Source organism: Paraburkholderia sp. SIMBA_030 (assembly GCF_046535245.1).
Taxonomy (GTDB): domain Bacteria; phylum Pseudomonadota; class Gammaproteobacteria; order Burkholderiales; family Burkholderiaceae; genus Paraburkholderia.
Map to the genome: position 1 here is coordinate 115,344 of NZ_JAWRXB010000022.1, position 46,412 is coordinate 161,755.

Annotated in this window: 45 protein-coding genes, 1 tRNA gene and 1 pseudogene (1 of these 47 only partly in view); 19 read left to right on the top strand and 28 right to left on the bottom strand. The window is 62.0% G+C overall.

What is annotated here, in order from left to right; all coding sequences use genetic code 11:
• Window positions 1-123, top strand: partial view of a nuclear transport factor 2 family protein gene (locus tag SB772_RS31500; RefSeq protein ID WP_410837059.1) — the final stretch only. The gene continues 261 nt to the left of window position 1, outside the view; 123 of the gene's 384 nt are visible here — the last part of the coding sequence; its start codon lies beyond the left edge, outside the window; it ends in the stop codon at window positions 121-123.
• A 219-nt stretch (window positions 124-342) separates the two neighbouring features.
• Here SB772_RS31500 and SB772_RS31505 read toward each other — a convergent pair.
• A pseudogene (locus SB772_RS31505) lies at window positions 343-1,323 on the bottom strand (2-isopropylmalate synthase); the annotation flags it as partial.
• Between the two features lie 512 nt (window positions 1,324-1,835).
• Entirely contained in the window at window positions 1,836-2,807 is a 972-nt protein-coding gene (gene ybiB, locus SB772_RS31510) for a DNA-binding protein YbiB (protein ID WP_410837060.1), read from the bottom strand.
• A 219-nt stretch (window positions 2,808-3,026) separates the two neighbouring features.
• Between ybiB and SB772_RS31515 the strand changes: the two genes are divergently transcribed.
• Together SB772_RS31515 and maiA are read left to right on the top strand one after the other, a co-directional pair.
• A complete protein-coding gene (locus SB772_RS31515) occupies window positions 3,027-3,725 on the top strand; it encodes a fumarylacetoacetate hydrolase family protein (protein ID WP_410837061.1) in 699 nt (232 codons plus the stop codon).
• Between the two features lie 24 nt (window positions 3,726-3,749).
• Window positions 3,750-4,394, top strand: coding sequence for a maleylacetoacetate isomerase (gene maiA / locus SB772_RS31520; protein ID WP_410837062.1), 645 nt, complete (start codon window positions 3,750-3,752; stop codon window positions 4,392-4,394).
• Between the two features lie 68 nt (window positions 4,395-4,462).
• On the opposite strand, the gene ftsY is transcribed toward maiA, so the two are convergent.
• Window positions 4,463-5,587, bottom strand: a complete 1,125-nt coding sequence (ftsY, locus tag SB772_RS31525; protein WP_410837063.1) for a signal recognition particle-docking protein FtsY — start codon at window positions 5,585-5,587, stop codon at window positions 4,463-4,465.
• Window positions 5,588-5,828: 241 nt separating this feature from the next.
• Here ftsY and rsmD point away from each other — a divergent pair, with 241 nt between their 5' ends.
• The 3 genes from rsmD (at window position 5,829) to SB772_RS31540 (ending at window position 7,392) form a co-directional block, all read left to right on the top strand.
• On the top strand, window positions 5,829-6,443 hold the full coding sequence (rsmD, locus tag SB772_RS31530; RefSeq protein WP_410837064.1) for a 16S rRNA (guanine(966)-N(2))-methyltransferase RsmD: 615 nt from the start codon (window positions 5,829-5,831) through the stop codon (window positions 6,441-6,443).
• A gap of 112 nt (window positions 6,444-6,555) precedes the next feature.
• Window positions 6,556-7,071, top strand: a complete 516-nt coding sequence (gene coaD / locus SB772_RS31535) for a pantetheine-phosphate adenylyltransferase (protein ID WP_341313312.1) — start codon at window positions 6,556-6,558, stop codon at window positions 7,069-7,071.
• 63 nt (window positions 7,072-7,134) lie between these two features.
• Window positions 7,135-7,392, top strand: coding sequence for a YfhL family 4Fe-4S dicluster ferredoxin (locus SB772_RS31540; protein WP_341313311.1), 258 nt, complete (start codon window positions 7,135-7,137; stop codon window positions 7,390-7,392).
• 76 nt (window positions 7,393-7,468) lie between these two features.
• Here the strand turns inward: SB772_RS31540 and hisC are convergent, their stop codons facing one another.
• The 8 genes from hisC to SB772_RS31580 all read right to left on the bottom strand — a co-directional run bounded on the left by hisC (window position 7,469) and on the right by SB772_RS31580 (window position 14,682).
• Window positions 7,469-8,548: a histidinol-phosphate transaminase gene (hisC, locus tag SB772_RS31545; RefSeq protein WP_410837065.1), complete on the bottom strand. Its 1,080-nt coding sequence runs from the start codon at window positions 8,546-8,548 to the stop codon at window positions 7,469-7,471.
• A gap of 65 nt (window positions 8,549-8,613) precedes the next feature.
• Entirely contained in the window at window positions 8,614-9,216 is a 603-nt protein-coding gene (gene pth, locus SB772_RS31550; RefSeq protein WP_410837066.1) for an aminoacyl-tRNA hydrolase, read from the bottom strand.
• Between the two features lie 143 nt (window positions 9,217-9,359).
• Window positions 9,360-9,980 carry a 50S ribosomal protein L25/general stress protein Ctc gene (locus SB772_RS31555; RefSeq protein ID WP_410837067.1) on the bottom strand — a complete coding sequence of 207 codons (621 nt, stop codon included), beginning with the start codon at window positions 9,978-9,980 and terminating at the stop codon, window positions 9,360-9,362.
• Window positions 9,981-10,141: 161 nt separating this feature from the next.
• Window positions 10,142-11,098: a ribose-phosphate pyrophosphokinase gene (locus SB772_RS31560; RefSeq protein WP_410837068.1), complete on the bottom strand. Its 957-nt coding sequence runs from the start codon at window positions 11,096-11,098 to the stop codon at window positions 10,142-10,144.
• Between the two features lie 46 nt (window positions 11,099-11,144).
• Window positions 11,145-11,221, bottom strand: a tRNA-Gln gene (locus tag SB772_RS31565).
• 52 nt (window positions 11,222-11,273) lie between these two features.
• On the bottom strand, window positions 11,274-12,155 hold the full coding sequence (ispE, locus tag SB772_RS31570; RefSeq protein WP_410837069.1) for a 4-(cytidine 5'-diphospho)-2-C-methyl-D-erythritol kinase: 882 nt from the start codon (window positions 12,153-12,155) through the stop codon (window positions 11,274-11,276).
• A 53-nt stretch (window positions 12,156-12,208) separates the two neighbouring features.
• Window positions 12,209-12,841, bottom strand: a complete 633-nt coding sequence (gene lolB / locus SB772_RS31575) for a lipoprotein insertase outer membrane protein LolB (protein WP_410837070.1) — start codon at window positions 12,839-12,841, stop codon at window positions 12,209-12,211.
• Window positions 12,841-14,682 (bottom strand): tetratricopeptide repeat protein, encoded by a 1,842-nt coding sequence (locus SB772_RS31580; RefSeq protein ID WP_410837071.1) that lies wholly within the window; start codon window positions 14,680-14,682, stop codon window positions 12,841-12,843. Before SB772_RS31580 ends, lolB begins: the two co-directional genes overlap by 1 nt.
• Window positions 14,683-14,769: 87 nt before the next feature.
• On the opposite strand from SB772_RS31580, the gene mutM reads away from it, so the two are divergent.
• On the top strand, window positions 14,770-15,600 hold the full coding sequence (gene mutM / locus SB772_RS31585; RefSeq protein ID WP_410837072.1) for a bifunctional DNA-formamidopyrimidine glycosylase/DNA-(apurinic or apyrimidinic site) lyase: 831 nt from the start codon (window positions 14,770-14,772) through the stop codon (window positions 15,598-15,600).
• Window positions 15,601-15,607: 7 nt separating this feature from the next.
• Window positions 15,608-16,723 carry an A/G-specific adenine glycosylase gene (gene mutY, locus SB772_RS31590; protein WP_410837073.1) on the top strand — a complete coding sequence of 372 codons (1,116 nt, stop codon included), beginning with the start codon at window positions 15,608-15,610 and terminating at the stop codon, window positions 16,721-16,723.
• Between the two features lie 11 nt (window positions 16,724-16,734).
• Here mutY and SB772_RS31595 read toward each other — a convergent pair whose 3' ends face one another.
• From SB772_RS31595 to kdsD, 11 genes are all read right to left on the bottom strand, one after another.
• Entirely contained in the window at window positions 16,735-17,370 is a 636-nt protein-coding gene (locus SB772_RS31595) for an LON peptidase substrate-binding domain-containing protein (protein ID WP_410837074.1), read from the bottom strand.
• A 39-nt stretch (window positions 17,371-17,409) separates the two neighbouring features.
• Window positions 17,410-18,303, bottom strand: coding sequence for an RNase adapter RapZ (rapZ, locus tag SB772_RS31600; RefSeq protein ID WP_410837075.1), 894 nt, complete (start codon window positions 18,301-18,303; stop codon window positions 17,410-17,412).
• A 99-nt stretch (window positions 18,304-18,402) separates the two neighbouring features.
• Entirely contained in the window at window positions 18,403-19,371 is a 969-nt protein-coding gene (hprK, locus tag SB772_RS31605) for an HPr(Ser) kinase/phosphatase (protein WP_410837076.1), read from the bottom strand.
• Window positions 19,372-19,497: 126 nt separating this feature from the next.
• The gene (locus SB772_RS31610) at window positions 19,498-20,013 is read right to left on the bottom strand and encodes a PTS sugar transporter subunit IIA (protein WP_410837077.1); all 516 of its coding nucleotides are present in this window, start codon (window positions 20,011-20,013) and stop codon (window positions 19,498-19,500) included.
• A gap of 311 nt (window positions 20,014-20,324) precedes the next feature.
• On the bottom strand, window positions 20,325-20,684 hold the full coding sequence (gene hpf / locus SB772_RS31615) for a ribosome hibernation-promoting factor, HPF/YfiA family (protein WP_115099572.1): 360 nt from the start codon (window positions 20,682-20,684) through the stop codon (window positions 20,325-20,327).
• Between the two features lie 169 nt (window positions 20,685-20,853).
• The gene (locus tag SB772_RS31620) at window positions 20,854-22,371 is read right to left on the bottom strand and encodes an RNA polymerase factor sigma-54 (protein WP_410837078.1); all 1,518 of its coding nucleotides are present in this window, start codon (window positions 22,369-22,371) and stop codon (window positions 20,854-20,856) included.
• 188 nt (window positions 22,372-22,559) lie between these two features.
• Window positions 22,560-23,345, bottom strand: coding sequence for an LPS export ABC transporter ATP-binding protein (gene lptB / locus SB772_RS31625; protein WP_410837079.1), 786 nt, complete (start codon window positions 23,343-23,345; stop codon window positions 22,560-22,562).
• Entirely contained in the window at window positions 23,342-24,013 is a 672-nt protein-coding gene (gene lptA / locus SB772_RS31630) for a lipopolysaccharide transport periplasmic protein LptA (RefSeq protein WP_410837080.1), read from the bottom strand. Before lptA ends, lptB begins: the two co-directional genes overlap by 4 nt.
• A 20-nt stretch (window positions 24,014-24,033) precedes the next feature.
• Window positions 24,034-24,642 carry an LPS export ABC transporter periplasmic protein LptC gene (gene lptC / locus SB772_RS31635; protein ID WP_410837081.1) on the bottom strand — a complete coding sequence of 203 codons (609 nt, stop codon included), beginning with the start codon at window positions 24,640-24,642 and terminating at the stop codon, window positions 24,034-24,036.
• Window positions 24,639-25,199, bottom strand: coding sequence for a KdsC family phosphatase (locus tag SB772_RS31640; protein ID WP_410837082.1), 561 nt, complete (start codon window positions 25,197-25,199; stop codon window positions 24,639-24,641). The genes lptC and SB772_RS31640 overlap by 4 nt, the downstream gene beginning before the upstream one ends.
• Window positions 25,199-26,182: an arabinose 5-phosphate isomerase KdsD gene (gene kdsD, locus SB772_RS31645; RefSeq protein WP_410837083.1), complete on the bottom strand. Its 984-nt coding sequence runs from the start codon at window positions 26,180-26,182 to the stop codon at window positions 25,199-25,201. Before kdsD ends, SB772_RS31640 begins: the two co-directional genes overlap by 1 nt.
• A gap of 149 nt (window positions 26,183-26,331) precedes the next feature.
• Between kdsD and SB772_RS31650 the strand changes: the two genes are divergently transcribed.
• From SB772_RS31650 to purU, 5 genes are all read left to right on the top strand, one after another.
• On the top strand, window positions 26,332-28,335 hold the full coding sequence (locus SB772_RS31650) for a cation:proton antiporter (protein WP_410837102.1): 2,004 nt from the start codon (window positions 26,332-26,334) through the stop codon (window positions 28,333-28,335).
• Between the two features lie 73 nt (window positions 28,336-28,408).
• On the top strand, window positions 28,409-28,975 hold the full coding sequence (locus tag SB772_RS31655; protein ID WP_410837084.1) for an adenine phosphoribosyltransferase: 567 nt from the start codon (window positions 28,409-28,411) through the stop codon (window positions 28,973-28,975).
• A gap of 45 nt (window positions 28,976-29,020) precedes the next feature.
• A complete protein-coding gene (locus SB772_RS31660) occupies window positions 29,021-29,635 on the top strand; it encodes a LysE family translocator (protein WP_410837085.1) in 615 nt (204 codons plus the stop codon).
• Window positions 29,636-29,668: 33 nt separating this feature from the next.
• A complete protein-coding gene (locus SB772_RS31665; RefSeq protein ID WP_410837086.1) occupies window positions 29,669-30,517 on the top strand; it encodes an NUDIX hydrolase in 849 nt (282 codons plus the stop codon).
• 131 nt (window positions 30,518-30,648) lie between these two features.
• Entirely contained in the window at window positions 30,649-31,518 is an 870-nt protein-coding gene (gene purU, locus SB772_RS31670) for a formyltetrahydrofolate deformylase (RefSeq protein ID WP_410837087.1), read from the top strand.
• Window positions 31,519-31,641: 123 nt separating this feature from the next.
• Here the strand turns inward: purU and SB772_RS31675 are convergent, their stop codons facing one another.
• Window positions 31,642-32,727 (bottom strand): AI-2E family transporter, encoded by a 1,086-nt coding sequence (locus tag SB772_RS31675; protein ID WP_410837088.1) that lies wholly within the window; start codon window positions 32,725-32,727, stop codon window positions 31,642-31,644.
• 35 nt (window positions 32,728-32,762) lie between these two features.
• Window positions 32,763-35,636 (bottom strand): excinuclease ABC subunit UvrA, encoded by a 2,874-nt coding sequence (uvrA, locus tag SB772_RS31680; RefSeq protein ID WP_410837089.1) that lies wholly within the window; start codon window positions 35,634-35,636, stop codon window positions 32,763-32,765.
• Between the two features lie 331 nt (window positions 35,637-35,967).
• On the opposite strand from uvrA, the gene SB772_RS31685 reads away from it, so the two are divergent.
• Both SB772_RS31685 and SB772_RS31690 read left to right on the top strand, forming a co-directional pair.
• Window positions 35,968-37,155 (top strand): MFS transporter, encoded by a 1,188-nt coding sequence (locus SB772_RS31685; RefSeq protein WP_410837090.1) that lies wholly within the window; start codon window positions 35,968-35,970, stop codon window positions 37,153-37,155.
• 132 nt (window positions 37,156-37,287) lie between these two features.
• Window positions 37,288-37,824 carry a single-stranded DNA-binding protein gene (locus tag SB772_RS31690; protein ID WP_410837091.1) on the top strand — a complete coding sequence of 179 codons (537 nt, stop codon included), beginning with the start codon at window positions 37,288-37,290 and terminating at the stop codon, window positions 37,822-37,824.
• A 163-nt stretch (window positions 37,825-37,987) separates the two neighbouring features.
• Here the strand turns inward: SB772_RS31690 and SB772_RS31695 are convergent, their stop codons facing one another.
• On the bottom strand, window positions 37,988-38,863 hold the full coding sequence (locus SB772_RS31695) for an SDR family oxidoreductase (protein ID WP_410837103.1): 876 nt from the start codon (window positions 38,861-38,863) through the stop codon (window positions 37,988-37,990).
• 490 nt (window positions 38,864-39,353) lie between these two features.
• Between SB772_RS31695 and SB772_RS31700 the strand changes: the two genes are divergently transcribed.
• The 3 genes from SB772_RS31700 to SB772_RS31710 are packed head-to-tail and all read left to right on the top strand — an operon-like array spanning window position 39,354 to window position 42,222.
• Window positions 39,354-40,133, top strand: a complete 780-nt coding sequence (locus tag SB772_RS31700) for an acetoacetate decarboxylase (protein ID WP_410837092.1) — start codon at window positions 39,354-39,356, stop codon at window positions 40,131-40,133.
• A gap of 18 nt (window positions 40,134-40,151) precedes the next feature.
• Complete coding sequence (locus SB772_RS31705) at window positions 40,152-40,934, top strand: 3-hydroxybutyrate dehydrogenase (RefSeq protein ID WP_410837093.1); 783 nt, start codon at window positions 40,152-40,154, stop codon at window positions 40,932-40,934.
• A gap of 10 nt (window positions 40,935-40,944) precedes the next feature.
• Window positions 40,945-42,222 carry a DUF3734 domain-containing protein gene (locus SB772_RS31710; RefSeq protein WP_410837094.1) on the top strand — a complete coding sequence of 426 codons (1,278 nt, stop codon included), beginning with the start codon at window positions 40,945-40,947 and terminating at the stop codon, window positions 42,220-42,222.
• A 107-nt stretch (window positions 42,223-42,329) separates the two neighbouring features.
• Here the strand turns inward: SB772_RS31710 and SB772_RS31715 are convergent, their stop codons facing one another.
• Together SB772_RS31715 and SB772_RS31720 are read right to left on the bottom strand one after the other, a co-directional pair.
• Window positions 42,330-42,638: an acylphosphatase gene (locus tag SB772_RS31715; protein WP_410837095.1), complete on the bottom strand. Its 309-nt coding sequence runs from the start codon at window positions 42,636-42,638 to the stop codon at window positions 42,330-42,332.
• A gap of 301 nt (window positions 42,639-42,939) precedes the next feature.
• The gene (locus tag SB772_RS31720) at window positions 42,940-43,149 is read right to left on the bottom strand and encodes a hypothetical protein (protein WP_410837096.1); all 210 of its coding nucleotides are present in this window, start codon (window positions 43,147-43,149) and stop codon (window positions 42,940-42,942) included.
• Between the two features lie 597 nt (window positions 43,150-43,746).
• Here SB772_RS31720 and SB772_RS31725 point away from each other — a divergent pair.
• Entirely contained in the window at window positions 43,747-44,304 is a 558-nt protein-coding gene (locus SB772_RS31725; protein ID WP_410837097.1) for a Uma2 family endonuclease, read from the top strand.
• Window positions 44,305-45,510: 1,206 nt separating this feature from the next.
• Here the strand turns inward: SB772_RS31725 and SB772_RS31730 are convergent.
• The gene (locus tag SB772_RS31730) at window positions 45,511-46,308 is read right to left on the bottom strand and encodes a hypothetical protein (protein ID WP_410837098.1); all 798 of its coding nucleotides are present in this window, start codon (window positions 46,306-46,308) and stop codon (window positions 45,511-45,513) included.
• Window positions 46,309-46,412 lie beyond the last annotated feature (104 nt).

Below are 46,412 nucleotides of genomic sequence, written 5' to 3' on the forward strand. Positions count from 1 at the left end.
ATCGAGATGGAAGCGAATAACGGGGCGTTGCTGTTTCCGATTGCGTACACGGCGATTCATACGCAGGAAGATGGGCAATGGCGCCTGATTGCCTGGCAGGCGACGCGTTGCGCGATCGAGTGAGCCGTCGGGCGAGCCTCGTGAGCTCGCCGCGTTTCGCCGGTTGCGCCTGGTGAGCGGCCGGCAACGAGGCGCGGGTGGGGTGTGCCGCGCCTGGCGCAACGTGAGGCCGTGTCAGGCCGCCACGCAGTGGTCCACTTCCGTCGATAACGCGTGATCCGGGTCCACCGAATCGGGCACGGCCGGCGTGCCTTCCACCATGACAGCTTTCCCTGACTGAACGCCGGCATACGGATGGCGTGGATGCACCGGAATCTGGTTGCAGCGCTCGACCATGCGTCGCAGTGCATCGATATCGGTGAAATCGAGGCCCGGGTCGATGCCTTGCGTATAGAGGTTCATCGCGAGCGTTACGAGATCCACGTTGCCGGTGCGCTCGCCGTTGCCGAACAAACACCCTTCGATGCGGTCCGCACCCGCCAGCAGCGCGAGTTCCGCCGCGGCCACCGCGGTGCCCCGATCGTTATGCGGATGCACCGACAGTACGATGCTGTCGCGGTAGCCGAGGTTGCGGTCCATCCATTCGATCTGATCGGCGAACACGTTCGGCGTCGCGGCTTCGACGCTCGCGGGCAGGTTGACGATCATCTTGTGATCGCGCGTGGGCCGCCACGTCTGCGCCACCGCATCGCACACTTCGCGCGCGAAGGGGAGCTCGGCCATGTTGAAGGTTTCCGGCGAATACTGGAACGTCCAGCGCGTGGCGGGCCGCGCCTGCGCATGCTCTTTGATGACGCGCGTGGCTTCGACGGCCAGCGCCTTGATTTCATCCTTCGACTGGTTGAAGACGATCTTGCGAAACGACGGACAGATTGCGTTGTACAGATGCACGATCGCGCGTGGTGCGCCTTCGAGCGATTCGAATGTCCGCGCGATCAACCCGGCGCGCGCCGGCACGAATACTTCGATGGTCACATCGTCGGGAATGCGCTGTTCGTCGATCAGCGTGCGCACGAAATCGAAGTCGGTTTGCGAGGCCGACGGAAAGCCGACCTCGATTTCCTTGAAGCCGATCGCCACCAGCATGTCGAAGAATTCGAGCTTTTGCGCGGCGTTCATCGGTTCGATCAGCGCTTGATTGCCATCGCGCAGATCGGTGCTCATCCAGATCGGCGCCTGGTTGATCGTGCGGCCAGGCCATTTTCGGCCGGTCAGGCGCACGGCGGGAAAGGGACGGTATTTTTCAGCGGGATTGTGCAACATGATGAGCCTCGTTCGTTTTGCCGTATGCGAAAGGATGTGGCGTCGAGCGGCTGGCGGGCTGCCACAGGTGCACGGGCCGCCAGCCGATCGCTAGCGGCAACAACGAACGGGCGCGAACGAAAAACGTCATGGCGACGACGAAAACGGACGTGGATGATGCCCATGCGGTATGCATTTGACCCTCGCGATTCGTCCGAACGGTAAACGGACGAATGCAAACGACTACTGGTTGTGAAGAACTACGGTCGGGGGTGAAACGGTAACGGCGAGGAACTGCCTTGAAGACCGCGCTTTGAGCAACCTGAGCTGCCAACGCGCGGCGCTATGCCTGACTTACGCTAGACGTAGCGATAGGGGCCGCGCCAGGCGGCCGGAGGTAATTCGGAGGGTGTTCGGAAGGGAACGCATGGGTCGAATGTATGACAGCGGGCAGCACCGTGTCAACCGGCGGTCTTTATGTTTTCCGCAGCGAGAGCCGCTGTAAAGACCACGTCGTGGTCGCGCAACGCCTGTCACACAGGCGTTTTCGCGACGTCCACGATCAGTTCGACTTGCCGCGAAATTGCGCTCGGCACCGGCGCTTCACCACGCAGCACGGCGTCGATCCATGCGGCCGTGGTCGGAGCGTCGCGCGCTTCAGGCAACTCGACTTCAGGCGCATCGGGCGACGAACGCTCGTGCGGCACGCGCGTTTCGCAGATGCCATCGTGCAGCCAGTCGACCTGCACCTGACGCCGCGTGTCGGCTACCGCTTCGCCTTCGGTGCCGCGCGCAAGCAGGGCGCCGCCTGCCGCGGCGTCCGGATGCGTGCTGAACAGTTGCGTCAGACTGTCTCGATACGGCGGATGCGTGTAGTTCACGAGCCGCAGGCCGGCGGGCGCGAACGGCTGCAAGATCTTTACGAGCGTATGCGTCGAATTGCGCACGCCCATCCGGCGACGCAAAGCAAGGAGCCGCGCGAGCTTGGGCGCGAGCACGCCGATCGGCGCGAACGCGAGACGCCGCTCCGCGAGACCATCTTCGATATCCGCGTGGTTTTGCGCGTGCGGAATGTGCAGATGCGTGAAGATCTCAGCGCTCGTCACGCGGCCAGGATCTTCGGTGACGCCGTGCACCAGCACCGGCACGCCTTCGCGCGCCAGCAGCAACGCCAGCAGCGGGACGAGATTCGGCTGTTTGCGCGCGCCGTTGTAAGTCGGGATCGAAACGGGCCGGAACGCGCCGTGCGGCAACTGAATCGGTTCGAACGATGCGTGCGCGCCGGCCAGCATCGCGGCGAGTTCGTCGGCTGTTTCGCCCTTCACGCGATAGGCGAGCAGCACCGCGCCGAGTTCGAGGTCGGACACGCGGCCGTCGAGCATTGCGCCATAGAGCGAGCGGGTATCGTCGGCGCTCAGTGCGCGGGCGCCGTTCGGGCCGCGGCCGATTTCCTTGATGAAGCGGGCGCAGGGGAAGGGGATGGCGGTATCGACGGAGTCAGTCATCGGGCTCAGTGGGACGTGGGGGGGCGTGCCGCGTTAGAGCGGTCGGCCACCGTATTCAAAGGACACTATTCACTGTGAGTATCGCATCTATGACGATCTCGCGAGACGATGCGCCTGCGTTGCCGGTCGTGCGTCTCGACGCGCGCCGGGCTTGCCGGCGCGTTAAACTCAATGCCTTATCGCCGCGCTGGCGGCACAATTCAAAAGACGGAGAACGGGATGAGTTACGTATTTGCACCCGCACCGGCGGTCGCGGTGCCGGTCGTGGGGTCCAGCGAGCAGTTCGCGGTACGTCGCATCTACTGTGTGGGCCGCAACTACGAGGCGCACGCGCGTGAGATGGGACATGACCCCGACCGCGAACCGCCGTTCTTCTTCACCAAGCCGGCCGATGCCGTGCTGTACGTGGCGCCTGGCGCGACCGGCGAATTCCCCTATCCGTCGCAATCGAAGAACGTGCACTTCGAGATGGAACTGGTGGCGGCGATCGGCCAGGGCGGCAAGAACATTCCCGTCGAAAGCGCGCTCGACCACGTCTATGGCTATGCACTGGGGCTCGACATGACGCGCCGCGATTTGCAGGCCGAGGCGAAGAAGCTGGGTCGTCCGTGGGATACCGCAAAGGGCTTCGATCATTCGGCGCCGATCGGTCCGATTCATCCGGCGGCCGCAGTCGGGCATGTCGACAAGGGCGCGATCTGGTTGTCGGTGAATGGCGAGAAAAAACAAAGCTCGGACGTGTCGCAGTTGATCTGGTCGGTGGGCGAGACGATCGCGTATCTGTCGACGTTGTTTGAACTGCAACCGGGCGATCTGATTTTCACCGGCACGCCGGAAGGCGTCGGCGCGGTGGTGCAGGGCGACCTGATGAAGGGTGGCGTGGACGGAATTGGCGAGTTCAGCGTACGCGTGGTCTGAATACGAGCGGAGGAGACACACAACATGAAGCTTTACAGCTATTTCCGTAGCTCGGCGTCCTATCGCGTGCGTATCGCGCTGAACGTGAAGAGCCTGTCGTACGACTACGTGCCCGTGCACCTCGTGCGCGACGGCGGCGAGCAGTTGAAGCCCGAGTATCGCAAGGTGAATGTGGACGGTATCGTGCCGACGTTCGTCGACGGCAACGAAGTGATGCCGCAGTCGCTCGCGATCATCGAATATCTGGAGGAAACGCATCCCGAGCCGCCGCTGCTGCCGGCGGCGCCGGCCGACCGTGCGTATGTGCGTTCGGTGGCGTTGCAGGTCGCGTGCGAGATTCATCCGCTGAACAACCTGCGCGTGCTGAAGTACCTGAAGCACACGTTGTGCCTTGACGACGACGCGAAGGACGCGTGGTACCGGCATTGGGTCGAGGCGGGTTTTACGACGCTCGATGCGCATCTGGCGGGCGATTCGCGCACCGGCAAACTGTGCTTCGGCGATCAGCCGACGTTGGCCGACGCCTGCCTGATCCCGCAGGTGTTCAACGCGCAGCGCTTCAAGGTCGACACTGCGCGGTTCCCGACGATTCAGCGCATCTACGATCACGCGATGCAACTCGATGCGTTCGCGCGTGCGGCGCCTGGTGCGCAGCCGGACGCGGAATAAGGTTGTGTTGCCTGAATGAATAAAGGGCGCTCCGCGGAGCGCCCTTCTGGTGTGTGCCGCCCGGTTGCTCAACCGCCCAGCAACGCGTCCGAAAACTCTTCCGCGCTAAACGGCTGCAAATCCTCGACCTTTTCGCCGACGCCGATGAAGTACACCGGAATCGGACGCTGCCGCGCGATCGCCGCAAGAATGCCGCCTTTGGCCGTGCCGTCGAGCTTGGTCACGATCAGGCCGGTGAGGCCGAGCGCATCGTCGAACGCTTTCACCTGGGCGAGCGCGTTCTGGCCGGTGTTCGCGTCGATCACCAGCAGCACTTCGTGCGGCGCGCCGTCTTGTGCCTTGCCGATCACGCGCTTCACCTTGCGCAGTTCTTCCATGAGATGCAGTTGGGTCGGCAGACGGCCGGCGGTGTCGGCCATCAGCACGTCGATCTTGCGCGCACGCGCGGCGCCGACCGCGTCGAAGATTACCGCGGCCGGATCGCCGCTTTCCTGCGACACCACCGTCACGTTGTTGCGCTGACCCCAGATCGCCAGTTGCTCGCGCGCGGCGGCGCGGAAGGTATCGCCCGCGGCCAGCAGTACCGATTGATCGAAGCTTTGCAGATGCTTGGCGAGTTTGCCGATGCTGGTGGTCTTGCCCGCGCCGTTCACGCCGGCGATCATCATCACGAGCGGTTGCGCGCGGCCGAGCATCAGCGAGCTTTCCAGCGGCTTGAGAAGATCGACCAGCAGCGTGCGCAGCGCCGTTTTTACCTGTTGCGGGTCGGTGAGGCGCTCGGCGCGCACTTTCTCACGCAGCGATTCAAGCAGGAATTCGGTAGCGTCGACACCCGCGTCCGACACCAGCAGCGCGGTTTCCAGTTCTTCGTACAGTTCCTCGTCGATCTTCGTGCCGACGAAAATACCGGTCAGGTTCGAACTCGTCTTCGACAGGCCGGTTTTCAGGCGCGTCAGCCAGGATCGCTTCGCACCCGCGTCCTGTACTGGCGGCGGGACGATTTCGACGATTTCCGGCGTGAACTCGTCGGGCTGCGGCTCGTTTGCCGGCGCAGTGGCTGCCGGCTGCGCTGCGGGCGCTGCTGGCGCCTCGACGACGGTCTCGGGCGCTAAGGCTTGCGGCGCCGTCTGAGATTCTTCCGGCGCGTTATCGGACTCTTTCGAACCCTTGAATCGTTTGAAAAAGCTGAACATGATCTGGCATGGTGAGAGCGCGCGCCGATGCGCGCAGCCGGCACAAAACCGGCAGGAGCGGCAGGCAGCGTTGCGATGCGGGATGCAAGGCGCTGGAAGCCGCATATTTTATCAGGCGCGCCGCTACCCGACGTATAGGCCGAACGGCCGGGCTGGACGCTGCGCGTCCCTGTGGTAACGTTGGCGCTCCGGGCCGCCCGTATCGACGTGGCGGGCGCCTTTTTTACGTAATCGAAACTGCATGCCCCGTTCCGCACCTTCACGCGCCCACGGCGCTTCATCCAAAGGCGGCAAAGCGCACGCTATCCGTATCATCGGCGGCGACTGGAAGCGCACGCCGCTGCCCGTACTCGACCTTGACGGTCTGCGGCCGACGCCCGACCGCGTGCGCGAAACGCTGTTCAACTGGCTCGGTCAACGTCTGGATGGCCAGCGCTGCCTCGATCTGTTTGCCGGCAGTGGCGCGCTGGGCTTCGAAGCGGCCTCGCGCGGCGCGGCACGGGTGTTGATGGTCGAGCGCAATGCGCGGGCCGCCAGCCAGCTGCGCGCGAACCAGGAACGCCTGTCCGCGCGCACGATCGAAATCGCGGAAGCAGACGGCTTGCGGCTTGCCGCGAGTCTCGCACCCGGGTCGTTCGACGTCGTATTTCTCGATCCGCCTTTCGGCGATGATCTGCTCGGCAAGGCGCTCAAGTTGGCCGTGCCGCTGCTAAGCGCGCATGGCTTTCTGTATGTCGAAGCGGGCGCCGCGCTCAAGCTCGATGGGAACGAGGCGCTCGCCGGGTGGGAAATCGTGCGGCAGGGCAAAGCGGGTGCTGTGCACTTTCATTTGCTGCAGCGCGAAAATGAGGAATAATGCGCGTTCCAAAACAAGCGCCGGACAGTTTGCCGTCACGCGCGCGGTCGGTGCCAAACGCGTCGCGTGGACGCTTTGACGTGCCCATTTGTCTGAAGAGAGGAGAAGTCTCATGGTAGTCGCCGTGTACCCGGGCACGTTCGACCCGCTGACGCGCGGTCACGAAGACCTCGTTCGACGCGCGTCGAGCATTTTCGACACACTGGTGGTGGGTGTTGCCGACAGCCGTAACAAAAAGCCGTTCTTCACGCTCGAAGAGCGCCTCGACATCGCCCATGAAGTGCTTGGCCACTACCCGAATGTTCAGGTGATGAGCTTCAAGGGCCTGCTGAAGGATTTCGTCCGCAGTAATAACGCACGGGTGATCGTGCGCGGCCTGCGCGCGGTGTCGGACTTCGAATACGAGTTCCAGATGGCCGGCATGAATCGTTATCTGTTGCCGGATGTCGAAACCATGTTCATGACCCCGTCCGATCAATATCAGTTCATCTCAGGCACGATCGTGCGTGAAATCGCGCAACTGGGCGGCGATGTCAGCAAATTCGTGTTCCCGTCAGTCGAAAAATGGCTGAAGGAAAAAGTTGCCGCGCTGGATCAGGATAACGGCGCTTCCGCGGCGCAGCCGTAACCGGCGTAAACTGTCGGTTCGACGGATGAAAGCCGGCTCCGGCCGGCGCGAAGTGAGAGAAGTATGGCCTTGATGATTACCGACGAGTGCATCAATTGCGACGTGTGCGAGCCCGAGTGCCCGAACGACGCAATTTCGATGGGCCCGGAAATCTACGTGATCGACCCGAAGAAATGCACCGAGTGTGTCGGCCATTTCGACGAGCCGCAATGTATTCAGGTGTGTCCGGTCGAGTGCATTCCGCGCGACCCGCAGCATCTGGAAACGCCGCAAGGGTTGATGGCGAAGTATCACGCGTTGCAGGCCGCGAAGGGCGCGTGATGAACGGCGAGGCATTAGCCTCGCCGCGATTTTTGCGTCGCACTTTGCCCTTCGCCTTTGTTTGGGCGGTGTGTCGTTACCCGACGTAAGCGCTGAAGATGTCGCGCAACGCGTTCAGCAGGATGTCGCATTCGGCGTCGGTGCCGACCGAGATCCGCAAATGCTGGTCGATTCGCGGCGCCTTGAAATGGCGCACGAAAATTTCCTTTTCCCTTAGCCGTGCCGTGAGCGTCGCTGCGTCATAGCCTTTATGGCGCGCGAACAGCAGATTCGCCGCCGACGGCACCACCTCGAAGCCCAGCGCCGTCAACCCCGCGGCCAGCCGCTCACGGCTCGTCACGACCTTGGCGCAATTGCTGCGGAACCAGACATCGTCCTCATAAGCGGCGATGGCGGCAACTTGTGCCAGCCGGTCGAGCGGATACGAGTTAAAGCTGTCCTTCACGCGGGTTAGCGCGTCGATCAACCCCGGATCGCCGAACGCGAAGCCGACACGCATCCCGGCGAGCGAACGCGACTTCGACGCCGTTTGAACCACCAGCAGATGCGGATAGCGGTCAATCAGCTTGATGGCGGATTCGGCGCCGAAATCGACATACGCCTCATCGATCACCACGACCGAATCGGTGTTTCTCGCCACCAGACGCTCTATATCGGCGAGCGGCAGCGGACGTCCCGTCGGTGCATTCGGATTCGGGAACAGCACGCCGCCGTTAGGCGCCGCGTAATCGTCGACATTGATGGCGAAGGCGTCGTCGAGCGCGACCGTCCGATAGTTGACCTCGAACAGCCGCGCGTACGTCGGATAGAAGCTGTACGTGATATCCGGAAACAGCAGCGGCTCATCGTGCTTCAGCAACGCCTGAAAGGTAAGCGCCAGCACTTCGTCCGAACCGTTGCCCGCGAACACCTGCTCCGGGCGAATACCGTGATACGCGGCGACTGTTTCGCGCAGTTTGCGCGCCGTCGGATCGGGGTAGCGCCTTAGCGACTCGCCTGCATCGCCTAGTTCCTCGCGGATCGCTTCGACCACGCGCGGCGACGGCGGGTACGGGTTCTCGTTGGTGTTCAGCTTGACCGGATGCGTGAGCGCGGGCTGCTCGCCCGGCACATACGGCGTCAGACGGTGAACGATGTCACTCCAGTAGCGGCTCAAGCGGATCTCCTGTCGGTAGCTATACGGCGATGGGCGGCAGATGCGGGTGAAGCTGGGTGAGGGCCTCAGGAATTGCGATGCAGCTGCATCATCGCGCGTTCGAGTTCGCCTTTGATTATCTGCGGCATCACGGCAAGCGCACGTTCGACCGCCGCGTCGATCAGGTCCTGTTCTTCGCGCCGCGGCGGTTTCAGCACGTAATTGGCGACATCCGGCTTCGCCCCGGCGCGCGCGCTTTCGGGAATCAGATCGCGCGGATGACCGATACCGATCCGCAGCCGCCAATACTGTTGCGTTGACAGATGGGCGGTGATGTCTTTCAGCCCATTATGACCGCCGCTGCCGCCGCCAAGCTTCAGCTTGACGCTGCCGGGCGGCATATCGAGTTCGTCGTGGGCGACCAGAATCTCGTCGGGGAGGATCTTGAAGAACTGTGCGAGCGCAACGACCGACTGACCCGAGCGGTTCATATACGTCTGCGGTTCCAGCAGATGCACTTCTTCGCCATGAAGCCGCGCTTTCGCGTAGAAACCGTGGAAGCGCCGCTCGTCGCGCAGCGTCGCGCCTGCTTCGCGCGCCAGTTGATCGACCAGCCAGAAGCCGGCATTGTGGCGCGTCGCGGTGTATTCGGCGCCCGGATTGCCGAGCCCGACGATCAGCTTGATCATGATTGCGTGGGTCCATCTGGCCCGGATGCCGAACGCAACCGAGCCGAAAAAAACCGAAAAAAAAACCCGCCGGGGCGAACCTCGGCGGGTCACATCGACCGTTTCATTGAAACGGCTCGAGAGGATTGCTCGCTCAGTGTAGCTTAAGCAGCCGGCGTTTCGCCTTCGCCTGCAGCAGCGGCGTCGCCTTCGGCGATTGCACCAGCCGGGATCGTTGCGGCAGCGATGACCGGGTTTTCAGCTTCAACGTGAGCAACCAGCGCGACGCCTGCCGGCAGGACGATGTCCTTCGCGTGCAGCGAATTACCGGCTTCGATCTTCGCGAGGTCGACTTCGAGGAATTCCGGCAGTGCCGACGGCAGGCACTCGACTTCGATTTCGTTGAGGACGTGCGAGATCACCGCGCTCGACAGCTTCACTGCCGGGTTGGTTTCCTGGTTCATGAAGTGCAGCGGCACCTTGGTGTGCAGCTTCTTCTTCGCGTCGACACGTTGGAAGTCTATGTGCAGCACGAGCTGACGGAACGGGTGGTATTGCACGTCGCGCAGCAGAACCTGCTGCGACTTGCCACCGACTTCCAGGTCGAGAATCGACGAGTGGAAAACTTCTTTCTTCAGCGCATGCCACAGCGCGTTGTGGTCCAGTTCGACCAATTGCGTTTCAGCACCAGCGCCATATACGATGCCCGGGGTCTTGCCCGAGTTACGCAGGCGGCGGCTCGCACCCGTACCTTGCAGGTTACGCTCGAAAGCGACTACTTTCATTTGAATCTCCAATGCACTGCCCGCGACCAGGCAGTAAAAACGGGGCCCGCAAGCCATGATGGCTGAGGCCCCAGAACGGCGGCACGAACCTTCGTTCGTTCATGCCGATTGTGCAAAAGCGCAGCGTGCGATAGTGCAACGCGCTGCGCCCTCGCAAATACTTAACTTTCAGCGAACAGCGACATCACCGAATCGCCGCGGCGAATCCGCGAGAACGTTTCGGCAAGCAGGCCAGCGCTGGTCAACGAACGGATCTTGGGGCACGAGCGGGCTTCGTCGCCGAGCGGGATCGTGTCCGTGACAACGAGTTCGTCGAGTGCCGAAGCTGCGATACGCTCGCCTGCACCGCCCGACAGAACCGGGTGGGTAGCGTAAGCGAACACCTGCTTCGCACCGCGTTCCTTCAAAACCTGAGCTGCCTTGCAGAGCGTGCCGGCGGTGTCGACCATGTCGTCCATGATCACGCAGGTACGGCCTTCGACTTCACCGATGATGTTCATCACTTCGGCAACGTTCGCCTTGGGGCGGCGCTTGTCGATGATCGCGAGATCGCAATTCAGTTGCTTGGCCAATGCCCGGGCACGCACCACGCCGCCGACATCCGGCGACACGACCAGCAGGTTCTCGTAGTTCTGCTTGCGCAGATCGCCGAGCAGCACGGGCGTAGCGTAGATGTTGTCGACCGGGATGTCGAAGAAGCCTTGAATCTGGTCGGCGTGCAGATCCATCGTGATGATCCGCTCGACGCCGGCGATTTCCAGCATATTCGCCACGATCTTCGCCGAGATGGCGACGCGCGCCGAACGGGGGCGTCGATCTTGACGGGCATAACCGAAGTAGGGGATGGCTGCGGTGATCCGGCCAGCGGATGCGCGCTTGAGCGCATCGACCATGATCATCAGTTCCATCAGATTGTCATTCGCCGGCGCGCACGTGGATTGCAGGACGAAGACATCCTTGCCACGCACGTTTTCCTGAATCTCGACCTGGATTTCACCGTCCGAGAAACGGCTAACCATTGCTTTGCCGAGGGGAATACCGAGGATTTTGACGACTTCCTGTGCAAGCGCGGGATTTGCGTTGCCAGTAAAAACCATCAGGCCGTCATGGCTGCTCATCGTGCACCTACTTCAGGCTGGGGGCGAGGGGAAATGCGAGAATTTTTGGCAGGGGAGAAAGGATTCGAACCTTTGCATGCCGGAATCAAAATCCGGTGCCTTAACCAGCTTGGCGACTCCCCTACACTAACTTTAAGCTCCGCCGAACGTGGAGTTTCGTTCGACGATGCAAAACTTATGACGCGAAAGCAAAGAGTGGATGCTGATCGAGGCCGGCAGTCACTGCGCTGTTCCATTCGGCTGGCAGCTTGGCTTGCGCCACTTCTGCTTCAGCTTTACTACGAAACGCTGCAAATACACTTGCACCTGATCCGGACATCCGCGCTGGCGCGATGTTTTCAAACCACCGCAGCACTTGCGCTACTTCCGCGTACTTCCCTACGACAACCTGCTGCATGTCATTCCGGCCGAAGCTTTCCGGCCATTCAGTATTACAGCTAAGTTCTGCAGGAAAGTCCGTAATTCTGAGGGGTTTTGAATCTCTTGTCAACGCTTTTTCGGAAAAAACCGCTGCAGTCGGAACATGAACCTTCGGCGTCACTACCAGGAAATGGCGCGGCGGCAATTGTACAACGTCTAATGCTTCTCCGACACCCTGTGCGAACGCATTTTTCCCAAAAATAAAAAATGGCACGTCGGCGCCGAGCTTCAGCGCCAGTTCCTGCAACGCCAGGCGCGGGAGATTGAGCTTCCACAGGCGGTTCAGTGCAAGCAGCGTGGTGGCCGCGTCGGAACTGCCGCCGCCTAAGCCCGCACCCATCGGCAGGCGCTTCTCGATTTCGATGTCGACGCCCTCCGGCGAGCCCGTATGCGCCTTCAGAAGCGTTGCCGCGCGAACGGTGAGGTCGTGCTCCGGCGGGACCTCGGCGATCTCGGTGCTGCGTGTGATGAGGCCGTCGTTGCGCCGGGTGAAATGGAGTGTGTCGCCCCAGTCGAGCAACTGGAAGACCGTTTGCAGCGTGTGATAACCGTCCGGGCGTCGGCCGGTGATGTGCAGGAAGAGGTTCAGCTTCGCTGGCGCGAGGCAATCGCGCAGCGCGTCGGTTGTTTCGATCATGAGTCTGGGCTACACGCGCCAAAGCGGCGCCAAGGTTGCGCGAACAGGCGCGGCTATTGATCCAGCACGAGCTTGATGTCGAGCGGCGGTTCCGAGCGGCTCAGGTTGACGCGTTTCACGCCGGTGGCCGGCGCGTCGGCATACGCCAGGTAATCGATCGTCCAGCCGTCCTGCGTAATCTGCTTCAGGCGCGACGGCTGTTCAGGATCCTTCTCGGTGCTCGCACGCGAAGTCGGCGCAGGCGATGGCTGCAGCCAATAGCGCAGTCCTTCGACCGGCAGCGCGAAACCGAGTGCATTTTGCATCAGCGTGGAGACGTTGTCGGCGGTGAGCGGCTGACGGTTCGGCAATTCGAGCGTGGCCGCAGCCGGCGATGAAGTCACGATCGCGAGCGTCTGGCCGAGCGGATTGCGTAACTGCAGAGTGACAGTGTCGCCGGTTTCCTGCCAGGCGAAGTTGCCGTACGCGTTGCGCTGCTGGCCGTTCTGATCGTTGTACTGGACCGAGAATCGCCCTTGATAAGAGCGGCTCGTTTGCGCAGCGACGGATGTCGCGGCATTCGACATCGACGGCCCTTGCGGCTTTACCGATGCACAACCAGCCAACACCACGACAGCCGCCGCTGCAAGTCCGAGCGCCGCGCCATGCGGCGCCCGGGAATAAGAAAACAAGCGGGAAAGACGCATCAAAGATCGTTTACCTGGAGACGTTGCAGCGTTTTAACAAGCGTGTCGTTATCCGGCTCGAGCTTGCGAGCATCGCGGAAAGCGGCGCGTGCCTGATCCTGCGCACCCGTTTTCCACAACACTTCACCGAGGTGCGCGCCGATTTCGGCATTCGGCTGGATGTCGTAGGCTTTGCGCAGCAGCTTGATCGCGTCCGACGTGTTGCCCATCCGGTATTTGACCCAGCCGACGCTGTCCATGATGAATGCGTCGTTCGGCGCCAGCGACGAAGCCTTCTCGACCAGCCTGTTCGCTTCCGACAGGCGCTGATTGCGATCGGCCAGCGAATAGCCGAGCGCGTTATACGCCTGAGGATTGTCAGGCTGTGTCTGGATCAACTTGCGCAGTTGCGCTTCCATGATGTCGTAATGGCCGTTCTTTTCGGCGGCCATGGCGTAGTCGTAGGTCAGATCGGGATCGTCCGGGAAATTCGCGGTAGCTTTTTGCAGGCTCGCTTCCGCCTCGGGGTAGCGTTTCGCGTCGAACAGAATTGCCGCATCAGTACGCGCGATCAGCGCCTGGTCACGCGGATCGGGCGCCTGCAGGCCGGCCAGCAGGTTGCGGGCGTCTTCGGTCTTACCTTGCTTGGCGAGCAATTGCGCACGCGTGATCTGGGCCGGCATGTACTGCTGGCTCGACGGGGAAATCCTGTTCAGCCAGTCGCTCGCCGCCGCTTCGTTCCTCTGTTCGAGCGACAGTTGCGCAAGGTAGATGTACGCCTGGCCCGGATCGGCGCCCGGCGTTTTGTCGGCTTGCTGCGCGTACTGGGTGAGGTACGTTTGCGCCTCGGTCAAATTCTTTTGCTGGATCTTGATCAGCGCGAGCGCCATGAGCGGCGTGAGATCCTTCGCGTTGTTCTTGTGCATGATCTCGAACTGCTTCTGCGCGTCATCCAGACGGTCGCTCGCGAGATACATCTGCGCGAGCGCGAGACGCGCGTCATGCGATTTCGGATTCTGCTGCACGTACTTTTCGAGCGACGCGATACCTTCCTTGCGCTCCTCCGGGCCCATCTGCGACAGCGTCAGCGCGGCCGGCAGATAGTCGGGCTTGAGCGTAAGCGCCTGTTCGAGCGATTTGCGCGCGCCCGGCGCGTCGTCCGAAACGAGCTGCTGACGCGCGATGGCCAGTTGAGCTTCGGGCCGGTTCATGTCGTTCTTCAGCAGATCCTGCAGCACATGCAAGCCGCCGATCCGGTTCGGACCGCGCGAGAGCAGCAATTGCAGCGCGAGGATCGCACTGCCGCGATTGTCGGCAGGGATTTTCGCCAGTTCGCTCGCGAGCAGCGGCGCGGCGTCGTCAGGTTTGCCGGACAGCACGAGTAGCGACGCATCGAGTTGCGCGGCGCGTTCCGAACTCGGCGCATACTGCTGCCACAATTGCGCGGCGGCTAAGGCATCCGACGGGCTCTGCGCGGCCAGCGCGATTTCGGTGGCGCGTTGCGCCATGCGCGGATCGTGCGTATCGCGCGCGAGCGCGAGGTAGGTCTGGTAGGCGGGCGCCGGCTGGTCGCGTTGCAACGCGACTTCGGCGGCGAGCACCTGGAATACGATCTGGCTCGACAGTGCGATGTTCGGCAAAGACTTCTGCTCTTCCGCCGACGCAGGGCCGAGCGGGTCCGGCAGGGTGACGGAGGTGTCATCCGAGTCCGGCGAGGGGGCCTGCGCGTACGCGGGCACGGCCGCCAGCGCCCAAACGGCGAGCGCGGCAGCGCCGAGCGTCCGGCGAGCGGAGACAGCGTGCGGCAAGCGCGATGCGTTTGCCGGGCGCTTCGAAAACAGCTTCACGAAGGACAAGTTCATGGAAATCCGTTCAATGTTTCGGACGATTGTAACGCGCTCGCTACAATACGCGCACAACCACTCACGCAAGTTGCAGACCAGTTAGACATGCCAGAGTTGCCAGAAGTTGAGGTTACCCGACGGGGAATCGAACCGTATGTGTGCGGGCGCAAGGTTGAACGCGTCGATGTGCGCACGCCCGCGCTGCGTTGGCCGATTCCGGCGGACCTTGCGAAAACCTTGCGTGGCAGCGTGGTGCGCAAGGTCGAGCGGCGCGGCAAATACCTGCTGTTCGAAATCGACGCCGGATGGTTCATTGTGCACCTGGGCATGAGCGGCACGCTGCGTGTGCTGCGCCACGTGCCGCGCCCGCCGGCCGCGGCGAAACACGATCACATCGACTGGATTTTCGACGAGTTTATTCTGCGCTATCGTGATCCGCGCCGCTTCGGCGCGGTCCTGTGGCATCCGCGCGAAGCCGGCGGCGTGCTCGAGCATCCGCTGCTTGCGAGCCTCGGCGTGGAGCCGTTTTCGCCGGCGTTCTCCGGTGCGCTGATGCATCGGCGCACGCGTGAGCGCAAGGTGTCGGTGAAGCAGGCTTTGCTGGCGGGTGACATCGTAGTGGGCGTGGGCAATATTTACGCGTCCGAGAGCCTTTTTCGCGCCGGCATCCGCCCCACCACGGCGGCAGGCCGTGTCTCGCTGGTTCGATACGATTTGCTGGCGGACGCGGTACGCGTGACGCTCGCCGCCGCGATCGAAAAGGGCGGCAGTACGCTGCGCGATTTCGTCGGCAGCAATGGTGAAAGCGGTTACTTCCAGCTCGACTATTTCGTCTATGATCGCGCGGGGCTGCCATGCCGCGTGTGTGGAACGCCGATCAAACAGATCGTGCAGGGGCAGCGCTCGACTTACTTCTGTCCGACCTGCCAGCGCTAATTTTTCAATGCCCTCTCGTTTAACCCCGTCCGCCGCGCCTGCCGCGTCAAGTTATCCGGCCTTGTCCGATTTCTCCGCCCGCCTGATTGCCTGGCAGCGCCGGCATGGCCGTCACGACCTGCCCTGGCAGAACACCCGCGACCCCTATCGCATCTGGTTGTCGGAAATCATGCTGCAACAGACCCAGGTGTCGACGGTGATTCCGTACTACGCGAAGTTTCTGGCGCGATTTCCGGATGTCGCCGCGCTCGCCGCCGCGCCGCTCGACGACGTGATGGCGTTATGGGCCGGCCTTGGCTACTACTCACGCGCGCGCAATCTGCATCGCTGCGCGCAGGCGGTGGCCGGGCAGCATGGCGGCGCGTTTCCGGCGTCGGTCGACGAACTCGCCGAATTGCCCGGCATCGGCCGCTCGACGGCGGCGGCGATCGCGTCGTTCGCGTTCGGCGCGCGCGCGACGATCCTCGACGGCAACGTGAAGCGCGTCCTGGCGCGCGTATTCGGCGTCGAAGGTTTTCCCGGCGAGAAGAAAGTCGAGAACGCAATGTGGACGCTGGCGGAATCGCTGCTGCCGTCGAATGCGTCCGACGACGATGTCAGCGCCTACACGCAAGGTCTGATGGACCTCGGGGCAACGCTGTGCGTGCGCGGCAAACCGGACTGCTTACGCTGCGCGTTCGCAGTCGACTGCGTGGCGAACGTGACGGGACGGCAGCGCGAGTTGCCCACGGCGCGGCCCAGGAAAACGGTGCCGACGCGCCGCACCTGGATGCTGGTGCTGCGCGACGGCAACGCCGTGATGCTGGAAAAGCGCCCGCCGTCGGGCATCTGGGGCGGCTTGTGGAGCCTGCCTGAAGCTGCCGACGAAGCCGCGCTAGCGGAGCGTGCGCGTGCCTTCGGTAGCGATGGAACGGTCTCGCCGCTCGCGCCGCTCACGCATGTATTTACGCATTTCAGGCTGGATATCGAGCCGCGGCTCGTGGACCTGGGCCGCGCTGTGGGCACGCCGGCCGCGCTAGGCGATGCGGACACCGCGTGGGTCGCGCTAAGCGATCTCGATTCGTTCGGCGTGCCCGCGCCGGTGCGCAAACTGCTGGATGGTTTGCAAGGTTCGCTGCTGTAAAAAATCGGCTGCTAAAGCAGTTGATGCTGCTGCATGTAGTGATGAACCACGTCGATCCGCGCGCCGGCGTCCTGCAATTCCATCAGTTTCTGGCGGGCGCGCAGCGCAATCGGCAGCACTTCGGCGAGACGGTTCGACACCCACGACGGATCGTCGAGCCTGAACGGTTCGGCGAACGGCAAGCTATCCGGATCGCGTTCGCGAATCGTCGCGATGATTCGTTCAAGTACTTCCGCGCAGGCGCCGAATTTGGCCAGACGCTGATTGCCCTCGAGCGGCACGTCGTCGCCGAGCGGCTCGGCCATGCCGACCAGCAAGCCGCTGCTCTCCACGCGATGCGACAGGAGGCGAAAGCGCCTGGTGCCGCGCGCACGAATCAGCAGCATGCCGAAGGCTTCGACATCGCACTCTTCGATTTCGGCGAGACAGCCGATTGCTTCCGGCACCGAAGGCTCCTCGGCGCGCGCCACCTCGGCACCGCTTTTCAGCAGGCACACGCCGAACGGCGTTTTGTCACGCAGACAGTCGCGCGCCATATCGAGGTAGCGCGCCTCGAAGATTTTCAGGGGCAGCAGCCCGTCAGGGAACAGCACCGTATGCAGCGGAAACAGCGGCACATCGGCAAGCACAGCAGAAGTAGAAGACATGGCGCAACGCTTCGAGTTGAGGCCGCGCGATGCGGCCGGTTAAGCCACTAACTTCGATGATTCGCCGATGTCGACCGGCGCATCGCGGTGCCGCACAATCACATTCGCCTGACCTGCGAGACGCGCGGCGAGCGTCTCGGCAATGAACACCGAACGGTGCTGGCCGCCCGTGCAACCGATCGCGACGGTCAGATAACTGCGGTTGTCGTCGCGGAAACGCGGCAGCCATTTGGCGAGAAACGTCTCGATGTCGTCGATCATTTCGTGGACGACCGGCAGCGCATCGAGAAAATCGATCACAGGCTTATCGAGGCCCGTAAGCGGTCGCAATTCATGATCGTAGTACGGGTTCGGCAGCGTGCGTACGTCGAACACGAAATCGGCATCGAGCGGCACGCCGCGTTTGAAGCCGAACGACTCGAACATCAGCACGAGACCGGAATGCTCCTGCTCGATGAAGCGTTTGACCCACGCGCGCAGCACGTTCGCGCGCAGATTGCTGGTGTCGATCTGGTGGCCGAATTCGGCGAGGCCCGCCACGAGTTCGCGTTCGCGTTCGATCGCTTCGGCGAGCGAGGTCAGCAAGCCGACGTCCGCGTCGTGCGCGGTCGAGCCTGACAACGGATGCCGGCGGCGGGTTTCGGAGAAGCGCTGAATCAGCGATTGCGTGCTTGCGTTGAGGAACAGGACGCGCACGTCGTGGGCGCGCGACAGGTCGCGGATCATCGCGGGCATTTCGTCGAGCGAAGCGCTCGAGCGCGCGTCGATGGCAACCGCGAGGCGGTCTTGCCCGTCCTCGGCAAGGTAATTGGCCAGTTGCGGCAGAAAACGCGGCGGCAAATTGTCGACGCAGTAATAGCCCGCGTCTTCAAGCGCGTTCAGGGCAACTGACTTGCCGGAGCCGGAAATACCGGTAATCAGGATTATGCGCATGGAGTCGTGAAATCCGTACATTTCATCATAGCATCTGGTCTCCGTGCGCGCGCCCTGCAGCCCGCCGCTGGCCGCGACGCGAGACGCGGTGGCACGGACTCAGATCAATTTGCCGGGAAACTGGCTATCGGGATCCTGCATCGCCAGGCGCTGACGGTCCATGAAGTCGCGCAACGTATCGATGCCGCGCAGTTGCAGAATCGTGTTGCGTACCGCCGCTTCGACCAGCACCGCGAGGTTGCGGCCGGCCGCCACCTGAATCGTGACTTTGCTGATCGGCAGGCCGAGCACGTCGACGGTTTGGCTTTCGAGCGGCAACCGCTGGAATTCGCCGTCAGGACGGCGCACCAGTTGCACGATCAGCTTCAGCTTCATTTTGCGGCGTACCGCGGTTTCGCCGAAGATCGTCTTGATGTCGAGCAATCCGAGGCCACGCACTTCGAGCAGGTTTTGCAACAGCGGCGGGCAGCGCCCTTCGACGAAATCCGGGCCGAGGCGCACGAAATCCACCGCGTCGTCGGCCACGAGGCCGTGGCCGCGGCTGATCAGTTCCAGCCCGAGTTCGCTCTTGCCGAGGCCCGAATCGCCGGTAAGCAACACGCCCATGCCGAGGATGTCGAGGAATACGCCGTGCAGCGTGGCGCGCGGCGCCAGAATGCGCGACATGTAGAGGCGCAGGCTGTCGATCACCGCAGCGGCGGACATCGGCGTGGTGAAGAGCGGCGTCGACGAGCGCGTGCAGCGCAGCACCAGTTCAGGCGGCGCGGCGACGCCGCCCGCCACCACCAGAAACGGCGGTTCCAGTGCGATCAGCTCGGCCATATTGCGCGAGCGGTCTTCGTCGGTTTGGCGCTTGTAGTAGTCGATTTCGGCTTCGCCGAGCACCTGAATCCGGTTCGGGTGGATCAGGTTCAAGTGGCCGACAAGATCGGCGCTCGACGTGGCATTGGCGACCGATTCCGAAGAAAAGCCGCGCTCCCAGCCTTCATGCCCCGTCAGCCAGCTCAGCTTCAGCGTGGCGGCGTTGTCGTCGAAAATGCTCTGGGCGTTGATGCTGGACGTATCCATGAGTCAGTGACTCCAGTGTGGGCCGCTTGCCCGGCAAGGTATGGCCGCGCTAACGCGGACCGTGCGCCATGCAGGGCTGAACCCGCAAGCTCGCGGGGAACCGGCGTGCGGATAACCGCCGATGCATCAAGGTTGCCACTGAGTGAGCAGGCGATGCAACGATTCGCGATTTTCTTCCGTGTGCAGCCGCTCGCGGGCTTCGCGATCGGAGAGCAACTGGGCGATCTCCGAGAGGATTTCGAGGTGCTGCTGGGTGGCCTGTTCAGGCACCAGCAGGAAGATCAGCAGCGAAACCGGCTGACCGTCGGGCGATTCGAAGGGGATGGCTTCGGCGAGGCGGACGAACGCGGCGAGCGGCTGCTTCAAGCCTTTGATCCGGCCATGCGGAATCGCGACGCCTTCACCAAGCCCCGTCGATCCGAGGCGCTCGCGCGCAAACAGATTGTCAGTGACCGTGCTACGGGCGATGCCGTTCTGGTTCTCGAAGATCAGGCCCGCTTGCTCGAACACACGTTTCTTGCTGGTGACCGATAGACCGACGACGACGTTCTCGAGGGGAAGAAATTTGGCTAAACGATTCATGTTGACAGGCGAAAACGTGGCCTGGGCTCTCCTCGCTGGGGCGTTTGAGTGGTGTTCCATTCGTTTTGATGCTCACGGCGATGTGCATTGGAGTCCGAAAGCGCAGGACTCCGGCCGGCCAACTTCCGTTTGAGCTCGCTCGACCCCGATGCTAACCGGAACATTATAGAACAGGGTAGGCACGGATGGTGCGGCGCGCCATCGATGCGTGACAGGTTTGTTCGATGGGTACAACGGTCGCGACGCCGGAGCAGGAGACGGGGCTCGCACGGTTCAAAAGCGGCCCAAGATCAACCCAGGAGCGGCCCAGAAACGAAAAACCGCCCGGTTTCGGGCGGTTTAGCTGGGTAAGGAAAACGTTCCGGTTTTCCTTATTGCGGCGGCACGTCAACTTGCGGCGCCAGCGGTTGGTACTTGATCGCTTCGTGCTGATGGCCCTGCAGCCGATCTTTGTGGCGTATCACTTGCCGGTCGAGCTTGTCGATCATCAGATCGATCGCAGCGTAGAGGTCGCTGTCACAGCTCTCGACAAAGATATCTTTGCCCTTCAAATGCAGGTTGATTTCAACCTTTTGACGCTTTTCCTTTTCCTTATGGTTGTCGACCGAGAGGACCACACTGCCGTCGATGACCTGATCAAAATGTCTTAGCACCCTATCCAGTTTGGTGATCACGTATTCGCGCAACGCAGGCGTTACTTCGAGGTGGTGTCCACTGATCTGCAGATTCATAGTGCTTCTCCAAGCTAGATGCCGCTTGTTCCGCACGATGACGTAGGTCCGGTCGATTGTCGGCTTGCCTGAGTCGCCCCCCGGTGACTGACTGCTGGCAGGTCGCATCGGCCGGCCTGTCCGCCAACTGCGGAGCGGCCGGTAAATGCCCGCCGCGGGAGGCGACGGGCTACAGAGACTTGCGCAGGTTGACTGCCGGAATCTTGAGCGCTTCGCGATACTTCGCAACGGTACGCCGTGCGACCACGAAGCCCTGTTCCGCCAGCAGTTCGGCTATGCGGCTGTCTGAAAGAGGAGATTTCGGGTTTTCCGCTCCTATCAGTTGCTTGATGAGCGCGCGAATCGCCGTGGAGGAGGCCGCGCCGCCCGTGTCGGTTGAAACGTGTGATCCGAAGAAGTACTTAAATTCAAGCGTCCCGAATGGGGTCAGCATGTATTTACCGGTTGTCACACGCGAGACAGTCGACTCGTGTAGGCCCAGCGTATCAGCAATTTCCCGCAAAACCAAGGGGCGCATGGCAATTTCGCCGTGCACAAAAAAGCTCTTTTGACGCTCGACAATAGCTTGCGCGACCCTCAGGATCGTCTCGAAGCGCTGCTGGATATTCTTGATCAGCCAGCGCGCTTCCTGCAGTTGCTGGCGCAACGATCCGCTGCCCGGATCGCCCCGGTTATTGCGCAGAATATTCGCGTACAGATGGTTGATCCGCAGCTTCGGCACGACTTCCGGGTTCAGTTCCGCCTGCCAGCCCTGTGCCGTTTTGCGCACCATGATGTCCGGCACGACATAGTCCGCTTCCGCCTTGCCGTAAGCCGCGCCGGGAAACGGTTCGAGCGAGCGTATCAACAGATGCGCATCGCGCAGATCGTCGTCGTTAGCCTTCAGATGTTTGCGCAGGCGTGTGAAGTCGCGCGCTGCGAGCAGTTCCAGGTGGTGGGCAACGATGTCGAGTGCGAGCGTGCGGGTAGGCGAGCCGTCGAGCCGCAGCAGTTGCAGCTTGAGACATTCGGACGCGGAGCGCGCGCCGACGCCTGCCGGGTCGAAACTATGCAGCAGCGCGAGTGCGGCGTTCAATTCGTCGAGGTCGACTTCGAGCTCTTCGGGCATGTCGGCCAGCACTTCGTCCAGCGTGGCGGTGAGGTAGCCGTCGTCGTCAAGCGATTCGATCAGGAAGGTGATCAGCGCGCGGTCGCGCTGGCCCGCCTGGGTGACGCGCAATTGCGCCATCAGGTGATCGCGCAGCGAGGTGCTCGATTCGTGGATTTGCAGCGGCGGCAGATCGTCGTCGTCCGACGCGTTGCCGGAGCGGCCGTAGTCGTCGAGATTCCATTGCGAAGCGTCGCCGTTACCCTCTCCCGCGAGGCCGTTATATTCGTCGACGCCCTGCGGCTCGCCGTTCTCGGCACGCTCGCTGCTGCTGGTGGACGAGGACGACGTATTGCCGCCCATCTGGTCGGGCGGCGCGGAGGAGTTGGGTGCCTGGGTGATCAGCGAGCCGTCCGCCGCCACGCGCAGGGGGCTCGCGATCCAGTCATCCTCGTTCTCGAGGAGCGGATTCTGCGAGATCGCCATGGCGACTTCCTGCTGCAGTTCGAGCGTAGACAGCTGAAGCAGCCGGATGGACTGCTGCAGTTGCGGGGTCAGCGCAAGATGCTGCGATAGGCGGAGTTGGAGGCTGGCTTTCATGGCAAGTTGAGATTCATTGTAGAGAGTTTGCCACGACCGCGATACCTTGCGACATTCGCAATAACGCGTGCGCCGGTTTTCGGCGGCGCCGGGCGCGGGACGGCCCAGCTCAAAAGTGCTGATGTGCGGTTCCCGCAAAGGGGTCGGCGGATGAGGCGCGCTCGCTCCGCCGGCAATCCCTTGTGTACTTACATGCGGAAGTGTTCGCCCAGATAGACGCGCCGCACGCTTTCGTTTTCGATGATGTCGCTTGGTGCTCCGGCGGCCAGCACGCTGCCGTCGCTGATGATGTAGGCGTGATCGCAGATGCCGAGCGTTTCGCGCACGTTGTGATCGGTGATGAGCACGCCGATATTACGCTGTTTCAGGAACTTGACGATCTTCTGGATTTCCAGAACCGCAATCGGATCGACGCCGGCGAACGGTTCGTCGAGCAGAATGAAGCTCGGATTGGTGGCCAGCGCGCGCGCAATTTCAACCCGGCGCCGCTCGCCGCCCGACAGCGACAACGCCGGATTCTCGCGTAGATGAGCGATCTGCAGTTCGTCGAGCAACGCTTCGGTGCGGTTGGTAATGGCGTCTTTCGAGAGCCGCTTGCCGTTGTCTTCGTGCTGCAATTCCAGCACCGCGCGAATGTTTTCTTCGACGCTGAGCTTGCGGAACACCGAAGCTTCCTGCGGCAGATATGACAAACCCAGCGACGCGCGCTTATGAATCGGCAGCAGGCTGATCGACTTGCCGTCCAGATCGATTTCGCCCGCATCGAGCGGCACGAGGCCGACGATCATATAAAACGAGGTGGTTTTGCCGGCGCCGTTGGGGCCAAGCAGACCGACCACTTCGCCGCTTTTGACGTCGAGCGATACGTCTTTGACGACCGTGCGCGAGCCGTAACGCTTTTTCAGGCTGCGCACTACCAGCGAACTGCTGGTGCCGGCCGGCTTGCGATTGGGGAGGGAGGCGGAGGAGTTCACTGGTTCGGCGCTCCCTGGATCGTGGTGGACGGCGCGAGTGTGGCCGATGCGCCGCTCAGCGGCGCGGCGCCGCCGTTGCGCGGCGACAGCATGGCACGCACGCGGCCGCTCGGATTGCCCGGGCCGGCGACGTCCTTGCCCGCCTTCGCGGTGTAGAAGTCGTTCTGGCCGTCATACGTGATGACGCTGCCGTGCACCTGGTCCATGACCGTGGACAGACCTTGCAGGCGTTTCACGGTGGAGTTGGTAGTCAGCGTGGTCAGATCCTGCTTGCCGTCGTAGTCGATGCGAATTGCCGTGCCTTCAATGTATTCGTCGAGGCCTTCGCGTTTCTGGCGGAAATACGACAGATTGCCGCCCGACGACGTGCCGGTGGCGTACTGATAGCCCTGCGGGTCTTGCGTCACTTCGACGCGATCGGCCTTGATCACGATCGTGCCTTTGGTCGCCACCACGTGGCCGGTGAAGATGTTGACCTGCTTCAGGTCGTCGTAAGTCATGTTGTCCGCTTCGATATTCAGCGGCTTGTCCTTGTCAGCGCGATCCGCGTGCGCAAGCGGCGCGAAGCCGGCGAGCGGCAACGCGACAAAGAGCGCAGCGAGTCCGGCGCGGCACGCGGACAGGGTGCGCGTGCGGCCGGTATCAAAACGGGGGAACGATTCGTTCATGCAGTCACGCCTGGAATGGATTACCCGGGTTGCCTAGGCGAGCTGGCGGTGCCTTCGGACGCGGCGATCGCGCCGCGCACGTTGCCGAACAGCTGCATAACCCGGGTGACGTTGTTGTAGTTCATGCCGCTGGCTGTCATCACCGACACGCCGCGCTGAAGTTTAACCGGCTTTTCGGTCTTGATCACATCGTCGTTGACCAGCACCCTAAAATGCTGCGAATCCGCTTGCATCTGCGGATCGCCGTTGCCGGCCGCCCGCAGAATGCGCGCATTGTCGTACAGATCCACGATCGACGCGTCGCCGTTCACCTTGCCGGTGTCGCCGGTCGCGGTGACGATCGGCTTGCCCGGCTGGAACGCGCGCATGGCCGGCTTGACCAGATCGCTCAGTTCGTCGTCTTCGTAATGGATCAGGTGCGTTGCGGTCAGGCGGTATTGCGTCGAGCCTGACTGGTCGAGTTCGGAAACCGAGAAGTTATCCGCGAAGTAGTCGGGCGTATGCTCCTTCGGGCGCACCACGCCTTCGTTTTGCCGCGGCATCGTGGCTTGCAGCAGCCACCACGTGATGCCGGCGAGCGCCGCCATTGCAACGAGCGGAATCAGTGAGGTCAGGCGGAACTGGTTCATCCGACGAGGCCTCGCTGTTCGCCGCTGCAGGCGGCCGCGAGAAGCGCCTCGTATTTGTGCTGCGCGCGCAGCAAGGTGTCGCAGACTTCGCGTGCCGCTCCGTGACCGCCGCGCGCTTCGCTCACCCAGTGGGCGCGGGCGATCACTTCAGGATGCGAATTGGCCGGCGCCGCCGCGAATCCCACTTTCAGCATCACGCCGAGATCGACCCAGTCGTCGCCCATGTAGCCGCATTCTTCCGGCGTCATGCCGGTTTGCTTGAGCAGGTCCGCGAACGCCTGGGGTTTGTCCTGCACGCCCTGATAGACATGGGTGATGTGCATTTCCTTCGCCCGCGCCGCGACGATACCCGACTTGCGGCCGGTGATGATTGCCGTCTCGATGCCGGCTTCGCGCAGCAGTTTCATGCCGTGGCCGTCCATCGAGTTGAACGCCTTCATCGTGTCGCCTTCCGCCGTAAACAGCAGGCCGCCGTCGGTCAGCACGCCGTCGACGTCGAAAATCATCAGCTTGACGCGGCTTGCGCGTTCGGTCGCGGTAAGGGGCGCGGCGGCCATCAGATCACCTTCTTCGAGAACAGGTCGTGCATATTGAGTGCGCCGATCAGCTTGCCTGCCTCGTCGACGACCAGCATCTGATTGATCCGGTGGCGCTCCATCAGTTCCACCGCTTCCACGGCAAGTTGGTCCGGGCCGATAGTGCGCGGGCCGGCGGTCATCACCGAGGCGATCGGCAAATCGCGGAAATCGCCGCTGCGTTCGAGCACGCGGCGCAAGTCGCCGTCGGTGAAAATGCCGGCGACGCGACCTTCGTGATCGATGATCGCCGTCATGCCCATGCGTTTGGCGGTCAACTGGAACAGCGCGTCGCGTACGGTGGCCTCGGGCGTTACCTTCGGCAGCTGGTCGCCGGTGCGCATCACGTCGCGTACGTAAGTGAGCAGGCGCCGGCCGAGCGCGCCGCCCGGATGCGAGCGGGCAAAGTCGTCCGGGCCGAAACCGCGCGCATCCAGCACCGCGAGCGCGAGCGCATCGCCGAGCGCGAGCGCGGCGGTGGTGCTGGCGGTCGGCGCAAGATTCAGCGGACATGCTTCTTTCGACACGCCGGAATTCAGATGCACGTCTGCCACTTGCGCGAGGCTCGACGACGGCCGGCCCGTCATCGCGATCAGTTTTGCGCCCATGCGCTTGATCAGCGGCAGAATGGACACCAGTTCTTCGGTTTCGCCGGAATTCGACAACGCGACGAAGACGTCGTCGGCGGTGATCATGCCGAGATCGCCGTGACTGGCTTCCGCGGGGTGAACGAAGAACGCGGGTGTGCCGGTGCTGGCGAGCGTGGCCGCCAGCTTGCGGGCCACGTGCCCCGATTTGCCGATGCCGGAAACGACTACGCGTCCACGGCAACCCAGAATGAAATCGACCGCCCCGACGAAGCCATCGTCGAGTTGATCGCGAAGCGCGCGCACGGCGTCCGCTTCGATGTCGAGCACGTCACGAGCGAGCGCGAGTGCCCGGTCGCCATTGATTTTCGCTATCATTCGCGGAGTATAGCAAAGGCGCTTGTTCGCCGCGCCGGGCCTGCTGTGCCAAGCCGCTGCCTTCACCGGCCCCTCAACCTTGTCGCACGGCGCTTTGCGTGCGCGGTTCCGCTGACGAACGAGGACGCTTTACCCATGCGTTTTTGCCGATGATTTCCCCACTCGAAATGACGCTGTTCCTGCTGCTGGCTTCAGTAGCGGGTGTGGTGGTGTTTCGTTTTCTGAATCTTCCGCCGATGCTCGGCTATCTGACGGTCGGCATCGTCGTGGGTCCGCACGCATTCGGTCTGATTCCGGATTCGGCCGGCGCGCAGAATCTCGCCGAATTCGGCGTCGTGTTCCTGATGTTCTCGATCGGGCTGGAGTTTTCGTTGGCCAAGCTGCGCTCGATGCGCACGCTGGTATTCGGCCTCGGCCTGTTGCAGGTGATCGGTACGATCGTGGTCGCGGTGACGCTCGGCCTCGTGCTGGAGCGCTGGGTGCACATCACATGGCAGGCGAGTGTGGCGCTGGGCGGCGCGCTGGCGATGTCGTCGACGGCGATCGTCAGCAAGATGCTCGCGGAGCGGCTCGAAATCGAAACCGAGCACGGCCGCAATATCTTCGGCGTGCTGCTGTTCCAGGATCTGGCGGTGGTGCCGTTGTTGATCATCATCTCGGCGTTGGGCGGCGATTCGAAAGACCTCGTCAGCGCGCTCGGGGTGGCGGCGATCAAGATCGTCGTGGCGTTGGCGTTGCTGTTGATCGTGGGGCAGCGCTTCATGACGCGCTGGTTCAACGTGGTGGCGCGGCGCCGCTCTCAGGAATTGTTCATTCTCAATCTGCTGCTGGTGACGCTCGGCGCCGCGTTTATCACGGACAAGTTCGGCCTCTCGCTGGCGCTCGGCGCGTTTATCGCCGGCATGCTGATCGCCGAAACGCCATACCGGCATCAGGTGGAAGAAGACATCAAGCCGTTTCGGGACGTGCTGCTGGGTTTGTTCTTCGTGACCACCGGCATGCTGCTCAACCCGCGCGTGCTCTGGGACCATCCGTTTATCGTGCTCGGCTTCCTGGTCGGGCCGATCCTGCTGAAGGCGGTGATGGTGACGGGGCTGTCGCGCCTCTTCGGCGCGTCGCCGGGCGTCGCGATGCGCACCGGTATCGGCCTCGCGCAGGCCGGCGAATTCGGCTTCGTGCTGTTGAATCTGATTCTCGACAAGCATCTGGTGGACGCAACGCTGCTCCAGGCGATTCTCGCGGCGATGCTGCTGTCGATGCTGGCCGCGCCGTTCCTGATCCAGAACGCGGACCGCATCGTGCTGCGGCTGTCGTCGACTGAATGGATGATGCAATCGTTGCAGATGACGCGTATCGCGACGCAGAGCCTGAAGCAAAGCGGTCACGTGATCATCTGCGGCTATGGCCGGGCCGGGCAGAATCTGGCGCGGATGCTGGAACACGAAGGTCTGTCGTACGTCGCTTTGGACCTGGACCCGGACCGTGTGACAGCTGCGGCCGCCGCCGGCGAATCGGTCGTGTTCGGCGATGCGGGGCGGCGCGAATCGCTGCTCGCTGCCGGTATTCATCGCGCCGCCGCGATCGCGATCACCTACGCGAACACGCCGTCGGCGCTGCGCGTGCTGCATAACATCCACGAACTGGAACCGACGCTGCCGGTGATCGTGCGTACCGTCGACGATGCCGACCTGGAAAAGCTGCTGGCCGCCGGCGCGACCGAAGTGATTCCGGAAATCGTCGAAGGCAGTCTGATGCTGGCCTCGCACACGCTGGTGGTCATGGGCGTGCCGATGCGACGGGTGGTGCGGCGGGTCGAGGAAATGCGCGACGAGCGTTATGCGCTGCTGCGCGGCTATTTCCACGGCGCCGACGACATCGAAGACGACGACGGTCACGAACAGGTGCGGCTACAATCGGTGCCGGTCGATGAAAACTCGGACGCTGTGGGCCGCACGCTGGCGGAACTGGGGCTGTTCGAGATGGGCGTCGACGTGACGGCAATCCGCCGGCACGGCATTCGCGGCGTCGAGCCGGACCCGTCCACCAAGCTGCGCGCAAGCGATATCGTGGTGCTGCGCGGTCTGCCCGAACAGCTGGCCGAAGCCGAGGAGCGGCTCTCGAAGCATCGCCGGGCCGGGGCGGCTGCGGCCTGACAGGCACCGGGTCCGGCCTCGGTGAGTTCATTTACCGATTCATCGGACCTGTCGAGGTCCATCCGGAGTCATCATGTCCAACGCGCTCGCGGGCGCGCCGCTCGATGCGGCCGAGTTCGTCAAAAGCAAGATTCGCACGGTGCCCGACTGGCCGCAGCCGGGCGTGCAGTTTCGCGATATCACGCCGCTGCTGCAATGCCCGAAGTCGCTGCGCGTGCTGATCGACCTGTTCGTGCAGCGCTATATCGACGCGAAGCTCGACTACGTCGCCGGTCTGGATGCGCGCGGTTTCATCATCGGGCCGATCATCGCGCACGAGCTGAACCTCGGCTTCATCCCGATCCGCAAGCAGGGCAAGCTGCCGTACAAGCGCGTGTCGGAGTCGTACGAACTCGAATACGGCACCGCTACCGTCGAGATTCACGAGGATGCCTGCAAGCCGGGCGACCGCATCGTCATCGTCGACGACCTCATCGCCACCGGCGGCACGATGATGGCCGGCAAGATTCTGCTGGAGCGGATCGGCGCGGTGGTGGTCGAAGGCGCGGCGATTATCGATCTGCCCGAACTGGGCGGCTCGGCGCTGTTGCGCAAGGCGGGCCTGCCGCTCTATACGGTGACCGAATTCGGCGGGCATTGAGCGCCGGACGCGAATTTCTGCCTGCACGCAAAGAAGGTAAGAACGATGCCCGATTTCCTGTTGTTTCTCGCCACATCGATTGCCATCACGATGGCGCCCGGTCCTGACAATCTGCAGGTGCTCGCACGCGGTATTTCGCAAGGCCGCGCGGCCGGCCTCGTCGCTGCGCTCGGCTTTGCTGCCGGCATCACGTTTCACACTACATTGGCCGCGCTCGGCGTCGCCGCATTGTTGCGCTCGTCGCCGGTGGCGTTCGAGGCGATCAAGCTGGCCGGCGCCGCCTATCTGACCTGGATCGGCATCAAGGCGTTGCGTAGCCAAGGGCTCGCGACCGCGCATGAGCGCGCGCCGCGACCGTTGATAGCGGTATTTCGCCAAAGCGTGCTCGGCAATCTGCTGAATCCGAAGGTGACGCTGTTCTTCGTCGTGTTCCTGCCGCAGTTCGTGCAACCGCACGGCGCGCAGAGCGTGACGGTCCAAATGCTCGAACTCGGCATGCTGTTCATGCTGCAGACGGTGGTGGTGTTCTCGCTGTTCGGCGTATGCGCGGGGATGATCGGCGGCTGGCTGAAGCGCCGGCCGCGAGTCGGCGTGTGGCTCGATCGCCTCGCCGGTGCAACGTTCATCGCGATCGGGATTCGTGTGGCGTTGCGCGACTGAAGACGGCGGCTGAAGAACAGATTGGAGCTTTAAATGACTTTGCCTTGCATCACCGCCGCGCGCTGTTTCGACGTTCACGCGCATCTGCCGTTCCGGATCGACGCCGAACAGGTCGGCTGGATCCGCTCGACCGACGTGCCGCTGCTGACACGTTGGCCCGACGTATTTGAAATCGACAGCACACGCGTGACGCTGGCCCCGGCCTTCGACACCGTCGATCTGCGCAGCGCGGCACTGGGCTCCGTGATCGGCGCGCTCGCCGCCGAAGGTCGGATTCCCGGCTGGCGCAACGAGACCTACGCGATCCGCAATGCCTTCGACGCGCCGCCGCTCGCGTACATCGAACGCGCGGCATCGCGCTTCTTCGGCACGATGACCTACGCGGTGCATCTGAACGGCGTCGTAGAATACGACGATGGCGCGCCGCAATTGTGGATCGCGCGCCGCAGCGACACCAAGGCGACCGATCCCGGCATGCTCGACAATGTCGTGGCGGGTGGGATCGGTTGGGGCTTCGGCATCGAGGCGACGATCATCAAGGAGTGCTGGGAAGAAGCCGGCATTCCCGAGGAGATCGCCGCGCGTGCCGTGGCGGGCCGCACCGCACATGTGCTGCAATCGTTGCCGGAAGGCACGCAGGCCGAACAGATCTTCGTCTACGACCTCGCGCTGCCGGCCGATTTCGCGCCGCGCAATCAGGACGGCGAAGTGGGTGAGCATCGGCTCGCGCGCATCGACGAAGTCGCGCGCTGGATCGAAGAAGGCGCGATGACCGTGGACGCGAGTCTTGCCACGCTGGATTGCCTGCTGCGCCGCCGCTGGATCGATGAAGACGCGTGTCCGGGAATCGACACATTGTTTGCGCCGCCCGTGCTCGCATAACCTTAAGTAGTTCGCGTTACCGCTTGTATGACGAACGCGCTGCTGCGCGTCGCGCAGGCGCCGTACCGAAGAAACCACGCGAAGAAACCACGCCAACAAATCACGCTTTGAAGAAGGGAGTCACCCAGGTCATGTCGACCGATCACAGCTTTATCCTCAAACTGTCGTGCGCCGACCGGCCCGGCATCGTCCACGCGGTTTCGGGCTTCCTGTTCGAGCGTGGCAGCAATATTCTCGACTCCGCGCAATTCGGCGACAGCGGCACCGGCGAGTTCTTCATGCGCGTGCATTTTCAGCAGGTGGGCGGCGATCCGGGTCTGAGTACGTTGCGCACGTCGTTCGCGACGCTCGCCGAACAGTTCAGCATGCGCTGGGAGTTGCACGATGCGTCGGTGAAACCGCGCGTCGTGATCATGGTGTCGAAGATCGGCCATTGCCTGAACGATCTGCTATTCCGCTACCGCACCGGTCAGTTGGGTATCGAGATTCCGGCGATCATCTCGAACCACAAGGAGTTCTACCAGCTCGCCGCCAGCTACGACATCCCGTTCCATCACTTCCCGCTACTGGGCGGCACGCCCGACGCGAAGGCCGCACAGGAAGCACGCGTACTCGAAGTGATCGACGAGCATCAAGCGGATCTGGTGGTGCTCGCGCGCTACATGCAGATTCTGTCGCCGAAGCTGTGCGAAGCGCTGGCGGGCCGCGCCATCAATATTCACCATTCGTTCCTGCCGAGCTTCAAGGGCGCGAAGCCGTATTACCAGGCGTTCGACCGCGGCGTGAAGCTGATCGGCGCGACTGCGCACTACGTGACGACGGATCTCGACGAAGGTCCGATCATCGAGCAGGAAGTGGAACGGGTCGATCACAGCATGACGCCGGAGCAATTGACGGCAATCGGCCGCGACGTCGAATGCGTGACGCTTGCGCGCGCGGTGAAGTGGCACGTCGAGCATCGCATCGTGTTGAACGGCAGCAAGACGGTGGTGTTTCGCTAGAAGTGCATGATGCGCTTGCAGTTGGCCGGCCGGTCCACGGCCCGGCAGCTCACTGCAAGCGCGCGCCGGACGAAAAAAACGGCACCGAAGTGCCGCTTTATTGCCTGCTTACGCGCCCGGCGATTACACCAGCCGCAGATAAATCAATTCCCGCTTGATATACGCATAGAAAATCGGTGCGGCCACCACGCCGGTGAGACCGAACGCCGCTTCCATCACGAGCATGGCGATCAGCAGTTCCCAGGCGCGCGCCTCGATCTGTCCGCCGACGATGCGCGCGTTCAGGAAGTACTCCAGCTTGTGAATCAGGATCAGGAACACCAGCGACATGACCGCCGCCGGAAAGCTCACCGACAGCGCCACCGCGACGATGATCGTGTTCGAGATCAGATTGCCGATCACCGGCAGCAGGCCGACGATGAACGTCACGAGCACCAGCGTTTTCGACAGCGGCAACTGATCGTGAAAGATCGGCAGCACCGCCAGCAGGAAGATGCCGGTGAAGACCGCATTGATCGCGGAAATCTTCACCTGGGCGAACACGATGCGGCGGAAGGCGTCGGCGAAACGGGCCACGCGCGTGACGAAGGCCGTGGACAGCGGCAGTCGCTGCATATGCTTCTGCGCGCCGACTGCGATGATCGCGCCGATGATCATGCCGATCAGAATGTGCGCGAACACGCGCGCCGCTGTCTTGCCGCTTTGCTGCAGCATGTTGGCGTGCGTTTGCATCAGCTCGGTCGCCTTCGTCTTCATCTGCTCGGTATCGACCGGCAGATAGTTGGCGATGAATTGCGGAATCCGGCCGCGCGCCTGGTCGATCAACTGCATCGCCTGGTCGAGCAGCTTCTGCACGCTCGGCACGTCGTTCTCGAAGTGCTCGATGATGCCGAGCGTCAGCCCCGTCAGCGCACCCACGATCACCACCGAGAGCAGCACCACCGCGAGCCAGCGCGCGCGCTGACTCGACATATGCTGTTCGATGCGCGGCGCGATCGTGTGCACCAGCTGGAACACGAGCAGGCCCGCGAGCAGCGCGCCGAGCAGCCGCAGTTCGATCACCGCCCACATTCCAACCAGCATCAGCACATAACTGCCGATTTCGACTGCCGACAGCTTCGGCAGGCTCATATCGCTCGTCAGCCTGACCGGGCGTGGACGCAGATCCTGCACCTCCCCATCGTCGCGCGCCTGATTCCGCTTGGCCATGGCTTATTCCCGTCCCCAACCCGTGTTGTGCAGCGTTACTTGTTACTAGCCGTGCGTTTCAGCAAAGGCGCCAGATATTTACCGGTAAAACTTGCCTTCGACTTCGCAATCTGCTCCGGCGTACCTTGCGCGATGATTTGACCGCCGCCTGCTCCGCCTTCCGGACCAAGATCGATGACCCAGTCGGCAGTTTTGATTACATCGAGATTATGCTCGATGATCACGACGGTATTACCCTGATCTCGTAGCCGGTGAATAACTTCCAGCAACAGCGAGATATCGTGAAAGTGCAGGCCGGTGGTCGGTTCGTCAAGAATATAGAGCGTGCGACCGGTATCGCGCTTGCTCAGTTCCAAAGATAGTTTGACGCGCTGCGCTTCGCCGCCCGACAACGTGGTGGCCGACTGGCCTAGCCGGATATAGCCCAAGCCCACGTCCAGCAAGGTTTTCAGCTTGCGCGCGACGACCGGAACCGGCTTGAAAAACTCATAAGCATTCTCGACTGTCATATCGAGGACTTCGCTGATGTTCTTGCCTTTGTACTGCACGTCGAGCGTTTCGCGGTTGTAGCGCTTGCCGTGACAGACGTCGCAGGGAACGTACACGTCCGGCAAAAAGTGCATCTCCACTTTCAGCACGCCGTCGCCCTGGCAGGATTCGCAGCGTCCGCCCTTCACGTTGAACGAGAACCGGCCCGGATCGTAGCCGCGCTCCTTCGACGCCGGCACGCCCGAGAACAGTTCGCGGATCGGCGTGAAGAGACCGGTGTACGTGGCCGGATTCGAGCGCGGCGTGCGGCCGATCGGCGACTGGTCGACGTTGATGACCTTGTCGAAGTGCTCCAGGCCCTCGATCGATTCGTACGGCGCCGGCTCGGCGGACGAGCCGTACAGGTGATGCGCGACCGCGTGATACAGCGTGTCGTTGATCAGCGTCGACTTGCCGGAACCGGACACGCCGGTCACGCAGGTCAGCAGACCGACCGGCAGATCGAGCGACACATGCTGCAGATTGTTGCCGTACGCCTCGACGATGCGCAGACGCCGCTCGTCCGGGTCCTTGCGTTCGTCCGGAAATACGATGTTGCGGGCGCCGGACATGTACTGTCCGGTCATCGACGCCGCGTTCGCCTCCACCTGCCTGGGCGTGCCTTCGGCGATCACCATGCCGCCGTGTTCGCCCGCGCCCGGCCCCATGTCGACCACGTAATCGGCCATCCGGATCATGTCTTCATCGTGCTCGACGACGATCACCGAGTTGCCCAGATCGCGCAGATGCTTGAGCGTGGCGATCAGCCGGTCGTTGTCGCGCTGATGCAGACCGATCGACGGCTCGTCCAGCACATACATCACGCCGGTCAAACCCGAGCCGATCTGCGAGGCGAGGCGAATGCGCTGCGCCTCGCCGCCCGACAGCGTTTCCGCGCTGCGTTCGAGCGACAGATAATCGAGCCCGACGTTATTCAGGAACATCAGCCGCGCGACGATTTCCTTGACGACCTTGTCGGCGATCTCGCGCTTCGAGCCTTCGAGCCGCAGCGTCTGGAAATAGCCGAGCGCATCGCGCAGCGGCCAGCCGCTGATTTCGAAGATGCCGCGCGCGTCGCCATTCGCGCCGATCCGCACGAAACGCGCTTCGCGGCGCAGCCGGGTGCCCGCGCATGCTGGGCAGGGCTGGTTGTTCTGGTACTTCGCGAGTTCTTCGCGCACCGCGACCGAATCGGTCTCGCGGTAACGCCGTTCCAGATTCGGAATGATCCCTTCGAACACATGTTCGCGCACCGAGGTGCGGCCGCGTTCGTTGATGTAGGAGAACGGAATCTCCTGCTTGCCCGAACCGAACAGCAGGATTTTGCGGACTTTTTCCGGCAGGTCTTCGACGGCCGTGTCGATGTCGAACTCGTAGAATGCCGCGAGACTTTGCAGCATCTGGAAGTAAAACTGGTTGCGCCGGTCCCAGCCCTTCACCGCGCCGGCCGCGAGCGACAGCGACGGATGCGCGACCACTCGCTTCGGATCGAAGAAAGTGATCTGGCCGAGGCCGTCGCACTCCGGGCACGCGCCCATCGGATTGTTGAACGAGAAGAGGCGCGGCTCCAGCTCCTGCAGCGAATACGAGCAGATCGGGCAGGCGAACTTCGAGCTGAACAGATGCTCCTTGTCCGAGTCCATTTCGAGTGCGATCGCGCGGCCGTCGGCGAGACGCAGCGCCGTTTCGAACGATTCGGCGAGACGCTGCTTCATATCGCCGCGCACCTTCAGGCGGTCGATTACGACGTCGATCGTATGCTTGTCGTTTTTCTTGAGCTTCGGCAGCGAGTCGACTTCATAGATTTTTGCGACGCCTTCGTTCGCGGTGCCGCCGCCCGAACGGACGCGAAAGCGGATAAAACCCTGCGCCTGCATTTCCTCGAATAGTTCGACGTGTTCGCCTTTGCGGTTCGCCACCACGGGCGCGAGGATCATCAATCTGGTCTCTTCCGGCAACGCGAGCGCCGCGTCGACCATCTGCGAGACGCTCTGCGCTTCCAGCGGAATTTCGTGGTCAGGACAGTAGGGCGTGCCGACCCGTGCGAACAGCAGCCGCAAATAGTCGTGAATTTCGGTGACGGTGCCGACCGTGGAGCGCGGATTGTGAGAGGTCGCTTTCTGCTCGATCGAGATCGCCGGGGACAGCCCTTCGATCAGATCGACGTCCGGCTTTTCCATCAATTGCAGGAACTGGCGTGCGTAGGCGGAGAGACTTTCGACGTAACGCCGCTGTCCTTCCGCATAGAGCGTGTCGAACGCAAGCGACGATTTGCCCGAGCCGGATAGGCCCGTTATCACGACAAGCTTGTGACGCGGGAGGTCGAGATTGACGTTCTTCAGGTTGTGGGTGCGAGCCCCACGGATACGGATTTGTTCCACGCGTTATTCCATGACCTGGCGGAAAGAGGAGGAGGCTAAACCTGCTACTATAACGACTTTTCAAGACCGCAGTTACGGCTTCCTGACAGCCCGAACAAGGTGGGAGGCAAGCTGTAAGGCTGCAGTCCGGCGCTGCGGAGGATGGTTCTAACTGGGGCCGTTTTTCGCGAGTACAAGGCACAGCGAGGCACCGGCGGGTGTGCGGCAAGGCCGCCGGTCCGGCGCCGCGCCGCATGCTTTCCGCCGCCTTGCGGTACGCCGCCCGGCTGTGGCCGCATCGCGGGCGGGCCGCTTGCGGTATGCCGTCCAGCTCATTCAAAGAACGCTCCCGATGTCCAATCCGTCCGCTACATCCTCACGCATGAGCGCGCCTGAACTGCGCGCGACCGTGTCGCTTGCCGCCATCTTCGCGCTGCGCATGCTCGGTCTCTTCATGATCATGCCGGTGTTCTCGATCTACGCGAAGACCATCCCGGGCGGCGACAATGTACTGCTGGTCGGCATCGCGCTGGGCGCGTACGGCGTGACGCAGTCGATGCTGTACATCTTCTATGGCTGGGTTTCCGACAAGGTGGGTCGCAAGCCGGTCATTGCGACCGGGTTGTTGATCTTCGCGCTTGGCAGCTTCATCGCGGCAGGCGCGCACGACATGACGTGGATCATCGTCGGGCGGGTGGTTCAGGGGATGGGCGCGGTGTCGTCGGCGGTGCTCGCCTTTATCGCCGATCTCACCGCTGAAGAGCATCGCACCAAGGCGATGGCGATGGTCGGCGGCAGCATTGGCGTTTCCTTCGCGATAGCCATTGTCGGTGCGCCGATCGTATTCCAGTGGCTCGGTATGAGCGGGCTGTTTACGCTGGTCGGCGTTTTCTCGATTCTGGCGGTCGGCGTGGTGCTGTGGGTCGTGCCCGATGCGCCCAAGCCGGTGCACGTGCGCGCGCCGTTCGCCGAAGTGCTGCACAACGTCGAACTGCTGCGCCTGAACTTCGGCGTGCTGGTGCTGCACGCGACCCAAACCGCGTTGTTCCTCGTGGTGCCGCGCATTCTCGAAGCCGGCGGCCTGCCGGTCGCATCGCATTGGAAAGTGTACTTGCCGGTCATGGGCCTCTCATTCGTGATGATGGTCCCGGCGATCATCGCTGCCGAAAAACGCGGGAAAATGAAAATCGTGCTGCTGTCCGCCATCGGTCTTATCCTGATCGGACAGTTGTTGTTGGGCGTCGCACCGCATACGATTCTGAGTGTGGCGGCGATCCTTTTTGTCTACTTTCTCGGCTTCAATATTCTTGAAGCATCGCAGCCTTCGCTGGTGTCGAAACTGGCGCCGGGAACCCGCAAGGGCGCGGCTGCCGGCGTGTACAACACCACGCAGTCGATCGGTCTGGCACTGGGCGGGATGATCGGCGGCTGGCTGCTGAAAGTGGACGGGCAAAGCGCCGTATTCTTTACTTGTTCGGGGCTTGTTTTGTGCTGGCTTATAATCGCCGCAAACATGAAACAGCCGCCTCGCAAGGCGTAGCGGGGTCTAAGGACTCACCCAGAACTCACCCGGCGGCGGGCTGAGGCGCAGTTCTGGTCTCGGGCCTGCCGGCCATGAGACGCGAACCGTGCGTTGCCGCGCCGCCCGCAATGGAATCAACAGGAGAAACTCATGGCATCCGTGAACAAGGTCATTCTCGTCGGCAACCTCGGAGCCGATCCGGAAGTCCGTTATCTTCCGAGCGGCGACGCAGTGGCGAACATCCGCCTTGCGACGACGGATCGGTACAAGGACAAGGCGTCCGGCGAATTCAAGGAAGCTACCGAATGGCACCGCGTGTCGTTTTTCGGCCGCCTTGCTGAAATCGTGTCCGAATATCTGAAGAAGGGCTCGTCGGTGTATCTGGAAGGGCGCATCCGCACCCGTAAGTGGCAGGCGCAGGACGGCACCGACCGTTACTCGACGGAAATCGTCGCCGAGCAGATGCAAATGCTGGGCGGCCGCGGCGGCTCGATGGGCGGCGGCGGTGATGAAGGCGGTTACAGCCGGGGCGAGCCGTCGGAGCGTAGCGGCGGCGGCGGTGGTGGCCGTGCGGCGTCGGGCGGTGGCGCCTCGCGTGGCGGCAGCGGCGGTGGCGGCGGTTCGAGCCGTCCGAGCGCGCCGGCCGGTGGTGGGTTTGATGAGATGGATGACGATATTCCGTTTTGAATCTGATTACGTTGTTTTTTTGTTGACTCAGAGCCCGCACTCCCAGAGGAGGCGGGCTTTTTACACTACCAACACTCCATTGTGTGGTCACGCCCAGACGTATTCGGCGAGGCAGCTTTGTTGAGCGGAAGAATTCCGACCAGGGCGCTGCCTGAAGCAAGTCTCACGGAGCCTTTGAACGCTGCGTCATATTGTCCGCCGGTAACATGCCCGGCAACGCCTCCACAAAGAAATCTGCTTGCAATGCAGCCCCAGCCTGCACGTCGTACTGTGCGAAGTCGCGCACACCGGCTGCCAGCAGGACTTCGTCGTCGAGGAAGAAGTTTCCCGAACACTCCCTGGCTGGGCGCGTCAGGATATAGTGGGCCGCGTCGGCGACTATCTCAGGCTTGCGACACGCCGCAATCATGTCCTTACCGCCAATCTCATTTCGCACAGCAGCGGTCGCGATAGCTGTTCGGGGCCATAGCGAATTGACTGCGACACCTCGGTCTTTGAACTCTCCGGCAAGAGCCAGTGTGAATAGGCTCATCGTGTATTTTGCGATGGTGTATGCCGGAAAATCCTTAAACCACTTCGCGTCCCTGACCAGTGGTGGTGATAGTGTGAGGATGTGCGGGTTCGACGAATTGAGGAGGTGAGGCAGGCACGCTTGCGCGCACACGAACGTGCCTCTGCCATTGACCCCATGCATCAGGTCGTATCGTTTGACGGGGGTGTCTAGCGTGCCAGTCAGTCGAATGGCGCTGGCATTGTTCACGAGGATATCGATGCCACCGAACAACCCAACGGTCTCGGCAACTGCGGCTTTCACGCGTTCTTCGTCGCGAATATCCACAACAAGCGGGAGCGCCTTGCCGCCAGCAGCTACAACAGCGGCAGCCGCCGTATGAATCGTACCCTCGAGACGCGGGTCTGGGTCGGCGGTCTTGGCGGCAATCACTACATTCGCGCCGTCGCGTGCGGCTCTGAGTGCAATCGCGAGTCCGATGCCGCGACTGCCACCGGACATGAATAGTGTCTTGCCAGCAAGGCTCATGGTCGTCTCCTGATGATTTACAGCAGCATACGCTTCTGTAGGCATCGCGGCGCTGGCACCAGCGCAGACGGTATCAATGAAATGACCAGAAGATAGCCAATCGTTGCGGCGAATTGGACGATAAGCATGGCGAGCGACACGCTGCTGTCGATGCGGTGCAAACGCAGCACATTCAGGGCGGCTGCGAGACACGATAAAAACTTGAGCCAGCGACAACGGGAGTCGCATAGCCACTGGGCGAACCGGCGTGTGACTCTCAATCTTAAGCGTGGGTTCCCTTCAACACCAAAATCCGTCCTGCAATAGTGTTTTGCGAAGTTGGACAATGCGGCATCGAGGCAAGCGTAAACGCGGCTCAAACCCAATCCGGATGGACGCCTGACGTCCCGCACGTCGGTCGCGCAATCATCGCCCGCCATGTTCGCCTCACTGAAGGCCACTGCGACTTGCCGCTACGATAATGCCTTCGCTATCCAACGGAAAAATTGTTGTGACACTCGATGAAATCCGCAAGAACGCCTTCGCAATGCCTGTGCACAACCCGGCCTATCCGCGTCCACCATTTCGATTCCTCAACCGCGAATACTTCATCATTTCGTACGAGACCGACATCGACGCGGTTCGCGCGGTCGTGCCGGAGCCTCTGACGGTCGACAATGGTCTGGTCCACTACGAGTTCATCCGGATGCCTGATTCATCCGGATTTGGCGACTACACCGAGAGTGGTCAAGTCATTTCGGTCCTGGATGAAGCCGGCCGGAAGGCCAGCTATACGCACGCGATGTATCTCGATGACGAAGGTCCAATTGCCGGCGGCCGGGAGATTTGGGGTTTCCCGAAAAAGCTCGCTTCACCCCGTTTATCCGTTGACGGAAAGGACACGTTGCTCGGCACACTCGACTATGGGACGCAACGGGTCGCTGCTGGCACGATGGGCTACAAGTACCGCCCGCTCGATATCGAATCTGAACGCAAGAAACTCGCGGACACACCCAATTACCTGTTGAAGGTCATCCCCCACGTCGATGGCTCACCGCGGATTTGTGAACTCGTACGGTTCTACTTGCGCGACGTTTCCGTGCTCGGTGCATGGAAAGGCCCCGCTGCGCTTGAACTGCACGCACATGCGTTGGCGCCGGTCGCTGACCTGCCGGTCAAAAGGGTCGTGGCCGCCAGACACGTCGTTGCAAATCTCACGCTCGATGTGGGCGAAGTCGCTTACGACTACCTCGCCCCGGCGGAAGCACTGAAGCTTGCCGTGAACCAATAATTCAGCAAGGAGCAACTTATGTCGTTGCAAGGAAAAGTCGCGCTCGTGACGGGCGCCGCAAGCGGTATCGGTGAACAATGCGCACGCAAACTGGCTTCGGACGGTGCGGCCGTCGTCATTGCTGACCTGAATCTGGCAAACGCGCAGCAGGTCGCGGACAGTATCGTCGCTGCAGGTGGGAAAGCACTTGCTGTTTCGATGGACGTCACAAGCGAAGAAGCGGTCAACGCAGGTATCGACGAAGCCGTCGGCAAGCTTGGCGGTATCGATGTGTTGGTGTCGAACGCGGGCATTCAGATAGTCAACCCGATTGAAGACTACGCATATTCCGACTGGAAGAAGATGCTTGCCATTCACCTGGATGGCGCATTTCTGACCACGAAGGCTGCTATCAGGCATATGTACGCGTCCGGAAAGGGAGGCGCCATCATCTACATGGGCTCGGTTCATTCACACGAAGCGTCGAAGCTGAAGTCGGCTTACGTCACCGCCAAGCACGGTCTGCTGGGTCTTGCGCGCGTGGTCGCGAAGGAAGGCGGTTCGCGCGGCGTGCGAGCGAATGTTGTATGTCCGGGCTTTGTCCGTACTCCATTGGTCGACAAGCAGATTCCGGAACAGGCGAAAGCGCTCGGTATCTCGGAAGCTCAGGTCGTTAAGGACGTGATGCTGAGGGAAACCGTCGACGGCGAATTTACTACCGTAGCCGACGTTGCCAGAACGGTCGCGTTCCTGGCAGGGTTTGAATCGGCAGCGCTGACCGGACAGTCGATTGTGGTCAGCCACGGTTGGTTCATGCAATGAGGGGCCGACGATGCGCCGCAGTCAACGCAATACATTAAAGCAACCGAATCATCTTGAGCTGCCTTCCTACGACGAAATCGGTTTGGTCCTCCAGGGTGGTGGCGCGTTAGGTTCCTATCAGGCTGGCGTCTATGAGGGGCTTGCAGAAGTGGGTGTTGAACCCACCTGGATTTCAGGCATTTCGATTGGCGCCTTGAATACAGCCATCATCGCCGGCAATGCACCAGAGGACCGCGTAGAGGCATTGCGTGGCTTCTGGAACACCATCTGTCAGCCAACGGACTTGCTGGGGCACGTTGGCGCTTTGGTCCCGGCAGCGTTTGGGTTTCCAAACGTTGGGCGCAAGTGGTCGAGCATGTGGGCTGCAGCTCGCGCTTTGACTGAAGGTCAAAAGGGCTTTTTCGCACCGCGCTTTTCCGTACCCATCGCCGGCGTGGCAAAGAAGCGGCCGCACGAGGTGAGCTATTACGATACGACGGCGTTGCGTGCGACGCTCGTCAAGTACGCCAATTTCGACCGTATTAACGACGGTGACGTTCGCGTCTCTGTCGGTGCGGTCAATGTTCGCACGGGTAATCTGGTGTACTTCGACAACACGCAGACTCGCCTTGAGCCGGAGCACTTTATGGCGTCTGGCGCGTTGCCGCCAGGTTTTCCAGCGGTAGAAATCGACGGAGAATATTACTGGGATGGAGGTCTGGTCTCAAATACGCCGCTTACGGAAATCGTTAGGGAATGCCAGCACAAGGATACGCTGGTCTTCCAGGTTGATCTGTGGAGCGCAGGAGGAACGCTGCCTGGCGATTTCCTTGATGTCGCCGAGCGGGCCAAGGATATTCAATACTCAAGCCGGACCCGCGCCATCACGGCCTTCGTGTCGCAGAGCCAGAAGCATGCTCGCCTGATTAAGGAACTGCTTGAACACATTCCGGAGAAAGTGCGGCGGACACACCCGCTAGTCCGGGCGGCACAGAAAGTCGCAGACGGCGGTGCGGTCAATGTCGTGCACCTTATCTACAAGAACAAGTTTTTTGAAGGTCATTACAAGGACTACGAGTTCAGCAACGACACCATGGGCGAACATTGGGCGAGCGGCCTTGAGGACATCCGCCGCTCGTTCGGTAACCCCGACTGGTTCGAGGTTCCAAGCCATGACCTTGGCTTCGTTACACACGATGTCCATCGCCATGAGGCTGGTCCGGCTCCAGTTTCCGATACATCCGAGCCCGCGCCGAAATCGTCGGAGTTAGTTGACGCGATGGCGAACGCGCCATCAGACGCCCACTAGAGTCGACAAATGAGCGTTACGGGTACACCTATCTCGACTGGTGTTTGCCTTGTTCGCGCGACGCTTACGCCAAGATGAAACATAGCGCGGCGAATCGCTTGTCCTCCTTACAGGGTGGGCAAGCGCTCGAAGATGTCAAAGCGAGGAAACGGTGGCTCCACCTCGGTTACTTGAAGCTCGTCGACCAGCGCAGCGGACATGCCTTCGCTTAGCCAGGCGCACATGGCCGTCAATTGCTCCGGTGAGCCCTGAAGTATCGCCTCGACCGAACCGTCGATGCGATTACGAACCCAGCCGGTGACGGCCAGCGCGTGGGCGCGGCGTACGCAGGCGTCCCGATAGCCGATTCCCTGCACGTCGCCACGTACGCGCACCAGCCGGGTTTCAAGCATCCCATCATTGTCGCCAGTTGCCATATGCGCGGTTCCGAAGAGCGTTGACGTACCTGGCTGTCGCCGATTGTTCGGAGAGTTTAGCGCAGGTCTTTGTCGGCGCCAGCGGTTCAGAGCGCGTGCGCTAAAAGCGGCGCGCTCGGGTGGGTCGGCGATGCTGGATGCCCGCGCTCGACGCGCATGTTACGGCGTCGGTCCGCTTTCTCTGCTAACCACTTTCGTTTATCGTGCCGCGCAGGCTGCCTGGCGCTCAAGGGCAAAATCAGCACGTCTGCTGATTCCGGTATCGATATACAAGCGGGCCATGCAACCAGGACGGCTTGCGCTATTGCGACTCGATAGCGTCGAGGCGCGCCTGCGCCGTCTCATCAGGATACTGACGCTGATACGCGTCGAACAGGTGCGAGCAGAGTCGCGCCAGTGCAGCAAGATGTACAGCCTGGTCCGCATGCTCTACCTCTCTTGCGTTCAGCAAGTCGTCGAGGACTGGAGCGAGACGGCGCAGTTGCCGGAAAGTGGCGTCGTCAAGTTTCATGTTGGACTTCCTGTCTTCAGCCGATACAGCTCATGCCGTACGGAACTGGTTCACGGCTTTCCTTATGCATCCCGTGTCACCGGAGTGACCCGTTGGCCACCCGAAGAAGCTTGTTGATGTCTTTACCCGGAAGGGACGCATAACACCCCGGGCAGGTACAGATAGCGCCGGCGCTCGCAGCGAAGGCTCGCGGCTTGCACGCCAAAAAGCGTTACGGCTTACCAAGGCTGGCGTCACCAAGGTCCGTATGTTTCGGGCTTAACAACCGTTCTGCGAGCGAGCGCATGGTGCTCGTGATGCACCCTGGCGGCCAATGTCTTGTTTGACATCGTAAAGCATCAGAACGAGAGGAGTGAATTGCGATATCCGTCACCTGCCACTGCGCTGCACAACAAATCTGCGAAACCACTTGAGCATTAGACCTTGATTGCCCGCGCTATAGGGATAAAGCGTGCCGGACGATACGGTCAATGCGAAAAAAACGTGTGCCGGATGTGGCGATTACCGTAGTTAAATTTGTGCAATGCACAAAAACAAAACAATTGTCAAGTCGCTCAGGGAGGGTTTACGCTTAGCTGACTTTCTCACGAGATGACTATGGCCACGCCTGCTCTTCTGGACCGCTACGAACTGCTCGCAGCCTGGCGTCGCCTCACGCCGAATACAGAATTTGTCGAGCATTACCGCTATGAGTTGGACGAACTTGGCGAGGCTGTTCTGAATCCTTCCCCGTCTGCCAGGCGCCAGATAGTGCTCACAGATGTCTACTGTCACCTGACCGAATACATGGGTCATCTCGCTGCAATGTCGGTGGCCGTTTTTACCCGGTCATTTGGCATCAGGGTCCCGGACGTCGTATGGATGCCGTGCGACAAGTGGGAAGGTTTCGATCGTGACGACCCGGTGCCATTCGTGCCCGACCTCTGTATCGAGGTGCTCCTCGATAGTGACAGAACCCGTGACATCGACCGGAGGGTCCAGGCCTACCTGGAAGGAGGGGCTGCCGAAGTCATTGTCATCGGCCAGCGTGGAGAGACTGAGTTCTGGGGTCGAAAGGGCCAGCGGCAAGCTTCGATTTTCGGGATAACACTTCAGCTTGACCACATGTACTTCGAGATTGGCGGCGTGGCCGCGGACCGTTCCGTTCGTTTCTGAGGGACGCTGAAGCCCAGAGCAGCCCAACCAGCTTCGACCTTAATTCAATCCCAGTGCTAAAGGCACCCACCGTGCGAGGGAAATCAAGCGGATAGTGCCAACGACGCCGGATGCCTCAACGAACTCCACGTGTCGAGTGATAGTGCCGCTTGCCGCATACCGTTCAGGCTGGAGGATAACGGCGCCATGTCCACTGCTATTGTTCCGGCTGAGCCGATGCTTAGCCGATATTAGAAGGAAGTTATTCGCTATCGCCGTGTTAGTCGCAAGCCATCCCCGGATTTGCATTATTTACGCGTCAAGTTTTTGGGCAGGTTCACCAATAGATCATTCTCTTCCATCTTTTACCAGTTCGACCCCCCGCCTCGCTTGGCGCAGATCCTGTCGGATCGTGTATGCCCATGCTATGTGCACGATTCCACAATTCAATTGGGTTCGGCCTAACAGGCACAGCGAATGCTATTTATCCATCGGTTCTGACAGTGTCTGTCACGAGCGTTTTCATCGCTCAAAGGCTCACGATAGAAAACCTGGTACACCGCTCGCATTGCCGTGGCGAAACCAGGGGCGAACACGCAGAACGGTCAAACGAAACCGCGCGCCGGCCGGTGCGTCACTTGCCAGGTGGTTCCGGCGGCTTCACACACCTGGTTCGGGATCCCGCGGCTCATTTCGATGAGCACTCCGCAAGGGGACGGCACATGAAAGTAGTGAATGGAAGGATCAGACGAAACGATCCGAAGCGTGTTGAAATGTTCAGACAGGCCGAGCTTGCGCATTCGGGTGCAGGTAGCCCCGATGCACACATCAAGGCCGCACTGCCTGCGCGGGGCAGACGCCTTGCGCTTTGGGTTGCGTCGGCAAGCGCATTGGCTGTCGGGGTCATGGGTATCGTCGCGTATGGCGATCGGTTCGACTATGATCAGGCGCTCGGGATCATCGGACCGACGTCGCCAGCGCGACTCACGTCTTGGTCCGGTCATGTCGCACTACCATCGTCGCCTCCCGCTCGCGGAACCGCGGTTGCCAGTGCTGAGCTCGCCCCGCCTGTGTCTTCTGCTCCGTCCGATCACGCTGGACCTACTCCGGATTCTGTTGCGCCGCAGTCGGTTACACGAGGGCCCGGTCAAGCAAGCTATGCCGCCACACAGAATCGCCGCCATTCGGCGCCGCACGTGAGAGCAATCGCGCGGCATGCGCCCGGGATCACCCGACCCACATCGCCAACGCAACAAGCGTCTTCGTCGGGTCATGTCGCGAGATCATCGTCACCTCCTGCCCGGGGAGCTGCAGTTGGCAGTGCTGAGCTCGCCCCACCTGTGTCTTTCGCTTCGCTCGATCACCGCGGTGCACCTTCTCCGAATTCTGCTTCACTGCAGCTGGCTGAAGGACAGCCTGCAGGCGGTCACGGCGGAGGCGGTTCGGGCACGGGCGGTTCAGGCGCAGGCGCGGGCGGTTCAGGCGCAGGCGGTTCGGGCGCGGGCGGTTCGGGTGCAGGCGCAGGCGGTCCGGGCGCAGGCGGTTCAGGCGCAGGCGGTTCGGGTGCAGGCGCAGGCGGTTCGGGCGCAGGCGGTTCAGGCGCAGGCGGTTCGGGTGCAGGCGCAGGCGCAGGCGGTTCGGGCGCGGGCGGTTCGGGTGCAGGCGCAGGCGGTTCGGGCGCAGGCGGTTCAGGCGCAGGCGCAGGCGGTTCGGGCGCAGGCGGTTCAGGCGCAGGCGGTTCGGGTGCAGGCGCAGGCGCAGGCGGTCACGGCGCAGGCGGTTCGGGCGCGGGCGGTTCGGGCGCAGGCGCAGGCGGTTCGGGCGCAGGCGCAGGCGGTTCGGGCGCGGGCGGTTCGGGTGCAGGCGCAGGCGGTTCGGGCGCAGGCGGTTCGGGTGCAGGCGCAGGCGGTCACGGCGCGGGCGGTTCAGGCGCGGGCGGTTCAGGCGCAGGCGGTTCGGGCGCAGGCGGTCACGGCGGGGGCGGTTCGGGCGCAGGCGGGAACGGCGGAGGCGGGAGCGGGTCAAGGTAATCGGCCGCCTTGTTTTCAGCCGCCCTTTCCATGAACCCTCCACATTCGGTCTTTTCAGGATGGCATAGCATCAGTGGTTGGGAGCGGAGCGAGTTGGCG

Coding starts and splice junctions, on each gene's coding strand:
- ybiB (WP_410837060.1), bottom strand. CDS start 2,807: ATGACTGACTCCGTCGATACCGCCATCCCCTTCCCCTGCGCCCGCTTC.
- SB772_RS31515 (WP_410837061.1), top strand. CDS start 3,027: ATGAGTTACGTATTTGCACCCGCACCGGCGGTCGCGGTGCCGGTCGTG.
- maiA (WP_410837062.1), top strand. CDS start 3,750: ATGAAGCTTTACAGCTATTTCCGTAGCTCGGCGTCCTATCGCGTGCGT.
- ftsY (WP_410837063.1), bottom strand. CDS start 5,587: ATGTTCAGCTTTTTCAAACGATTCAAGGGTTCGAAAGAGTCCGATAAC.
- rsmD (WP_410837064.1), top strand. CDS start 5,829: ATGCCCCGTTCCGCACCTTCACGCGCCCACGGCGCTTCATCCAAAGGC.
- coaD (WP_341313312.1), top strand. CDS start 6,556: ATGGTAGTCGCCGTGTACCCGGGCACGTTCGACCCGCTGACGCGCGGT.
- SB772_RS31540 (WP_341313311.1), top strand. CDS start 7,135: ATGGCCTTGATGATTACCGACGAGTGCATCAATTGCGACGTGTGCGAG.
- pth (WP_410837066.1), bottom strand. CDS start 9,216: ATGATCAAGCTGATCGTCGGGCTCGGCAATCCGGGCGCCGAATACACC.
- SB772_RS31555 (WP_410837067.1), bottom strand. CDS start 9,980: ATGAAAGTAGTCGCTTTCGAGCGTAACCTGCAAGGTACGGGTGCGAGC.
- SB772_RS31560 (WP_410837068.1), bottom strand. CDS start 11,098: ATGAGCAGCCATGACGGCCTGATGGTTTTTACTGGCAACGCAAATCCC.
- ispE (WP_410837069.1), bottom strand. CDS start 12,155: ATGATCGAAACAACCGACGCGCTGCGCGATTGCCTCGCGCCAGCGAAG.
- lolB (WP_410837070.1), bottom strand. CDS start 12,841: ATGCGTCTTTCCCGCTTGTTTTCTTATTCCCGGGCGCCGCATGGCGCG.
- SB772_RS31580 (WP_410837071.1), bottom strand. CDS start 14,682: ATGAACTTGTCCTTCGTGAAGCTGTTTTCGAAGCGCCCGGCAAACGCA.
- mutM (WP_410837072.1), top strand. CDS start 14,770: ATGCCAGAGTTGCCAGAAGTTGAGGTTACCCGACGGGGAATCGAACCG.
- mutY (WP_410837073.1), top strand. CDS start 15,608: ATGCCCTCTCGTTTAACCCCGTCCGCCGCGCCTGCCGCGTCAAGTTAT.
- SB772_RS31595 (WP_410837074.1), bottom strand. CDS start 17,370: ATGTCTTCTACTTCTGCTGTGCTTGCCGATGTGCCGCTGTTTCCGCTG.
- rapZ (WP_410837075.1), bottom strand. CDS start 18,303: ATGCGCATAATCCTGATTACCGGTATTTCCGGCTCCGGCAAGTCAGTT.
- hprK (WP_410837076.1), bottom strand. CDS start 19,371: ATGGATACGTCCAGCATCAACGCCCAGAGCATTTTCGACGACAACGCC.
- SB772_RS31610 (WP_410837077.1), bottom strand. CDS start 20,013: ATGGAACACCACTCAAACGCCCCAGCGAGGAGAGCCCAGGCCACGTTT.
- hpf (WP_115099572.1), bottom strand. CDS start 20,684: ATGAATCTGCAGATCAGTGGACACCACCTCGAAGTAACGCCTGCGTTG.
- SB772_RS31620 (WP_410837078.1), bottom strand. CDS start 22,371: ATGAAAGCCAGCCTCCAACTCCGCCTATCGCAGCATCTTGCGCTGACC.
- lptA (WP_410837080.1), bottom strand. CDS start 24,013: ATGAACGAATCGTTCCCCCGTTTTGATACCGGCCGCACGCGCACCCTG.
- lptC (WP_410837081.1), bottom strand. CDS start 24,642: ATGAACCAGTTCCGCCTGACCTCACTGATTCCGCTCGTTGCAATGGCG.
- SB772_RS31640 (WP_410837082.1), bottom strand. CDS start 25,199: ATGGCCGCCGCGCCCCTTACCGCGACCGAACGCGCAAGCCGCGTCAAG.
- kdsD (WP_410837083.1), bottom strand. CDS start 26,182: ATGATAGCGAAAATCAATGGCGACCGGGCACTCGCGCTCGCTCGTGAC.
- SB772_RS31650 (WP_410837102.1), top strand. CDS start 26,332: ATGATTTCCCCACTCGAAATGACGCTGTTCCTGCTGCTGGCTTCAGTA.
- SB772_RS31655 (WP_410837084.1), top strand. CDS start 28,409: ATGTCCAACGCGCTCGCGGGCGCGCCGCTCGATGCGGCCGAGTTCGTC.
- SB772_RS31660 (WP_410837085.1), top strand. CDS start 29,021: ATGCCCGATTTCCTGTTGTTTCTCGCCACATCGATTGCCATCACGATG.
- SB772_RS31665 (WP_410837086.1), top strand. CDS start 29,669: ATGACTTTGCCTTGCATCACCGCCGCGCGCTGTTTCGACGTTCACGCG.
- purU (WP_410837087.1), top strand. CDS start 30,649: ATGTCGACCGATCACAGCTTTATCCTCAAACTGTCGTGCGCCGACCGG.
- SB772_RS31675 (WP_410837088.1), bottom strand. CDS start 32,727: ATGGCCAAGCGGAATCAGGCGCGCGACGATGGGGAGGTGCAGGATCTG.
- SB772_RS31685 (WP_410837090.1), top strand. CDS start 35,968: ATGTCCAATCCGTCCGCTACATCCTCACGCATGAGCGCGCCTGAACTG.
- SB772_RS31690 (WP_410837091.1), top strand. CDS start 37,288: ATGGCATCCGTGAACAAGGTCATTCTCGTCGGCAACCTCGGAGCCGAT.
- SB772_RS31695 (WP_410837103.1), bottom strand. CDS start 38,863: ATGAGCCTTGCTGGCAAGACACTATTCATGTCCGGTGGCAGTCGCGGC.
- SB772_RS31705 (WP_410837093.1), top strand. CDS start 40,152: ATGTCGTTGCAAGGAAAAGTCGCGCTCGTGACGGGCGCCGCAAGCGGT.
- SB772_RS31710 (WP_410837094.1), top strand. CDS start 40,945: ATGCGCCGCAGTCAACGCAATACATTAAAGCAACCGAATCATCTTGAG.
- SB772_RS31715 (WP_410837095.1), bottom strand. CDS start 42,638: ATGGCAACTGGCGACAATGATGGGATGCTTGAAACCCGGCTGGTGCGC.
- SB772_RS31720 (WP_410837096.1), bottom strand. CDS start 43,149: ATGAAACTTGACGACGCCACTTTCCGGCAACTGCGCCGTCTCGCTCCA.
- SB772_RS31725 (WP_410837097.1), top strand. CDS start 43,747: ATGGCCACGCCTGCTCTTCTGGACCGCTACGAACTGCTCGCAGCCTGG.